Raw genomic sequence first — 57,671 nt, forward strand, 5'->3', positions numbered from 1 at the left:
CGCTTAATTTATTTAAAAATCAGCTAAAAATCTATTTGCACAAAGAGAAGCGAAAGAGGAGTGAATGAGAAGACACAATGCCAATCAGAATACAGTTTCGGTGTTTATTTTCTTCTCTAAAAGCGCAGCGCCTCATACCCTCTTTGTGAATAAATCGCTTAAAAATTTAATGTACAGTTACTTATAGCCCTTTGGATAACGACTTAAAACCTAAGTAAATAATTTTTATGAATTAAAGCGCTTTATGCCATTGACTAGCTTTAGAACATTGAAGTTTATTAGTAAACCAGTACTTATTTCTGAAAGTTTCATATAAGTTATTAATTGTGCAGAGTGAATTGGAAGAAGCTTATCAACCGCCTTTAGTTCAATTATTAATTTATTAGGCAATAAAATATCTAACCGGTAACCTGTATTTATATATTGATCTTTATAATATATCGGTAGCTCAACTTGGTTTTTAGCAGATAAGCCAATTTTACTTAATTCATATATTAAGCAAGCTTCGTAACTTGATTCTAATAAGCCAGGCCCTAAATTCCTGTGTACTTCTATAGCGCAACCTATTACCGTTTTTGTTAATGTATCAGTATCCATAGGTATCCTTTTGCTTAATCTACAAGCATTTAATTAACTAAGAAACAGTTTTAAAATAAGAATTAAGTGTAGTCCAAATAAAATAGCAAAATTGAAGACTTGTAGGCTATATGAAGCAATTTATTAAGTTGTCACTCGTTTGTTGATCTATTTACTAATAAAATCAATCAAAGGTCTATTTGCACAAAGAGGGGGGTAGATGAAAAGGCATAATACCAGCAAAACTGCATTTTGTGTTCATTCCCTTCTCTAAAAGCGCAGCGCCTCATATCCTCTTAGTGAATAAATCACTTATACAGAGTAAAGTTGTTAAGAAAGCAACGCTTAATTTATTTAAAAATCAGCTAAAAATCTATTTGCACAAAGAGAAGCGAAAGAGGAGTAAATGAGAAGACACAATGCCAATCAGAATACAGTTTCGGTGTTTATTTTCTTCTCTAAAAGCGCATCGCCTCATAACCTCTTTGTGAATAAATTACTAATTACGGAGTAAGGTTGTTAAGAAAGCAACGCTTAATTTATTTAAAAACCAGCTAAAAACCTATTTGCACAAAGAGAAGCGAAAGAGGAGTAAATGAGAAGACATAATGCCAATCAGGATATAGTTTCTGTTTTATTTTTTCTCTAAAAGCGCAGCGCCTCATACCCTCTTAGTGAATAAATTACTTATACGGAGTAAGGTTGTTAAGAAAGCAACGCTTAATTTATTTAATCTATTTACCAATAAATCAATTAAAGATCTATTTTCACAAAGAGAAGCAAAAGAGGAGTAAATGAGAAAACATAATGCCAATCAGAATACAGTTTCGGTGTTTATTTTCTTCTCTAAAAGCGCAGCGCCTCTTGTACATAAATTACTTATTACAGGCTTTGCTTGTCACGCCAACAAGTTAACCGTAAATTGAACCTTGGCGGTAGAAGCAGAGCTTGCTCGCGTGAGAAGCGCAGCCTCTAATCACTATATTAGGTAATTACTTAGCTTTGTATTTAACCATGCTCTTTTCGGCTTCGTTTAGACGCGGGTAATTTACTGCTTAATATTGCCAAACATAAAATAGTCATAAACAACATTGAATTTGCTCCAGCTTGCAAAGAGTAATCTACCAATGAATGCAGCAGCATATCTACAATCGCAATAGCGCAGCCAAAGGCAACACCCTGAAACAATGCTGTTTTACGCTTTCTCATAGTCGCAACACATAACCATAAACAGTAGAGTATAAGTGAGCCCAGTGCAGCTGTAGTGGGTATCCCCAGCTCTACTGCAAACTGTACGTAATCGTTATGGGCATTATCGTAGTAACCAGAATAAGGCTCAGACTGATACGCCGGAAACGCAGTATAAAATGTACCACCACCAGAGCCCAATATAGGCTTATCCAAAATAAGCGGTATAGAATCGCGTACAACTTCGTCACGGGTTTCTGATGAAATACTGGTTTCGCTAATACGCTGTTTAACTTTTTCTACATCAAATATAGCGCCAATAATAATTAAATCGATTATAAAAAAACTAACTATAAGTAGTTTAAACGCTTTAGGTTTTTGCCTGTAAATAAAAAACGCGAGTAAGCTAACAACCATTAATGCAATAAAAAATGCCGAGTTACCCATACGGCTACGCGTTAAAATTAACGCAACAATAATAATAATTAACGAAATACGTAAAATTATTTTTGAGCTTAAAAATATTTCAGCCCACGCACGAAGCGTTTGCTTTAATGTTTGTTTGTAATCGCTAGTAGATCGCTTTAATTCGCTAACTAAAACACCAATACCTAGACATAAACATAAAGCTAAAAAGTTAGCCAAAAAGTTAGAGTAAGTAAACGTGCCAATAGCACGGTCGGTATGTTTATAGCCAAATAACGGGCTAATTATATCTGGCGATAAATTTAAATAAGTCGCATATAAAGCCTGAAATACGCCTGCACTTATAATTGCGTATATTAAATTTTTAATACGCTTTTCACTATTGCAATAAATAAGCACAAGCCAACAAAATAAAATCATAAAACTTGTTTTAATAAGCATTTGTTTAGTTTGAAACGGGTCAACACTTACGGTAAATATTTGTACTGCGCATACGCCCGCAACTATACCGAGTACAGCAAATAAGGGCCAAGAATATAAAGGAGGGTATAAAGGGTGCTCGTTATTAATACTGCTGTAAACTAAATGGGTGAAAAAGGTAGCACTAATTAATATCCCCATTGCTAAAATTGCCCAAGGGCGGTAACTACCTAATGGTAAGGGCAGCAAAAATAAAATTGCGCAGAGTAAAAAAAATATAAAACGATTCACAGGATTCTCTAAACTAAGAGCCTAAAAAGAAGGGCTAAAAAAATAAGCCATATAAAGTAAAACGCAGCCAAAAGGCTGCGTTTTTATTATTTTATTAACGGTTAGTTACCGACTTCAGATATACCTTCATCGCCACCTGTGCCGCCGGCACCTTGTGGTACTGGAGTTGTTGGTAAAGTAACAATTACCGGGGCTACAGGAGTTGGAGCGCCACCTGGGCCAGCTGCTGTTGCTTCAGAGGCAACAGTGGCATCAACGCCAGCGGTAATAGCAGCAAGTGTAACGGTATCGCTGTCAACGCCAGCGGCTACAAGTGCAGCTAAAAAATCAGCAATAAGTGGGCTATCAGCACCAATAGCGTCTACAACTACAGTCATCATAGAATCAACTTGGGCAGCAGTACAATTTGTACATACGCCGTTAATAGCCGCTACTAAGTCTGCTTTAAGCTGATCTGGAGCTGTTTCAGCGGTTACGCTATTTAAAACGTTGACTAAATTAGTCATGCCTTCAGTTTGTACGACTGCATCAGTATCCGTTTGTGCATAACTTGGTAAAACTGTAAGTGCAGATGCACCAGCGATTAAGCTGGCCAATATAAATGATTTCATCTCTTGTCCCTTGGTAGAGTATTAATTACAAAATTTTAGCGCATCGGTGCAAAAAGTAAACTCTTTATTTGCGCCATTATCATTAGTTTTTATTATCTTGGTTGGCGGCATTATTAAATTGCCCTGTACGCCATCGCAACCTAAACCTTCAAGTACCTTTAAAGTTTCAGGTTTTTCAATTAAACAAGCTAAAACTTTAATACCAAAGCCATGACAAATATTATTAACTGTTTGAATAAAAAATTGGCTTTGGGTGTTATCTAATAAATCTTGAATATAGCTACCATCTATTTTTATATATTCAATATCTAACCCTTGTAAGTATCTAAACGAGGTTAAACTAGTGCCAAAGTGTTCAACACACACACTTATGCCAATATCTTTTATTGTATCTATATGTAAAGAGGCAACATGTACGTTATAAAGCAAGCTAATTTCATGCAATTCAAAAACCAAGTTTGTTTTAATAATTGGTTTAGTGTGAGCATAAAGAGTAAGCCATTCAATAAAGTCAGTTGAATACAACGAAGCTTTACTAATATTTAACGCAAATGTATCGTCTGGGTGTTGCTCTTTAACGTTTACAAAGTTACGAATTATTTTTTTGTCTAACTCTTCGGTTAAGTTAAGCTTTTCGGCCATAGCAAATAAATGGCCATTATTAACCTTTTCGCCTTCATGCGTAAAATGAGCAAACACCTCAAAGTAGCACTGCTTGTTTTCTGATTTAGTGCGCTTGACTGGCTGCACCGAAAAGCTAACTTCACCAGTAGCAATAATTGACTGAATAAGCGAACGCCACTCTTTAACACTAAACAAAGTATCTTTATCTACTTTATTTACAGCCGAATCGCCAATAGTACAGCCAGTATCAAGCGCCGAAAGCACACTCCCAATAGATGAGCCTTTATCAACACTTACTAACGCTAAGTTAGCAAAACCATTTACGTGTAAGCTGTTTTTCTTTTTACTAAAAGCATCATTTATATCGAGGCGTGTTCTACTTAAAAATTGCATATCGAATGGGACTAAAGCAATAAAAGTACTACCGTTAAGTCTAAATATTTTAGAGTTGGTTAAAGCACCAAACACATTTTGCAAAGTAACGCTTACATCATGTACGTGCTCGTCACCATCTTGGTAACTTACAGTTTGGTTAATATTAGCAAGTGAGGGGAGAGTAATCATCATTGCAGTGATTGGAGTGTCGCTAGTAATGGTGTCAACCAATGAGTTAAAGTGGTTCTCAAACGAACGGCGGTTACCCAGCCCAGTGAGTGAGTCTACATATACTTCATCGGTAAGTGCTTGTGTTTGCTTTGTTAAGGAGTCGAAGGTGCTTTGTAGGTTCATTACCATATTATTAATGGCTTTAGTTACAGTACGTAACTCGCGTGCAACTGGTATTTCGTCGTTTAATGTAAAGCGTTTACGCGTAACCAAATGTGCTTGGTTTTCTACTGCTTTTAAAGGTTTAAATACAGCACGTAATATTAAATATGCTACAGCAAGCGACGCTACTAATAAAAATAAAGAGCCATAAAAGCTGCGTTTAGTATGTTCCCATAGCGTTAAATACGATTGCCCAACATGGCTTGTTACTTCAAGCACTCCAGCCATAATCCAGCCATTGTTTAATTCTGATTGCATAGTAGGGGCTTTGAGCTTTACTGCTGTAATAAACCAATTAGGTACAGACTCAACGCGTTTTGGGCTTGTTAGGTTAAATACCACGTTACTATTGGCGTTAGTAAATTTTATTTGTTTGTAATAACCCGAGTCAAATATAGCGGTTGCCATGGTTTGGGCAATCATTAAGCTATCTTCTTCAAGGTAGGGGGATATAGAAAGCCCTAAGCTTGTTGCAGTATCTTGCGCATGGCTACCCATTTGCGTTTGTAAGTATTGGCGAGTGGTATCAACGTCAGTAATTATGCGTACAAAAAACGAAAGTACCGAAATCAATATAATAAGGCCATATACTTGGGTTTTTAAACTCAATCCATTTTTAAAAAGTCGAGACATAACTCGGTGTTCCTTTATAACTTTTGGCGGGCGCAAGCTCACCTTGTTCAATTCGCTCTAGCATGGTATTCCAGGCAGAAACACCACGGCTATTTTTTACTTTATTGCCTAACCCTTTTGATTTGGCTAACCATAAACCTTGGCCATTAAAACTATATATAGGTGTTAAATCAGGGCGTTTATTAGCGGGCAGTAGTTTAGTATTAAAGTTACCTAAAACAAAGGGGATTTGATTAGGAGTTTCAATATATATAAGCACCATATGAGGTTGATTAACTGTTTTTTGACGTACATACATTAAACGTACTTTATCTTCGGGTACGCCAAGTGCTATTAATGTAAAGTATTTGGCAATTACGTAATCTTCACAATCGCCCATACCCACGCCTAAGCTTTCAAGCGGGGTGGCCCAATAATCTTTTTGGTGCCAAAGCTCATCATCGGTTTTGTATTTAATGTGCTTATTAAAAAAGTCATTCACCAAATGGATTTTTTGCCATTCACTTTTGTCAGCCGATTCATCTATAAAACTGAGCCAGTTTTTAATGCGTTTATGCCCTTCATTACCATATTGTTTTTGAGCGCGCGCAATTATATCGCTATTGCGTAAATACAAAAGCATATCTTGTGCGCATACAAAAAAAGACACTAATAATAAAATGTAAAACCCTAAACGCACAAATGTTCCTTCAAGTCTGTGTTCCATAATAACCAAACAAGCCTAGTATAGTATTGGTAGCTTTGGAAAGGTAGATCACTAAAAAGTATGAGAGCACTAAAATAGTGCGATGCAACCCAGTATGGTGCAACATAGTATTAACAAAAAAACAATCAAAAAGTACTCTTTAATTATTGAGTGCATTATTGTGTTGTGTATAATAGCAATCTCACACGGCATGTGAAGCGCTTGAAAAGGGATTTTAGCTTAGCAGTTCCTTTTTTTGTGGTTTAACAAAAATAATGAAAGGAATTAAAGTGAAAGTTTTAAAAGCAGTATTGCCTGTAGCTGGCCTTGGTACGCGTATGTTACCAGCCACTAAAGCCATCCCTAAAGAAATGCTCCCTCTGGTAGATAAACCTTTAATTCAATACGTAGTTAACGAAGCTGTAGCAGCAGGCATTAAAGAAATTGTGCTTGTTACACACGCTTCAAAAAACTCAATAGAAAATCACTTTGATACTAGCTTTGAGCTAGAAGCCACACTAGAGGCGCGCGTAAAGCGTAGCCTGCTAGAAGAGGTTCGCTCAATAGTACCAAAAGATGTAACGGTAATTTCTGTTCGCCAATCAGCACCACTTGGTTTAGGCCATGCTGTTTTAGCAGCGCGCCCAATTGTCGGTAATAACCCATTTGCAGTAATGCTACCCGACGTAATTATTGATAAATATAAATCAAATTCAAAAACTGACAATTTAAGCCAAATGATCGACCGATTCGACAAAACGGGCTACAACCAAGTAATGGTAGAGCCCGTACCTCAAGAGCAAGTACATCAGTATGGTGTAGTTGATATCGCCGGTAAAAAAATAAATGCCGGAGAAAATGCTGCAATTAAAAACATGGTCGAAAAACCAAATAACGATGAAGCACCGAGTAACTTAGCTATTACAGGGCGTTATGTTGTATCTACAGCAATTTGGGATTTACTTGAATACACCCCACCTGGGGCAGGCGGTGAAATACAACTCACAGATGCTTTATTACAATTGCGTCATCTTGAAACGCTAGAAGCGTATCACCTAAAAGGTAAATCTCATGATTGTGGTTCTAAATTAGGTTACATGTTGGCCAATGTAGAATATGCAATGCAATCAAGCCATATGGGTGAAGAGTTTACTAATAAAATAAAAGAGCTCTTTTAAGAACACCTTCACTTATATGTAACTAAGCAGGCTATTTATTTTAAGTTTTTATGTTAATTAAAAAAGATCACTTATACGCTTCAGTTTGGGCATTTTTAGCCGTAGGCGCATTGTTATTTAATTCAATGTTTGGCGGGGTAGCTGCTTTAATATTTTTAATTGCAGGCTGTATATATGCAGCTTCTGGGATCACTTTTACTTTAAAAGCTTGTAGACAAAACTGGGAACTTTTTTTAATACCAGCGCTATGTTTAGTCTCAGTAGTTTGGTCTGATATACCAACATTTTCTTTACGGGCCAACATACAGTTTTTACTAACTACTGTGTTTGCTGTTGTTATTGCGAGACGGCTTACGTTAAATTTGTTTTTAAGGTCTTCAGCTGTCGTAATGTTAATCGCAATGCTGATAAGTTTGTTTTCATCAAGGACTGCATTAAATGGGATGACTGGTGAAATAAGTTTAATTGGTATATTCAACAGCAAGAACAATTTAGCAACAAATACAGCTATGTGCATAGCTTTAGCAATTACATTATCGATGAATAAAAAAATTGACTTTACGAGTAGAATGTTAGGCTTATTACTTTTGTTAATTTCGACTTTAGTTTTAGTTAAAGCAAAGTCATTAGGGGCGATTGTCTTTGTAATTTGCAGTATTTTAATAAGTTTTATTATTGTTTATTACCAAAATTTACTACTAGATAGCTTTACAAGAAGTAAATTGAACTGGCTTATGGTTCTTACTTTTTTGTTTGTAATATGCTTTATAGTTTTTTCATTGATAAATGGAAGCTTTAATGAGTTTATGTACAATATTGGTAAAGACCCAACTCTAACTGGTAGAACACTTTTATGGGAAAGAGGTGGCCATTTAATAGCAGAAAGGCCTTTGTTAGGCGTAGGATTTCAGAGCTTGTTTTATATTGGTAACAACGTAGCTGAAGATATATGGGCTATTCATCATGTGCCTTCGGGGGCAGGGTTTAATTTTCACAATATGTATGTAGATATAAGTGTAGAGCTAGGGTTACTTGGACTTTTTTTATATTTAATCTTTATAACTATGATAATAAGAAAAATTTTTAATTTTAAGCATATTACTGTAGGTAGCTCACACTTTTTTGCTGTAACAATTATGAGTTACCTGTTTTTACAAACATTTTTAGAAGCTGCTTGGTTTGAGCAATTTACAATTATCTACTTTTTTATGTGTATATCTTGTGTGTATTTAAAGGAAGAAGAACGTTATGAATAATGAAGCATTAAAAGGTGCAATTATATTTGGTGGCTCAGGTTTTATAGGCTCTCACCTAATAGATAATTTGTTAGCTAAAGGCTATAAAATAATTACTTCTGTGGATATTAAAAAGCCGAGAGTAAAAAGAGAGGGTGTAAACTATATTTTAGCTGATGTAAGGGATTTAAGCACACTATCACTAAACAATAAAAATATAAGCACTATCTATAATTTTGCAGCTATACATACAACCCCTGGCCATGAACATCATGAATATTATGAAACTAACATTTTGGGTGCGAATGAGGTTACTAAGTTTGCTGAAAATAATGGCATAAATGAAATTATTTTTACCAGCTCTATATCAGTATATGGAGCAGGCGAGAGCAGAAAAACTGAGGCATCAACACCAACACCCGTTTCATCTTATGGTTTCTCTAAAATGATGGCAGAGCAAATTCATAAAGCATGGCATGAGCGTAATAATAGTTCAAAATTGATCATTGTTAGACCCGCGGTTGTTTTTGGGCCGGGTGAAGGTGGCAACTTTACCCGTCTTGCTAGCTTGCTAGATAAAGGTTTTTTTATATACCCTGGCAGAAAAGATACTATAAAATCATGTATTTATGTTGATGATTTACTTCATGCAATAGAGCATGCCAGAAATAAAGACACTAACTTTATTTTATTTAATGGTGCGTATACCACTCGTTATACATTAGAGAACATTGTAAATGCTTTTCAAGAACAGCACTTTCCGAATGTAAACACTATGTTATTTCCTAAAAGTGTGATGTTGGTGGGTGCTTCATTATTAAAAGCAGTGAATTTTCTAGATATAGGTATTCACCCTGAGCGAATTTTAAAGCTAATAAACTCGACTGATGTATACCCACAGTGGCTCGAAGATGAAGGCTTGATATTTGATAATGGTCTTAAAAATGCTCTCGCTAAATGGGATCAAAATACTAATGGGAGTTTTAAGTGAGTGAATTAGATGTATTAGTGATAATACCTTGCTTAAACGAAGAAGCGCATATAGAAAAATTGCTACTGCAGCTTACTAGTGAATCGCCAAAGCTTATAGTTGTTGCTGATGGTGGAAGCAGTGATAAAACAGTAGATATTGTTAATCAGTACAGCAAAAACTATCCAAATATAAAATTAATCAATAACAATAAAAAAATTCAAAGTGCAGGCATTAACCTAGCTGTAAAAGAATATGGCTACGGATTTAAATATTTTATTAGAGTAGATTCCCATGGTGAATACCCAACTGACTTTTTAAAAACACTTTGTGAAGATGCTTTAACCACTAAGGCATCTTCAATCGTAATAAGTATGGATACATTTGGAGAAAATGGATTTCAAAAAGCAGCTGCTTGTGCACAAAATTCTAAGTTAGGCAACGGTGGATCTGCTCATCGTAACGATAGTAATGAGGGTAAGTGGGTTATTCACGGACATCATGCGCTAATGAACATCGAAGCATTTCAAAAAGTAGGTGGCTATGATGAGGCATTTATTGCAAACGAAGACGCAGAGCTTGATTTTAGGTTAACTTCTAGTGGGTATAGAATTTGGTTAACTGCGAAAACAAAGATGAAATATTTCCCACGTGATTCTTTTTATCGCCTATTTGTTCAATATTATCGTTATGGTGTTGGGCGTGCGAGTAACGCTTTAAAGCACAAACAAATTCCTAAAATACGGCAGTTGATACCATTATCAGTATTTCCATGCTTGTTAATTTGTTTATTTGCTCCAATTAGTTGGATATTTACTATTCCTTTTATTGGCTGGCTAAGCGTGTGCTTAGGCTATGGAGCCTTGCTCGCTTTGAGGAGTCGTTCATTAACTAATATTCTATCAGGATTTATTGCAGCTACCATGCATTTTGGTTGGTCAATTGGGTTTTGCAACAAGTTGATCACCAAATCAGTTTCTTTCGTTACGGGTAAACTATAATGGCTGAAATTACCATTGCTATATGTACATATAAGCGAGCTGAAATACAGCAAACGTTAGCTTCAGTAGCAAACCAGGTGTTACCTGAGGATGTGTATATTAGAGTGATTGTTGCTGATAACGATGTTGAGCCAACAATGCAACAACTAATAGAAGAAACAGCTAAAAGTTTAGGTATTAAGCTTACATACATTCACGCACCATCTCGAAATATATCCATTGCGAGAAATGCGTGTTTGATCAACTGTGAAACTCAGTGGCTAGTTTTTATTGATGATGATGAAACAGCCTCAAATACGTGGCTATCTGAATTATATAAAACTGCATTAAATGAAAATGCCGATGTTGTTTTAGGCCCAGTAATATCTGTTTACCCAAATGATGCGCCAAATTGGATAGTTAAATGTGATTTTCATTCAACTCAACCTGTATTTGTTAATGGCGTAATTGAAACGGGGTACACAGGAAACACCTTGCTGAAATTAAGCTCTCAATATTTTGAAAACGAAATGTTTAATTTGTCGCTTGGTAAAAGTGGTGGCGAAGATACAGATTATCTATCAAGAGCTTTCAAAAAAGGGGCTAAATTACATTTTGCTGAGAACGCCATAGTTCATGAGCCTGTCCCAAGTGAGCGAGCGACTTTGAACTGGTTGATAAAACGTAAGTTTAGGGTAGGTCAAACTTATGCACTTACTCTATTTAAAGCGACTAGTAGTAAGTTTTTTATTACTCAACTTATGTTTAAAGCATTCTCAAAGTTTACATTCTGCTTAATCATGATGGTGCTATTTTGCTTACACCCTGTTAAACGATACAACTGGTTGCTCAGAGGGTGTTTACATTTTGGGGTGGTAACTAAACTGTTTGGTGTGAAAAATATTGAGTTGTATTAATCTATGTTTATAAATTTCCGTTTTTTTAACTCTCTATTTTTATGTCTTTTTTTTTCACAGAGCGTGTTTGCAAGTGTTGGAAGCTTAATTTGGAATGATGAATTTAATGCTGATGGGCTACCTGACAGTAGTAAATGGCATTACGAAAAGGGTTATGTACGAAATGGTGAAGCACAGCGCTATCAAGAAGGAAATAGCGAAAATAGCCGCGTAAAAAATGGCTATTTAATAATTGAATCGCACTATCAACCTTCTAAAAAGCCACAAAGTGTTTGGCAATACTTATTTGATGAACAACCGAAAGATAGTTACACATCAGCAAGTCTAACCACAGAGCATATACCAGGATTTGGAAATGGCCGTATTGACGTCAGGGCAAAACTGCCACAGGGGCGAGGAGTATGGCCTGCTGTTTGGCTGTTAGGCAGTAACATTCAAGAAGTAGGCTGGCCTATGTCAGGTGAAATTGACATTGTGGAGTATGTAGGTTTTGACTCAAATAAAGTCCATTCAGCTATACATACCGATGCTCGTAATCACAAAAAAGGCAATGCATTAAATGCTTCTTTAATAGTTGATAAACTCTCAGATGAGTTTCATATATATAGTGTCGAACGGACGTCTGAACGTGTCGATTTTTACGTTGATAATATACTGCACTTTAGTTATCACAAAGAAGACAATTCAGTTTCATCTTGGCCATTTGACGAACCAATGTACCTGATTATTAATTTAGCTATAGGTGGAGGCTGGGGTGGAAAAAAAGGGATTGATAACACAATTTTTCCGCAACAGTTTTTGATTGATTACGTTAGAGTTTATAAATAAAAATTACTGAAAGCATATTCCAAGGATAAAGATGTCGAATAATCAAAGTATTGCTGTAATTACTTCATCATACAACCCAGCAAAGTCTGTGGCTAAAGCAATTGAATCAGTTGTAGATGATGAATATGTTACTTCGGCTATTGTGGTTGATGACTGCTCAAATGATGAAATACAATTATTTAAGTTACATGCATTTTGCATTAATGCCAAAAACCAATGGGTGAAGTTTTACACGTCAGTAAAAAAACTAGAATTAACTTCAAGCTTAAAAGCCTTATTTAACTCACTTACCGCCTTAACTTATATTTTATGTCAGTTAAAAAGTGAATTTATTAAGCGTCTTTTAATAAGAGTGATTTAATTAATGGAGGCTTCATCTAAAGGGATTTTTTGGTTGTTTTTAAGCAAATTTTTCCCCCCTATTATAAACTTCACTGTTTTTGCCTATACAGCGCGCATACTTGCACCTGAAGACTTTGGTTTAGTGGCGTTGGCTCTAGCGATTATATTTTTAATAAGCAGCTTTATGCCCTCTGGTTGGCGAGACGCTATAATCAAGTACCAAATATCCGATAAGCTAACAATAAGTAGCATTTTTTGGTTTAACCTTGCTGTGTCATTATTTTTATCTGTAATTGTTATCGTTTTTTCTTTATTTTCATTGTTTGAGTTTCAAACTCATGCGTTCAACTTGGCTATTACGATATTTTGTTTGAAATTAATTTTTGACGGACTTTTCTATACATTAAATACTGTTTTATTGAAGCAAGAGCAGTATTTTTTAATAGCTCTACGCACGATTATTTCAGCGGTTATATCTGCGATTATTATTATCGCACTGCTATTATTAGATTTTGGCGTTTGGGCATTAATTTGGGCACAATCTATTTTGTCTATTACTAACTTTTTTGCAGTGTATTGGCCAACTAAAAAGTTTATTGGAATTCAATTTTCAATGGCGAGCATAACAAGGCTTAATAGCTTTGCTATGTATTCAACATTAACTAACGGGGTAACCTCGATTTTAGATCATTATGAATCAGTAATAATAGGCTCCGTGTTAGGAAAGAGAGAACTCGGCTTTTATAATATAGCCAAACGCCTTTCAGCTATTATTAGTGATATTTTTATTGCTACGGTAAACGAAGTGAGTTTTCCATTATTAGCAAAAAAGCAAGAAAAAATAACAGAATTACGCAAAGCCTTTATTGACTGTGTATATTTTTCGGTACTATGTTTATTCCCACTGTTTACGTTTTGTTTTATAAATAGTAAACAAATATTTTTATTATTATTTACTGAGAAGTGGTTGAGCGCTGCGGTGATATTTCAAGCTTTTTGCATTATTTTTACTTTTATAATTTTAGGCATCCCCCAAAAAAATATTATTATATTAAGAAACCATGCTAAATGGTGGTTTCAACTACAGGTAAAAATATCGTTGGTTATAGTTCCTCTTACAACACTTAGTGCCTTTTGGGGATTAAACACCTTACTACTATCGCTTATATTCGGGAAGTGTTTGTATTGCTCGTTCTCTATGTGGAAGTCATGTCAATTATTATCTCTTAGTATAAAAAGATATCTAGTCAGCTTTATAGTACCAATAATCTGTTGTGCTACATCAGCAGTTGTGGTGATATCAATTACTCAATTTATTCCGAATTCGCAGTTTATATTGTTAGATATTTTAGCTTCTGCCGCCATCTTTTTTATAACTTATTTAATACAATTGTTTTTATTTGAAAGAAAGAAATTAGTCATTATTGGTTTAACATTACTTCCAAATAATCACTACTTAACAAAGCTTGCAAAAAAGATAAATAACCAGGACCCTTAATAACATGAAACTTACTTTTTACAAAGGCAATATCCCAAACTTCGGTGATGACTTAAATAACATTATGTGGGATGCATTGCTTGCTCCTGGCTTTTTTGACGATAAAGAAGATGAGCTTTTTTTAGGTATTGGATCTATTCTGTGGGACTCTTACCCAAAAAAAACTAACAAAATAGTTATGGGCTCTGGCTTTGGTGGATATACCGATATACCCAATTTACATGGAGGAAACTGGGATGTCGCTTTTGTTCGCGGCCCAAGAACAGCCAAGGCACTAAATTTAGACCCCAAATTAGCGATTACCGATGCTGCTATTTTAACGCGCTTTATGAACCTGCCAGTTCAAGCTAAAAAATATAAAGTCAGCTTTATGCCCCATTGGCAGAGTATTTCGCGAGGTAACTGGCAAAGTGTGTGTGAACAAGCAGGTATCAATTATATAGACCCAACAGATCCAAATGTGATGCATTCATTACAATCTATTCAACAAACTGAATTGCTTATAACAGAAGCAATGCACGGGGCTATTTTAGCTGATACGTTGCGAGTTCCGTGGCTTGCATTGGAGCCTATTTTTCCATTGCATAGAAATAAATGGTTTGACTGGTCAGAGTCAATGTCAATTAACCTTAAATTTAATGATATGCCAAGTTCTTCTATTAAAGACTTTTGGTCACTTAAAACAGGTAACCAAGGTATGGGGAAACGAAGTGTTCAACTAGGGAAGTTATTAAGCTTTACTGATCCATATTTTATCGACAGAGCGGCTGAAAAGCTAATTATGCTTGCTAAAAATCATGGGCAAATGAGTAAAGAAAATATTTTTATTGATAAATCTGACATGGCTTTAGAAAAGTTAGGGGAATACTGTAAACTCCAAATATCTTGATTAAAGCTTTTTAAAGTTTCGGTATCAAACTACACCGTTTGATTTAATTTTCTAGTACATTCTCTTTTTATAGATGAACTTATTTGCATAAAATTTATGAAGAAAATAATTGTAGCAACCCTAACCACAGGGACAAGAAATAAAACGTTCAATGAGTGCCTTATAAGCTTACAAGCATTAACAAATATCGGTGGTTATAGGATAGATATTTTAGTTGTTGAGAATAATAGTCAGCCTGATGAACATGTAAAAAAAATTATTAGTCATTATGATAACAATGAAAAATGTGTGAAACATTTACTTGAGCCTCTGTCGGGGATCCCTTATGCAAGAAACGCAGCTCTAAATTTCGCAAAAGCACAGGGGTACACATATTTAGCATTCATTGATGATGATGCTTTTGCATCAAAAACTTGGATTGAAAATTTAGTTAAAGCCATTGGAAGTAACAACGTTGCATCTGGGCCTCAATTGGCGATATTTCCTGAGTCGACGGGCTCATTCTATCGAAATGCAGCTGTATATCATGAACGTGCAATAGTAAATGGTTCAGCAATAAAATGGGCTGCTACTAACAATATTTTAATTGATATAAGTTTTATGGAAGCAAAAGGTTTGAGTTTTAACCCAAAACTTATTAATGGCGGAGAGGATAAAGAACTATTTTTAAGGGTTAATAAATCAAGAGGGAAGCTTATATGGAGCGATACGGCTTTTGTTAGTGAATATATAGCCCAGAGTCGTTTATCAATTAAGTGGGCTACGCGCAGAACATTTAGAATTGGTGCCACAGGTTTTATGATTGAATCATCAGTAAAAACGCCTTTTAAGACTTATTTATCTTGTATTTTTAAAGGGGCAATGTATTTAGCTAAAGGTGTTTTGTTTTTTCCATACCATGCGATTTCACCTAAAAGTTCAGCACTAAATTCTTTATGTGATTTGTCGCATGGAATTGGTTTTTTTTACGGCCTATTCAGCAAAGGTCGAGTTAGTAAATATACATAATCTATTTAGGATTTATAATGTCAAACGCTATTGATATTTCAGTTGTAATTGCAGCGTGGAATGCAGAGGATTTTATATTAACCGCTATTAACTCCGCTTTGTCGCAAGAAGGGCTTTCTGTAGAAGTTATAGTGGTTGATGACGCATCAACTGATAATACATGTAATGTGGTTGAATCAATAATTGATTCACGTGTTAAGTTATTGCGCTCAGAGGCAAATGGCGGGCCGGGGGCAGCACGAAATATTGGCTTTGATGCTGCGAAAGGCACATGGATTGCTGTGTTGGATTCTGATGATTATATGTCTCAAAATAGACTGAAAAACATGCTGGGCGCCGCTCCAGCTAAAGCTGATGTGTTAATCGATAATTTTTGTGAGTTAAGTAGCAATGGTATTTTATCTAAGCCTTTCTATTCGCATACTGAATTACCGCTAGGTAGATTAAATTTATCGTTTCTTATAGAAACTAATTTAGTATTTACTGGTGTAAAATCGACAGGTTATGTTAAGCCGCTGTTTAAAAATGAGTTTGTGAAAGATAACAATATTAAATACTGGCCAGAAGTAAGGATTGGCGAAGATTATTACTTTTTGGCGAGTTGTTTAGCTTGTGGAGCTATTGTAGAAGTACTTGAACAGACTGGTTACATTTACACTATTCGCGATGGTTCTATTTCAAGTGAGTTGGAAATATCGCACGTTGAAAAACTGCTAAGATTTGATGAAAAATTCATGCACAAATATAGTTTAAGTAAATCAGAGTTGAGCGCCCAGCAAAAACGCTTGAAAAACTTAAATTGTGCATACCACTACTTAGTATTGGTGGGGGAAATTAAAAAATTACAGATCTTTTCTGCCTTATTAAAAATGTTTGAAAATCCCTCAAGTGCTCGGTTGCTTAGCTTACCGATTAAAAAAAGGTTACTTTTTTGGAAATAAATTATAATTTGGTTAAATAACAATTAATTGTATTGGTGGAGTTACTATTATTTAGTCTTTATTTTGTATTTAGAATATAAATAAGGTTTAGGTTTGTCGAAATTAAAAGTAGATCCAGCTATCCGTAGTTTACTAAATCGTATGCCTAGTGAAGTGCAAGAGAGCTTTACTGAAGATCAGCTAGCTCATTTAAAAGTAGCTATAGGTGCAAGGCAATGGGGTAGGCATGCTGTAGATTGCAGAGGTGTAATTAAATTTTTTAAATACAGGTATTACTTTGTTTTACTGGCTGGTCGTAACAGACGAGAACTTAGTAAAAAAGAGCAAAAAATAGCAGCTATATCGCAGGTAATCACTATATCTATGTTTAGTTTTTTTGTTATTACAATTTTGCTGCTTATTATTTATTTAGTTAAGTCGGCTTTAGGTATTGATATATTTAGTAATTACTCTTTTGGGGTATGGGCTTGGTTTAAGGAGTTGTTTAAATAAAAATAAGATGCTTCTGTTTGGAGGGGTTTATAAATGTTTATGTAAGTTTATATTTGTTTTGTTTTGTGTAAGTTCCTCGCTACTTAAGGACATTTTACATAATATTACTATATATAAAGCCATCCTTAATGTTGAATACTTTAGTATGATACTGTAACATTTGCCGCACAGTTTTGTGGAGCTTATTTCACTTTTAAGATATCTATAGGGATACATAGTATGACATCTTCAAGGACGTTTAAGCCTAATGGCTCGTCTGATGCAAATTTTTATCGATTATTTGATATTTTTGCATTGTTTTTAGCCTTTCAGTGCTCAGCTTTGTTCTATAGTTTTGAGCTCTCTCCTATTTATATGGTTTCGGTTTTAACCGTTGCTTTAAGCTTTTTATATTGTGCTGAAATATTTTCCGCTTATCGCTCTTGGCGCGCTGGCAAATTTAGAACCATGGTACTTTGTGCATGGGGCTCCTTATTTGCTGCATTCTCTGTTTTATTAGTTATATCGTTTGCATTTAAGTTTACTGAGTCGCTTTCGCGTATTGGTCTGGGTTTATGGTTTTTATTAAGTATTACTTTTTTATATACTTGGCGCCTTGCTGCCTATTTATTTAAAAGAAGTAGACGTAAACTAGGGCTAAACTTGCGTAATGTTGCTATTGTGGGGGCTACCGAATCAGCGGTACATTTATATAACGAAATTACTAAAAATGACGAGCTTGGCTTTAAATTTTTAGGTTTTTATGACGACAGGCAACCAGAGCGCCTTTTTGAAAACTCAACAAAACACGATGTTGCAGGACGTATTCAAGATGCGATTAATGCAGCCCGCAATGGTGAAGTAGGTGTGTTGTATATTGCATTGCCAATGAAGGCTGATAAACGCATTGCCGATATTTTATTGCAATTAGGCGATACAACGGTTGATGTGCATATAATACCTGACTTTTTAATATCTAACTTAATACACGCACGTATTGAACATGTTGGTGATGTTGACACACTAAGTGTGTTTGAATCACCGTTTATAGGTGCTCGTGAGTTTATAAAACGTACTGAAGATATAGTTGTTGCCTCTATTATTTTAATGCTGATTTCTCCAATACTTATTGCGATTGCGTTTGCTGTTAAATTTACTTCAAAAGGCCCTGTAATTTTTAAGCAAGACAGGTATGGCCTTGATGGGCGTAAAATTAAGGTATGGAAATTTCGCTCAATGAGTGTTACCGAAAACAGCGCAGTGGTAACACAAGCCAAAAAAAATGATGCGCGCATTACACCTTTAGGTGGTTTTTTACGCCGCACAAGCCTTGATGAGTTACCGCAATTTATAAATGTTTTAAAAGGTGATATGTCTATTGTCGGTCCACGCCCGCACGCTGTAGCCCATAATGAGGAGTACCGTAAAAAGGTAGAGTTTTACATGTTACGCCATAAAGCTAAGCCAGGAATTACAGGTTGGGCGCAAATTAATGGCTGGCGCGGCGAAACCGACACTCTTGATAAAATGGAAAAACGTGTAGAATTTGATTTACATTATATTAAACACTGGTCGTTATGGTTTGATATAAAAATTATTTTTATGACAATTTTTAAAGGATTTAAGAATGCGAATGCATACTAAAACACTTGCACCTATATTTGCTTTGTTAAGTGTAGGGGTTACAGCTCCTGCAGCTGCTAATTTAAAACCAGGTAGTTTTATAACTAAAGATGGCGCCGAAATTACGCCAACGTTACAAACGGGTATAAGCAGTAATAATAACTTTTTTAGTACGCCTGATAATAAGGAGTCGCGTACAATTTGGACTATTACCCCTAATGTTAAAGTGGTTATTGATGATGGCCCCGATAGCTATAACCTTGATTTAGGTACGAGTAGTTCGTTACATAATAAAGATTCTGACGATAATTTTACTCAAGTAAATATAGGTGCTGGTGTACATAAAGAATTTACCAGCCAGCATCGTTTAGATGTTAATGGTAAAGCCGACTGGCTTTACGAGCCGCGTGGTAGTGGTTTAACTGAAGGCTTAGGTGACGCAGTAAACGAGCTTGTAAAATATCAGCAACAAAATGTTTTAGTGCGCTACGAATACGGTGCACAAAGCTCAAAAGCGCAAGTTGCTATAAATGCAGGTTTTTATAGTAAAAAATATCAAAACTTTAGAGCCGTGTCGCAGTTTCGTGATTACGATAAATCGTTAATTGGTATTACCGGTTATTACAATACTCAAGCTGCTACACGTACATTTTTAGAAGTTAAGCAAGAAAACTACCGTTACGATTTTTTACAAGCTAATGGTATTTCACGTGATAGTGATGACCTAAAAATACTACTTGGTATGGAGTGGGAAGCAACAGCACTTACTTCAGGCTCATTTAAGCTAGGTTACCAAAATAAAGATTTTGACTCGAGTGAACGCGAAAACTTTAGCGGTTTAAGTTGGGAAGCTGGGGTTAACTGGCAGCCACTTAGTTATTCTACAGTGCAATTAACAACAAGTCGCTCAGCTAAAGATCCGCTAGTACAAGGCGATTATATTAAAGAAAGTTTTTACGGTATTAATTGGACTCACAACTGGAGTGACTATTTAAGCTCACTTGCTGGTATTAATTACACTAACGAACAATACACTGGAGATGTAGGTCGTAAAGATAAATCTAAAAGTGCTCGTTTAGGTTTAAACTATGTTGCTAGTAATTTTGGTATGGTATCTACTTACGTCGATTTTATTGATAAAGATTCTACACAGACCGCTATTGAGTTTGACCGTGTAATTGTAGGTGTTAATTTTACATTTGCTTTAAAGGCTAATTAATGAAGTTTATTTTTAGTTTAACGCTGCTAATTTTAAGCAGCGTTTGTTTTGCTCAAACTGCGCAGAGTTACGTAATCGGTGCTGGTGATAAGGTTGAAATAAAAGTATTTGGCCAACCTGATTTAGAGGTTACTGCACTCTTAGGTAATAGTGGTGAGGTTAATTACCCTTTTTTAGGTAAAGTAAAATTAGCAGGGCTTAACACTTCAGAGGTTGAGCAAGTTATAACCCAAGGCTTAAAGCCTGAGTATTTAATAAACCCCAATGTATATGTGCAGGTAATTGAATATCGTCCTTTTTATATTCATGGTGAAGTAAAAGACCCCGGTGCTTACCCTTACCAACCCGCAATGACAGTTAATCAAGCGATTGCGCTTGCCGGTGGTTTAACTGAGCGTGCCTCGATTGATAAAATATACATATTTAAAGAGCAAACTAAACAGCAGCAACAAAAAGGTAATTTAAATAGCCAAATTGCAGCGGGCGATACCATAAAAATAGAACAACGCTTGTTTTAAGCAGTTAACAAGGCAGTAATTAATGAACCAAACAAATGAAAACCTGAGCAATAATGAAGAAATTATTGATTTAGGATCATACCTTAATGTAATTAAACGCGCCAAATGGCGTATTTTGGGTTTTGCGACTGTAGTTACCTTACTAACTATTATGGTAGCTCTAACGTTAATACCTAAATATGTAGCGACGGCTACTTTACTTATTGAAGCTAAGCAAACTAAGGCCGTAAGTTTTCAAGAAATATATGGCCTAGACTCGACTCAAAAAGAATATTACCTTACCCAATTTGAGGTAATTAAGTCTGACAGTATTGCCCGTGAGGTAATTACCAAACTTAATTTAAAAGCACATCCAGACTTCATTGGGAAACCATCTGTTTTAGGTGAGCTGAAAACGGGGATAAAAGAGCAACTCCCTTTCTTAAATAAAAAAGAAAAAACTGTATATTCACCTGAAGATCAAGCTGATCGTGAAATGCTTGGCTTGTTAGGCGCTTTTAAATCTCGTCTATCAGTCTCGCCTATTCGTAATACACAGTTAGTTATGGTTAGTTTTGAATCAAGCGATCCTAAGTTAGCTGCACTTGTAGCTAACACAGTTGGTGAGGTTTATATTAGTAGCCAAATGCGCGCAAAAATGGGTATTACTCAACAAGCGTCTAGTTGGCTAAATACGCGCTTATCGCAATTACGAATCCAGCTAGATGAGTCAGAAGTTCGCTTGCAAACTTACCGAGAGGAGCAAAAGCTAGTTGATATTGAAGGTATAGCAGGGCTAGCCACGCAAGAGCTTGAGCAAATATCACAACAGTTAATTGTTGCCCGTAATGAAAAAAACAATCTTGAAAGTATTAATCGAGTTATTAGTGAGTACGGTAACAATAATATAGAACTTTTAGGGAGTATGCCGGAAATTACTTCGCATAAAGTAATACAGGATGTTAAGCGTGAGGTGATACTAGTTGAGCGTAAATTAAGTGACTTAGGTGAGGTTTATGGCCCTAAACACCCTCGTATGATCTCTGCTCAAGCTGAGCTTACAACGGTAAAAAATAATTTAAATAAGCAAATTAAGGGTCTTATTACTGGCATTGAAAAAGAGCTAAACCGTATAACACGCACAGTGAGTGCGCTTGAGCGTGACTTAGTTAAAATTCGTGCTGAATACCAAGACATTACCCGAAAAGAAACACAATATAATCAATTAAAGCGTGAAGTAGAAACTAATCGAAATATTTTTAATACGTTTTTATCTCGCTCAAAAGAAACCGAAGTAACAAGTGATTTTAGCTCTGCTGCTGCACGTTTTACCGACCGTGCCTATGCTCCAAACAAACCAGCAAAACCAAATAAAAAATTAATTGTTATTTTAGCTTTTGTGGCAAGTTTTGGTTTTGCAGTAGTCATGAGCTTTATATTTGACGCGCTTAACGATACCGTTAAAACTAAAAGTGATGTTGAAAGTAAGTTAGCACAGCGTATGCTTGGGCTTTTACCGCATGTACAAACACCAAAAAATAGTGTGTTTCCGATACATGCTTATCTGGATGATAATTACAGACGTTTTGCCGAATCGGTACGAACGTTCAGAACTAGCTTGTTATTAACTCAGTTAGAGCGCGATCATAAAGTAATAGCCGTAACATCAAGTGCTCCGGGTGAGGGTAAAACTACAACCTCAGCTAATTTAGCTATGTCGCTTGCTCAAATGGGTAAAGTATTGCTAATTGACGCCGATTTGCGCAAACCAAGTATAGCTAAGCGCTTCGATATACCGGTATTTCATCCGGGGTTAAGTAATTTAATCGTAGGTACTGAGCAGTTAAGTGAGTGTGTTCATGTAGATGGGCAGTCGGGTGTTGCTATTATGCCAAGCGGGCAGATCCCAGGTAATCCATTAGAGCTTTTATCTAACACGCGCTTTAGTGAAGTACTCGATATATTAAAAACTAAGTACGATCATATAATTATAGATACACCACCTACACAAGCTGTGAGTGACGCTTTAGTTATTGCACAAAGTGCAGACTCGGTAATTTATGTTGTTAAGTCGGATATTACGCGAATTAAACCGATTAAAGCGGGTATTGAACGCCTGTTTGAATCTAAAGCTCATGTTGCAGGTATTGTGCTTAACGAAGTAGATATGAGTAAAAGTAAAGACGAGCATAGCCATGGTTATTACGACTATTATGATTACTCGCAAAAACCTGAACAACCTAATGTATAGTTAAATGCAAATCTATGATTGATATTCATTCCCATATTTTGCCAGGAATAGATGATGGCGCTAAAGATTTAAATGAATCTTTAGCGTTATTAACGATTGCAAAAAATGATGGAATAACCCATATGGTTGCCACGCCACATATACATATTGGGCGATTTAATAATTCGGCCTCGCAATTGTATAGCGAGCTTGCTAATTTAAAAGCACAGGCATTAGTAAATAATATTGGTATTAAACTAGCTGTGGCTGCTGAAGTTAGGCTTGATGTAGAGCTAATGAGTTTAGTGCTTAGTAATAAACTCCCGTTTATTGGTACGCTTAATTCAGTAAATTATTTATTATTAGAACTCCCGCATTCGCATGTCCCCCAAGGCTACGATAAGTTTATAAATTGGCTAGCTAAACAAAATATAAAAGTAATTATTCCTCACCCTGAGCGTAATCGCGATATTCAAGCTAATCCTTTTTATATTGAGCGTTTAAAACAATTAGGATGTGAGTTTCAATTAACGGCTTCAAGCATTGAAGGTGCATGGGGCGAAACTGCAAAAAATATTAGTATAGATATGCTAGAAAAGGGTTTAGTAACTTATGTTGCATCTGATGCTCATTCAGTTAAGCGTAGGCCTCCTATTTTGAGTAAAGCTAAGCAAATAGTGAGCGAGTTAATTGGTCAAAATTATGCACATGATTTATTTTTTACTAATCCTAAACGTTTAACAGAGTCGTTGTTTAATGAGTAATTTAAATACAAACCGACTCACACAAATTGCTATACTTGCAGTTATTACATTAGCAATAGGTTATCAAAGCTTACAAAGTATGCGTGCAAATACATGGTATTTTAATGCACTCAATATTTTAAAGCAGCCTGAAAGCACAATTACTCCTGAAGAACTAGAGCTTGCAGATAGGGCAATTACATTTGCAACAAGTCAAGACCCTTCACAGCCACATTACTGGCAGTTAAGTGCTTATATAAAAATGCTCAATTTAGCTGTAACTAGCGAGCAAAATAAGAATAAGCTTTTGGTTTACCAACAAGCAGAAAAAGAGCTGTTAAAATCATTAGAGTTAAGGCAAACATGGTCAGAAACGTGGATTGCACTAGCGCAAGTAGTTAGTTATCAAGAAGGTCCGACAGAGCACGTATACGAGTATATTCAGCAGGCCAAAAAATTCGGGCCGTACAAGTTTGATGTGCAGCTTGGTATTATTCAAATAGCTCTAATGAACTGGCAGCAACTCCCTCCAAAGTATAAAGCATTGTATGTTGCTGAGCTTAACTCTGCAGTTAAGTATGGTAATGAATTTTATGAGATTTTTAGGTTGGCAAAAAAAATTAATCGTCTACCTACAGTGTGTTTATCGCTGCAATTCGGTTCTCATTTTAAAGCAATTAGAAGTAGTTATATTTTTAAAGATTACTGCGGGTAAAATAACTAATTGGTTATAGGTAGATAATATTGAATTCGAATTTCCAGCAAGCTGGGTTTTTATTTTTTTAAATCAAAATTATAGAGTCATAAAAGGAGTTTTGAGTATGAGGTTTATTGGATTGGATGGTTTGAGAGGGTTAATGTGTCTTTGGGTAGTTATTGGACATTCTATAACGATGGCTGGCCTCGAATTAGATAAAGACTCTTTCTTTGGTAAGGTACTTGGTAAAGGTTTAGCCGTAGATGTTTTCTTTATAATAAGTGGATTTGTAATTACTTTATTACTATTAAGTAAGGATGTGCCTTTTAGTAAATATATTAAGCAAAGAGTACTGAGAATTTTTCCTGCGTATTTATTATTTTTGTTTTTATCAGCTTTGATAATTAATGAAACTGTGTTTGTACTCCAAAACTTTCCTGAGGACATAGAGAAAACTGCGGATAGGCTAAAATATGCAACAGCCTCATTAAAAGACTTTAAATTGCACTTTTTTACTCATTTATTCATGCTTCATGGGATCACTCCATCGTTCATTCTTAGTAATCCCACATACACCATAATGGGCCAAGCTTGGAGCTTAACACTTCAATTTCAATTTTTTATTCTTGCACCACTTTTTATATTTATTTTGCGTAAACATGTTTGTTTTCTTGTCTTATTTGTTATGTTGATTTTGGCTTCAAGTCAATTCTTTTTTGGTGTGATGGGGCATAGATCGTTCTTTTTAGTTAATTCCAATATGTTTTTTGTGGGTATGTTTAGTGCAATTCTATTAAATTTTAATAAAATGAATAAGCTAACAAATACAAACTTTTATTCTGCTTTAATTATTTTCTTACTTTCTATATCAATTTACCAATGGGTTAATGATCGATTCTTCGGGATCATACCTATCATAATTTGGTCAATTTGTTTTTTTATAGAGGTTTCTGCGACAACCTCTCCGCTACAATCTTTTTACAGAGTTATTTTAACTAATCGTATTTCAATATTTTTAGGCAATATATCTTATTCAATGTATTGCAGTCATATGTTTTTTCTTTACGCTGTTTCATATGTTTTAATTAAAAGTAATACTGATTTGGCGTTTTACACTCCTATTATGCTCATAGCCCCTTTTTTATTTACTGTTGTTGCATCGTATTTTTCGTATGAATATATAGAAAAATACTTCATTACATTTGGTAAAAATACGAAAAAAAATAATGTTCAACAGCGCGCTATTTGATCTATTGTTATTAGTAAACGGATATGTAAAAAGAGAGTGTATGTGGAGGTAAAAACAATACCTTAAATTACTTTAGTCTTTGTTAAAAAGCTCTAAAGTAAATCGTTTTAAGGTTTGTTAAACGTATTAAAAATGCCCAGAGCTTTTGCTGCTCTGGGCCATAAAGTGACTCTAAATTGAGTCTAGCGTTAACTAAAAACTTTCTGGTTCATTAGGGAGAAGAAGAAAGTATTTAAAAGTGTAGTAAAACCACCTAAAAAAGCATAACTAATTTTGCCACTTAGTTGCATTTGGCAATAAAGGATTAGATTAATTATGCTTATTCTATACTTTAGTTTAACCCCAGCTTATTAACTGCGTATTTTGCACTAGATCGCGTGGTAGTGAATTTTTAATCTTATTTTTTTGCCATTTCCCCAGCCCAATAGGGCAACCACACAGCGTTAATACTACTTCACCTATTGTTTGAGTTGCCTCAGCTAAGCGTATATCTTTACCTTGAAAATAATCATTTGCTTGCTCGTTATTTAACGCGTAAATATTCGTTTTGCACTCGTTGCCAAGCACAGTAGCAAATTCGTGCGTTAGTCTTACGCCATTTTTATGAATAATGCCAATTTGAATACCTAAACGTGCGTACTTAATTTTATTTTGTATGGCTTCAAACCCCTCAGGAAATAACCACAGCTCTTTATCGCGCTGCATTAAGTTGCCTGGCAGGGTGGTTATCCCAAAGTGTTTTTTAAGCGATTGCATAAACGCGGCACTTTGCTTTTTATCAAACTCGTTAAACGGGAATGCGCCTTTTTTAACAGTTTGATTTGGGTTATCGCAACTTGCGTGCTTTTTAAATTTAGCAATAAAAAAGCCTTCGCTATCGAATGTTTGCGGCCATACATGCAAATAGCCTTCACTTGTGGTGGCTTTGCTTGCACCTTCAAATAAGTCGCTTAGGGATTGCGGTGCTATGTAGTCGCCAAATTCACTGAGTAAATAATCGCATACTTGTTGGTTTTCGAGCGGGGTAAGTGTGCAGGTTGAATACACTAACGTGCCACCTGGCTTTAATGCGTAAAATGCGCTTTTAATTAAATCTTTTTGCACCTGGGCTATTTGTATGTTTGATTCTATTGACCAGTTTTTTAGTGCGTCGGCGTCTTTACGTACTGTGCCTTCGCCAGAGCATGGCGCGTCTAATAATATACTATCAAAGCATTCGAACATGTAGTTGCCAAATATAACGCCATCAAAGTGCGAGAGTGCACAGTTACCTACTCCCATACGTTTTAATGTAGCGCTGAGTACCTTTAAACGAGATGACGATAGCTCATTTGCAACAAGTACGCCTTGGTTATTCATAAGCGCAGCTAGTTGTGAGGTTTTAGAACCCGGTGCTGATGCCATATCAAGCACGAAATTATTTTGAGAGTCAGCGAGTTTAATGCTTTGCTTTAAGGCAATAGGCGGCAGCATTGAGCTTGCTTCTTGTACGTACATAGCCCCGCTTAGATGTAGGTCGGTATTACCAAGGGCTAGGTTTTGCTCTTCATCGTTTGGGCGCTCTAGCCAAAAGCCTTCACTGCACCATGGGATAGGGGTTAGCAGCCAGTTTTTTTCAGCTGCACGTTTTACAAATTCTTCAATGCTAATTTTTAATGTATTAACGCGGATAGATTTTCTGAGGGGCCTACGACATGCATTTAAAAAATCATCTAAATTTAGATGCGCTGGTAAATAGGTTTTTACGTCGTCAATAAAGTGCTCAGGAATAAAAGTGTTGGCGTTCACGCGTTAGCTCATACTATAAAAATAAAGCGCGATAATAGCATTTATATAATGCATTTTCAGCGCTTAAAGACGTAACATCTGATTTATCACCCTGTCGACACTTCACTGTTTTAGTCCATTTTAAAACCATTTTTATGCGACTTTAGGTTAATAGTGTCGACAATAAGTGTTTTTTTAGCCATTTTGATAGGTTTAAGGGTTGACATGATTTTTTAATAAGCCCATAGTAACTACATCAATTGTCGACAATCTAAAAAATAACTTATGACACACACATTTTTAAACGAAGCGCCTATAACTACCGCATCAGATCAAGTATTTGTAGATATGCGCCGTGAGATTGTTGAAGGCAGCATAGTTCAAGGCAGTAAAATATCAGAGCCTGAGCTTGCCAAACGTTATGGTGTAAGCCGTGCAACGCTTAGAGAGGCGTTAAATCGCCTAGAAAGTTGCTACCTTGTTGAGCGTAAAGCTAACGTAGGTTGCCGAGTAGTTGCCCTTACTGCTGAGCGCTTGATTGAAGTTTACCAAGTTCGCAGCTCACTTGAAGGCTTGGCATGTAGGCTTGCTGCCGACAATATGGAACCCGAAGAAGTAAGAGGCTTAAAGCAATTACTTAATCAGCACCTACAAACACAACGTGTTAAAGAGGGCGAATCTTATTATCAAGAAGCCGGCGATTTAGATTTTCATTACCGTATTATTCAAGGCAGTAAAAACGCGCATTTAATTCATTTACTGTGTAATGAGCTCTATCAACTAATACGCATGTACCGTGTACAAATGGGCATGGTGGGGCCGCGTGTATCAAAAGCGTTTGATGAGCATTTAGCTATTATTAACGCCATTGAAAACCACGACGGCGAACTGGCTGAAATGCTTATGAAGCGCCATATAAGTGCATCGCAAGCAAATATCCAAACCAAATTCGACTTATTAGCTAAGCAAAAAGCATAAGCTGTTAAAAGCTAAAAGCTAGCAAAAGCAGTTAAACAGTCACAATTACAGATTAAAACTATAAGTTACTCCACGTAGCAACCGTTCAAAGTGAGGAGAAAGTAATGTCAGCAGGATTAAAATTTAAACACGCTATTGCCAATAACCGCCCGTTACAAGTTGTAGGTACTATTAACGCCTACACAGCGATGATGGCTGAAAAAATGGGTCACCAAGCTATTTACCTCTCAGGTGCCGGTGTTGCAAACGCCTCGTTTGGTATGCCTGATTTAGGTATGACAAGCCTTGATAACGTGCTTGAAGATATTCGCCGTATTACAGGTGCTAGCGATTTACCACTACTTGTGGATGCCGATACCGGTTGGGGTGGGGCGTTTAACATTGCACGCACAGTAAAAGAAATGACTAAGGCCGGTGCGGCGGGTTTTCATATAGAAGACCAAGTAGCGCAAAAGCGCTGTGGTCATCGCCCTAATAAAGAAATTGTAAGCCAAGGTGAAATGGTTGACCGCATTAAAGCGGCAGTTGATGCAAAAACCGATAGCGATTTTTATATTATGGCGCGTACCGATGCATTTCAAAAAGAAGGTTTAAACGCCGCGATAGACCGTGCAGCTGCCTGTGTTGAAGCCGGTGCTGACGCTATTTTTGCAGAAGCCGTACACGACCTTGCTGATTACCAAGCATTTGCAAAAGCGATTAACGTTCCAATTTTGGCAAACATTACTGAGTTTGGCCAAACACCTATTTACACTAAAGAGCAGTTAAGCGATGTAGGCGTTGAAATGGTGCTTTACCCACTAAGTGCATTTAGAGCCATGAACAAAGCAGCATTAAACGTGTATTCAGCAATTTTAAATGAAGGCTCGCAACAAAGCCAAATAGAAAATATGCAAACGCGTTCTGAGCTTTACGACTTTTTAGATTACCACACGTACGAGAACACACTCGATACTCTTTTTTCATCAAAATCTGACAAATAAAAACTATTAAAATAAATCACACACAAATTTAAGATAGGAGAAGATCATGGTAGATAAAGCATTAAGCGGCGCAGGTTTACGCGGACAAGTGGCTGGTCAAACAGCATTGTGTACTGTAGGACAAAGTGGTTCTGGTTTAACGTACTGTGGTTACGATATTAGCGAACTGGCCGAAAAAGCGCAGTTTGAAGAAGTGTCTTTTTTACTTTCACGCGGTGAGTTACCTACAACAAGCGAATTGGCTGAGTATAAAGCTAAACTTAAAAGCTTACGCGGCTTACCGGATGCGCTTAAAACCGTGCTTGAAAATATTCCTAAAGATGCGCATCCAATGGATGTAATGCGCACAGGTTGCTCAATGTTGGGTAACCTTGAAATGGAGCTTGATTTTAACCAAGCCAACGACGCAATCGACCGTATGATTGCTGTGTTCCCAAGTATTATTTGTTACTGGTACCGCTTTACACACGATGGCGTACGCATTGAAACACAAACAGATGACGACTCTGTTGGCGCACATTTTTTAACGCTGTTACACGACAAAGCACCTAGCGAGTTATTTGCACAAGTGATGAACGTATCACTAATTTTATACGCAGAGCACGAGTTTAATGCTTCTACATTTGCGGGTCGTGTGTGTGCATCAACGCTTTCTGATATTCATTCTTGTGTAACAGGTGCGATTGGCACGCTGCGTGGTCCATTACATGGTGGTGCTAACGAAGCGGCAATGGATATGATTCAAGGTTTTACAAGTGCTGAGCATGCTGAGCAAGAAGTAATGGGCATGCTTGAACGTAAAGACAAAATTATGGGCTTTGGTCACGCGATTTATCGCGAATCGGATCCACGTAATGTAATTATTAAAAAGTGGTCTGAAAAGCTAGCTGATGAAGTAGGCGATACTGTGCTTTATCCTGTGTCTGTTCGTTGTGAAGAGATTATGTGGCGCGAGAAAAAACTGTTTTGTAACGCCGATTTTTTCCATGCATCTGCTTATCACTTTATGGATATTCCGACTAAATTATTTACGCCAATATTTGTAATGAGCCGCGTTACTGGTTGGACTGCGCATGTAAAAGAGCAACGCGCTAACAACCGTATTATTCGCCCAAGTGCCGATTACACAGGCCCTGATGCACGTAGTTACACACCAATCGAATCAAGAAGTTAATTATTTTTAACTAAGGTGAGCCAATGGCTCACCTTTTACGGCTTTAATGCTTTATATAATAAAAACAACTACAAACCTAAAGCCTTTCTTGAAAAATACCAATTGCACTCTCCATAAAATTGGTACTACATCCGTCACCAAATTAGCGAACCCTTACCATGACCATAATTAATAATACCCAATACCGTAAACCTCTACCGGGCTCAAATGTCGACTACTACGATACGCAAGAAGCCGTAGATGCAATTAAGCCAGGTGCATACGCAACGCTACCTTATTCATCACGTGTCTTTGCCGAAAACCTAGTACGCCGATGCGATCCTGCCATGTTAACTGATGCACTTAATCAGCTGATTGAGCGCAAACAAGATTTAGATTTTCCGTGGTATCCGGCGCGTGTGGTGTGCCACGATATTTTAGGGCAAACAGCACTTGTTGATTTAGCCGGTTTGCGTGATGCAATTGCAGCCAAAGGCGGCGATCCGGCAAAAGTGAATCCGGTAGTACCCACGCAGTTAATAGTGGATCATTCACTAGCGGTAGAGCATGCTGGTTTTGATCCTGATGCATTTGAAAAAAACCGCGCCATTGAAGACAGACGAAATGACGACCGTTTTCACTTTATAAACTGGACTAAAACTGCCTTTAAAAATATTGATGTTATTCCACCGGGTAACGGCATTATGCATCAAATTAATCTTGAAAAAATGTCGCCGGTTATTCAAAATCGAGATGGCATTGCATTCCCAGATACACTAGTTGGCACCGATAGCCACACACCACATGTTGATGCACTGGGCGTTATTGCCGTGGGCGTAGGTGGGCTTGAAGCTGAAAGTGTAATGCTTGGCCGTGCTTCTTATATTCGCTTACCCGATATTGTCGGTGTTGAGCTAACAGGTAAGCGCCAACCCGGTATTACCGCTACCGATATTGTGTTGGCCATTACTGAATTTTTACGTGAGCAACGTGTTGTTTCTACTTATTTAGAGTTTTACGGTGAAGGTGCCGACGCGCTTACACTTGGCGACAGAGCAACCATTTCAAACATGACACCTGAATTTGGCGCAACTGCCGCCATGTTTTATATCGACGATAAAACAATAGATTATTTGCGTTTAACAGGTCGTGAAGAAGAACAAATTGCCCTTGTAGAAAACTACGCAAAAACAGCAGGCCTTTGGAGCGATAGCTTAAAAACAGCTAAATACGACCGTGTGCTTACGTTTGATTTATCAAGCGTGGGACGCAATATTGCGGGTCCGTCTAATCCGCACCGCCGTGTATCAACAAGCGATTTAGCTAAAGAAGGGATTTCGGGCGTTGTAGAAAACGAAGAAGGCTTAATGCCCGATGGCGCGTGTATTATTGCTGCTATTACTAGCTGTACTAATACGAGTAATCCGCGCAATGTAATTGCTGCAGCACTCCTTGCCCGTAACGCAAATGCCAAGGGGTTAATGCGCAAACCTTGGGTTAAAACCTCATTAGCACCGGGTTCAAAAGCGGTGCAATCATACCTTGAAGATGCAAATCTACTAACAGAGCTTGAGCAACTGGGCTTTGGTATTGTGGGTTTTGCGTGTACAACTTGTAACGGTATGAGCGGGGCGCTTGACCCTGTTATTCAAAAAGAAGTAATCGATCGCGATTTATACACTACAGCGGTGCTTTCGGGCAATCGTAACTTTGATGGACGCATTCATCCTTATGCTAAGCAAGCATTTTTAGCGTCACCTCCTTTAGTTGTTGCGTACGCCATTGCAGGTACTATTCGCTTTGATATTGAAAAAGGGATACTAGGGCAAGATCAACAAGGCAACGATATTACGCTTAAAGATTTATGGCCGTCTGACGAAGAGATTGATGCAGTTATTAAGCAAAGCGTTAAGCCAGAGCAGTTTAGAAAAGTGTACGAGCCGATGTTTAATTTAACCGTAGATTACGGTGAAGATAACGACCCGCTTTACGACTGGCGCCCAGAAAGTACGTATATTCGTCGCCCTCCTTATTGGGAAGGTGCACTTGCGGGTGAGCGCACAATGACCGGTATGCGTGCGCTTGCAGTACTTGGCGATAACATTACAACGGATCATTTATCGCCATCAAACGCAATTATGGCAAGCAGTGCCGCTGGCGAATACCTAACCAAAATGAACGTCCCAGAGGAAGATTACAACTCGTACGCAACGCACCGGGGCGATCATTTAACAGCGCAGCGCGCAACATTTGCAAACCCAAAACTACTAAACGAAATGGTACTGGACGAAAACGGCGAAGTTAAGCAAGGTTCTTACGCACGCTTAGAACCACAAGGTACTAATACCCGTATGTGGGAAGCAATCGAAGCCTACATGGAGCGTAAGCAACCGCTTATTATTGTAGCCGGTGCCGATTACGGGCAAGGTTCGTCGCGCGATTGGGCTGCAAAAGGCGTAAGGCTTGCAGGCGTTGAAGTAATAGCAGCAGAGGGCTTTGAGCGTATTCACCGTACTAACTTAATTGGTATGGGGGTTTTACCGCTTGAGTTTAAAGCAGGCACAACGCGTAAAACTCTAAAGCTGGATGGCAGTGAAACGTACGATGTAGCAGGCGATTTAAAACCAGGTGCCACCGTTAATTTAAGTATTACCCGTAAAGACGGTGAAGTACTCACTGTGCCTATGAAGTGCCGAATAGATACCCAAGAAGAGCTCTCTATTTACGCGGCTGGTGGTGTGTTACAGCGCTTTGCACAAGACTTTTTAGAAGCAACGCAATCTGCATAAGGGCAAGCATTATGTTTATACCGCAAATTAAAGTGCCTGCAACCTATATGCGTGGCGGCACCAGTAAAGGTGTGTTTTTTAATTTAACTGATTTGCCAAAGCCTGCTCAAGTAGCAGGCGAGGCGCGGGATAATTTATTACTGCGTGTTATTGGCAGCCCCGATCCGTATGCTAAGCAAACGGATGGCATGGGCGGCGCTACATCAAGTACCAGTAAAACCGTAATCTTAAGTAAAAGTGAGCAAGCCGATCACGATGTTGATTACTTATTTGGTCAAGTGGCGATAGATAGGCCCTTTGTGGATTGGAGCGGTAACTGCGGAAATTTAACGTCAGCAGTGGGTGCTTTTGCAATTAGTAATGGTTTGGTCGATAAAAACCGAGTGCCCGATAACGGTGTTGCTATTGTGCGCGTGTGGCAGGTTAATATTAAAAAAAGCATATTAGTACATGTTCCTATGACAAATGGCGAAGTGCAAGAAACTGGCGACTTTGAACTCGATGGCGTTACCTTTCCAGCAGCTGAAGTAAAACTTGAATTTATTGACCCAGCCGATGGCGATGGCGCGTTATTTCCAACAGGTAACGTAGTTGATGACTTAGAAGTACCCGGTGTTGGTACTTTAAAAGCAACAATGATAAATGCAGGTATTCCTACCATATTTATTAACGCCACTGATATTGGTTATACCGGCACAGAGCTGCAAGACGATATAAATAACGATGTTGCAGCGCTTAAAAAGCTTGAAACCATTCGTGCTTATGGCGCTGTTAAAATGGGCTTAATCACTAACATTAGTGAAGCGCAAGCTCGCCAACATACGCCTAAAGTTGCGTTTGTTGCATCGCCTTTAGATTACAAAGCGTCTAGCGGAAAGCTTATTGAAGCTGCAAATATTAACTTACTCGTACGCGCTATGTCGATGGGTAAACTGCACCATGCCATGATGGGGACAGCTGCTGTTGCTATTGGCACTGCTGCCGCGATTGAAGGCACACTTGTAAATATAGCCGCTGGTGGTGGTGCATTAAGTGAAGTTAACTTTGGTCATCCGTCGGGCACGTTAAAAGTAGGTGCTGAAGCTAAAAATACTGCAGGTAATTGGCAAGTTACTAAAGCAAGTATGAGCCGAAGTGCACGTGTACTAATGGAAGGGGTTGTAAGAGTTCCTCAGCAATAACTGACTAAATCACACCAAACTAAACATTTACTTTAGTTGAGTAAACAATTTATCTAAACGTTTGCTTAGCTAAAGTAGAATTAGTTAATCCTCGATATAAACAGTTCTTTTTCATTAATTCATCTAATTTCCCTCTTATTTAGCTTTCATCCATCGCATTTACTTGAAGTATATAATTAACAAACTAGATTATATGTAATATTCATTTAATAAAGTGAATATATTGTATCAATACGTGATGGTTCTTTATGAGTGTCTACAGGTTATTGAATAATTTAGATGCTGATAAAGAAGTAGCCCGTGAAATAAGATAAATACTTCTATAAAATGTATAAATATGTAGCATAACTATATAGCTTAATGGTATTTTTAATGTTCTGGTAACAAAGGTTATGATTGTGTTCCTGTTTTACGTTTTTAAACATAAAAGATTTACATAAACTACTATCTACTAAACTAATTTCAGATACCCATTCCAGGCTCTCAAGGAGAAATAAATGGTAAAGCGTACGATCAAATTTACACCTATTGCAGCTTCAGTTGCACTAACACTAGGCTTAACAGCATGTGGTTCGGACAATGACAGAAACATTCCTGTTACACCGGTAGAATCTTTTACTGCAGCAGGTGATGCACAGTTCAACATTGAAGTAACTGGTAAAGCAGTTAAAGGTTCAATGAAAAATGCAGTAGTAACTGTAATGACTTTAGATGCATCTGGTCAAAGCGTTCCTGTTGCGTTTCGCTCAGCTGCTTCAGCAGAAGCAGAGTCTTTTTCTGAAGAAGCACTATCACAAAGTGCTGCTGATGCTGCAGTAGAAGCAAGTAAAATTGCTGCTAACCCTGAAGTATTAACTGATGAAAGCGGCCGTTACAGCATCTACTTAGATGATGACTTTACTGGACCAGTTTACATTACTGTTAAAACGTCTGCAGAAGGTGATGATAGCTTTTTACGTTGTGATGCTTACGTAGGTTGTGGCGATTACGATGTAGCGCCAGAAGAAGATGACGTAAATGATGGCGATACTGCGATTGAGTTTGGCGAATGGTACAAAACTGACCTAGAGCTTTCAGTTGTTAAATTTGTTCCAGCTGTTGAAGCAGATACATCTGGAGTAAGTGGTTCTGCAGGCGATGCTAATGTAGAAGCTTCTTATAAAGCTAATGTTACTTTCTTAACATCGTTAGTGGCGGCTCTTCTTCTTGACTCAGGTTCAAGTGTAGATGAAGACGCAATTGCTAAAGCAAGCTTAGATACTGTTGTACAAGTAATGGGTCAAGACGCTGCACTTTTACTTTCAGCTATTATCGGCGATTTATCTAACGGCGGTGCTGTAGATTTAAGTGATGTTGATGGCGAAGAAGAGCTTTCTGACGGTATTTTAGCAATTGCACAGCTTTCATCTTCAATTCAAGGTTTACCTTCAATTGGTGATGTAATGAGCAGCATTAAAGCTGGTATTAAATCAGGCCAGTTTAAAGGTAATACTGATGCAGGTATTGCTGCAATAGCTACAATGTTACAAACAGCTATTACAAACACTGCAAACATTTTTGTTGCTATAGCAACGGGCGATGAAACTGCGATTGAAGACGCTTTAAAAGCTGCATTCACTGCTAACAACCCTAGCGCAACACAGGCACAAATTGATGCGTTTGCCGCTAATTCAGTAGGTATTGCCAAAAAAGCAAAAGCTGCTAAAGATAAAGCTGTTAAAAATGGTGCAGCAACTGATGCTGGTCTTGCAGCCGCTGCAGTGAAAATTAAAAAAGCACTAGAAGTAATTGGTTGTACTGGCGCAGAATGTACAGTTGGAGATGACTTTTATACAGCTCTAGCAGCTGCTTTAACAGTAGAAGTTACTGCTTCTCAAACTGCACTTACTGCATTAGAAATGAGTATTGAAACAGCTCAAAGCTCACTTGCAGATGTTCAAGCAATGGGTGGCGATGCTCTTACAGCTGATAACGCAGCTGCATTTGTAAGCGCTGTTACATTACTGAAAAATGAAGCTGCTACAGCTGGTTTAACAGCTAAAGCGGGTTCTATTTTTGTTAAATCACAAGGCTATGTAACTGCAGCAAAAGCGTTAGTTACTCAAAGCTCTGATTACCAACAAGTTCTTGATTCTGCAACGTCGTTGCAAACAGACGCATCTGTTGCTGTAACTGACACAGTTGCATACGACATTGCATTAGCTGCACTAGTAGCAGAAGCAGAAACTGCGATTGAAACGTTTGATATTGCTCTTGCTGCAGCAAAACTAGTTGCTGAAGACACTGCAGACGTTGCTGATGAGAAAAAATCAGTAGCAGACACAGCTGAAGCGGCTTCTACTAGCGCACTTGCTAACGCAGAAAATGCAATGGTAGATACAGCTGCAAACGCAACAGAAGCTCTTGAGCTTGCAATGACTGCCGTTACTGCTGCGTCTGATTTTGCTGCTGCTGTTGATGCACTTGAAATTGCTATTGAGCAAGCACTTGTTGCTGCTAATGCCTACCTAGAACTTGAAGGCGAAGGCGCACAAGCAATGATTGATGCGCTTACAGCTATGCAAACAGCTGCTGTAGCTCAAGGTGAACTAGCTAGCGAGCAATTTGTAACAGCTTATAATCTACAGCTTGCTGCTGAGACTGCAGTTGCAAAACTTGAAGTACTAACTTCTGTTAAAGCTACATCAGAGTCATTATCGACTATGACTGTGCTTACAGGCACTGGTGCTGATGCAGTTGCTGATGCAGCAGACATTCTTGCAGACGTAATTGATGAATTAGCTGAAATGGGTAATAACTCAGGTACAGGCACATCAACTCGCAATGCTGATTGGGACTATGCTTACAGCTTAGATGATCTTACGCTAATGCTTAGCAATGCTACTACAGGTGAGATGATTAATGCAGCGGCTTCTTATGAAGGCGACAAGCTTGTTGTTGCTTGGGGCGCTACATTAAAAGGTGAGAATGACGTATCTGTTGAGCTTGTTACTGCTGCTACACAAACACAAGCACTTACAGATTGTGTTGATTTTGCAGCCGGTACAATTGATGCTACTCAAATCGATTCATGTTTAGTATTTACTTTTGATGGCGCAGTAACTGCTGATAATGTAGATGATGCAGAAATCATAATGACTGAAACGGCTAACCATGTTGAAATCATGGATGGTGATTCTGGCTTCACTGGTATGTTAAGTATTACAGCTGATGATGCAACAGATTCAGGCTCTATTACATTAGAGGGTGTTTCTGGTGATGTAGACTTTAAAGTAATGACTACATACCTTGACAGCGACATGGAAGAAGCAAGTGCTTTAGATATTACAGTAAATAATGCAATGGGTTACACGTTGTCTATTACTGGTAATGAAAGTGCAGGTTACACTGGTGACGTTATGGCTATGTACAATGAGATGATGATGTCTTTTGGTACTGCAGCTAAAACAACAAACGGTCTTTCAATTACTTACATTGATGGTGACGTAGTTGATTACACTGATGTTGATTTAATTGATTCATCTAAGTAATATTTAAACTATAAAAGGGGAAAGCAGCGCTTTTCCCTTTTTTTATAGAAAGCGATTAAATTATGAAAAAAAAAATTCTCTTGTTAGGATTTTCAACAGCTTTTATTTCTCCTCTTGCTTCCGCAGATAACCAATTTCAAATTTTTACCCACTTTGACGCAGAAATTTATACAGAAGCACAACCAGTACAAGCCTTTGTAGATGATTTTGATGCTCCATTAAAATCGGGTGACAGTGCATTCACCTATAATATATTTGAAGTAGGTGTTGGCTACGGTAATTTTAAGGTAGGTTTACAAAGTCGTTACGACTATGTTCTTAACTTTGATCCTGATACAGCCAAATATACTCATACCGAAAAAAATGATCTAGAGTTTGAAGATAGATTTTATACATATTACCTTGATGCTAAACAAGCAACGTCTAACGGTGTATTTGTATCTTATGATTTTAAATTTTTAGATAAAAATGCATTAACAATAACACCTAAACTTTCTGTTTTTGCCAGCTCGCACTATCAAGATGCCACTGTAAATGGTGAAATTTATAGTGATGAAGTTGAAGGCGCTGTAACTGTCGATTACAACTTTTCAAAAGACATATTATTTAAAAAGTTTTCACCTTCACAAAAACCTGAAGGGCTTGGCTATAGCCTAGATATTTTTGCTGATTGGCAAGTAAATGATGAGCTTCAAGTTGGTTTTAGCGTAAAAGATTTGCTCTATAAAACAGAGTACGAAGACAGCGGCTCTGTAAAGGGTCAAACTACTGAGATCCCATTTAGCGAAGATGACAACGGCGATATTATTACTCAGCCAACAGTTTCATTAAAAACATCTGCATTTGGAAATACGGTATCTCATGATTTAGAAATGGAAATGCGACTACAAGCATTTGCCGATTACAGAATAAACGACCGATTTTCGACTCAGTTAACTTTAAAACGTTACGACAAAGACACGTTCAGCCAATTAAAAGGCCGTATACACTTTTGGGATCATTGGAAAGTACAGGCAGGCTATGAGACAAAAAGTGAAGCATTTTTAGTTGGTATAGAAAACGAGTATTTTGGTCTTAATTTACAAACTGATAGCCTAGATTTAGATAAAGCCTATTATGCTAATGTGAATTGGTACGTGAACATTAAGTTTTAAGGAATGAAGATGTTAAAACAAATTATACCCTTAGGGGTAGCTATTGCATTGGTAGGTTGTGGTTCTTCATCAGACAGTGACAGTTCAGAATCTGTTGCAGTGAGTGAGATTGCTACATCTTCTTCTGTGAGTTTTTATGTATCTAATTGGCAATCACCACAGGGCACGCTTAATGTTTTAGATAGCGACGGGGTGGTGCAAGAATCAATTGAAGTCGAAAACATCAATACTGCGAGTGTAAGTGTAACTCCACTTACTTTTAATAGTTTTGAGTTTATACCGAGTGATACTGCTCTACCTTGTCCTCGCTTTACAGGTTGTGGCAGAACAGTTCGTGGTGATGTAAATGACTTAAACGCAAACCGTTTAATAGACTACCAAGAATTGACAGCCGTTACTCTTAATTACAAAGCAGATGCATTTAGTGCACCAGGTGTAAATACGGTTTATTTATCGCCATTGAGTAAAGCAATTACAGATGAAGGCTTTAGTGCTACGCAAGCTAGTTTATCAGCCACGCCTTTTTATCATTTAACGCACAGCAATTTAAATGCAAGTGTTGAAGCAGAAATGGTTACTAATGCATTTACTTACGCGGCAATTTTAGCTGGTGTTGCTGATAGTTCGTTTAGTGTTGAAAGTGCTTTTAATACATTTACTAACTCAGAAACTGACCAGCAAGCATGGCAAGATTATAGCGATTTGACAGCGCAGTATGTTACAGATAACTTATTTAGCGACCAAGGTAATGCTTTACTGCAAAATGTAGCTGGTCAAGTTAAGCAAACGATTGCAAGTGTAACTACATTTACAAATTGGCAGGCTCGCTCAACAGAAGTTCAAAGCTTAGATTCAAGAGAGTTACTTGTTGATACACGAAATATTATAGGTGCAGCAAGACTTCAAGAAAAAAGCTATTCAGATGAATTAGACGTAAAATTTTCTGAGCTTGAAAGTGCGTTTGATGAAGACACACAAAGAACACTTGATGCACTTACTAATGCTTTAAACGAAGTTATTACAAATTATTCACCACTAGCTGATGGCTCTACACCATCAGGACAATATAAACTTCGTGACTTAGATATTGATTACAGCCAATCACCTTATACTTGGGCTATAACTGGCACATATGATGATTTACCTATAACAATTGATTTATCAATTCCAACATTTAGAGTAAGTGGTGTATTAGGTAATAAAATTGAAGGTGTAATGAGCGCAACGATTACAAATGGTGCTACGGTATTAAGTGTAGATGTAAGTGAGTTGCTAATTCAGTTTGATGGTATAGATGCTCAAAGTGAATTAAATCCAGAAGCCGACACAGGTATTACACAGGTAACTACCAATGTAATTATCAATAAAGCCGCTGGTAAACTTGAAGGTGACTTATCACTAAACTTAAATCGCTTTGTTAATTCATTAGGTGAAGAGTCTACGACGTTATCTACTTTTGATTTTAATGGTGATTACGTAAGTGACATTCAAGACACTGCATTTCATATTACTGCAGTAGAGGCTTCGCCTTTTATTGGTGAAGATAATGACGATTTAGCATTTACTTTTGAATTAGATTTTCCGTTGAGTGGTGCAAGCGATTTTAAGTTTGCTTACGTGGGCGATGTTGAAAACTTATCAGAACTTACCTCTACAGATATATTTGTTAGCATAAAAAACCGTGCGTTAGATTTACGTATTCGTGATGTTAGTGGCAACATTAATCTAATAGCGAAAGGCGAAAATGGACGTTGGTTAGATGTAAAGCAAAAGGGCCGTAATTACAGTGGCGGTTTATATTTTGGTGATACTAAACTAGCTGATGTTACTGCAGTACGTGGTATTCCTGGTGTTTTATTTCCAAATGGTGAGTTTGAATCGTTATTTTAACCATTAGTTAAGTGGTTTTAGAAATATTCAAAATCCGATATTAGTTTTCTAGTATCGGATTTTTTAATGCTTGTTATATTAGTTAAATGCGCCTGAATCAAGGTAGCTGCCGATCCCGAGTGTAAACATCCATATCCCCCATAAACTATGCTCAATAACACACACGACGGTTGAGCGGCTTTGTGCATAGGTATAAGCAAACAGTAAGCCACCTAAAAAGGCTAAGGCTACTGCAATCCAATTTGCATACACAATATGCGCCAACGCAAATACACTCGCACTAACTACAATACGCACTGCTTTTTTGGGCATGATGCGTTTATAACGATGAAAAAAATACGTTCTGAATATTAACTCTTGAGGAATAACCGACAGTATTGGGTAGAGTAGCAACAGTAAAAGCCAATCATTAAACGAGTTGCGGGGAAGGGTAAACCAGTTGCCCTGATGAATAATCCCGTAAAACATACCTGAGAACAGTGCACCTAAAAAAAAGAAGCTAAACACACGTTTTTTAACAGCAGAAAATTGCCCAAGGCTTGTAAGCCTAAAACGTTTAAAGTGGGGATCGCCCAGTAGCAACATACAACACACGCTCATTAAAATAATAAGCGCAGGAATAAGCCAGTTAGCTAAATACTCGCGTAATACAAAACCCAATAAGGGTAGTAACACAAAAATGAGGGTAAATTCAAACCAGCGATATTGATTGGCGTTCAAGGTCGTCTCAACTTGTTTTTTTAATAAGCTATCAAGCTAAGACGACATTTTTATGACGAGATTAGTAATCTACAAAGTGATCTATAAAATTATTTTGCAGGTTCTTCTTCACTAGGGAGGTATTTGTACAAGGCAATAATAGTGGCAAAAATACTCACAAAGGTAATACCCATTAAACCAAACACTTTAAAATTAACCCAAAAGTCGAGCGAGAAATTATATGCAATATAAATGTTTAGTGCTGCGATGCCAGCAGTTATAGCAACCCACATTAGGTTAAGCTTATCCCATAATGGTTCTGGGACTACAATGGCTTGTTTTGTATCATTAGCATTTTCGAGGATTGAGCTAAGCGCTTTTTTAACGAGATTTTTCTTAAGTACATAACGGCTAACAAGTAACGTTAAGCTTAAACCTGCGTATATGAGTGTTGCTTTCCATTTTATGTATTGCTCATCATGAAGTACCAGCGTTAACGTACCAAACACGGCAGCAATGCCAAAAAATATCCACTGACGAGTTGGCACAGAGCCATGTTTAAAGTAGCTATAAGCAACTTGAATGAGCGTAGTTGCCATTAATAAACCGGTAGCCCAATAAATATCGACGAGTTTAAACACTGCAAAAAACAGTATGAGTGGGATGTATTCAATTAATGCGTGCATAGCTTACCTAAATTATACAAAAAAGAGTCAAAGGCTTTTTACCACATAAAGCTTAGCAACTACAAGGTTGACTTGTTGCCCTGTAACCCTTAGCCTGCGTGGCTTTATTGCCAATTTGGTTTGGTATTTTTTATATCATCATATTCCCACGCTTAACCAACACTGATTTGGCGTGTATTTAGGAGCCTAAAATGAATAAAGCAGAACTCGTTGCTGCCATTGCACACAAAAGTGAATTAACAAAAAAAGATGCTCAAGCGGCACTTTCAAGCTTGCAAAAAGTGATTACTAAATCGCTTTCTGAGGGCGATCAAGTTCAAATTAATGGCTTTGGTACGTTTGCACTAAGTTACTATCCAGCGCGTACTGGGCGTAACCCGCAAACAGGGGCTGCAATTGAAATAGAAGGCGCAAACAAAGCGGTTTTTAAACCGGCTAAAGCGTTAAAAGATCTTCTTTAAATTTATTTAAGGTTTTATACCCCGTATTGATAGATAAGTTACATGAGCGCGAAGTAAATTCGCACCTACAGCTATATGTTGTAGGTGAGGTTTTATTCCTCGCTTTTAGTGGCGTTAAATTACATGAGTTGGAAATAGATTCGCACTTATGTACATTATTCATAATCTCTAAATAATTTACATAGCACCACAAACTCTACTCCAATTTATTCTTTAATTTTCAATAGCTTGATTTCGGCATGCATTATGCTGTTTAACTGTGTGTTTCGAACATATTTTTAAACAATACCAGTCTGCTGATATATGGGGTCTATTGAACGTTAAGAAAATTACGCTAGAACTAGGCAAAAATTTTTCGTATTTAGTTGTTCTAAATGAAAGGTTTTTAACGACGTTATAGTGCGATTTAATTCGTTAAATTGCTCAAAGATTTATGCATATTGGTATAATATAAGGAGATCTCAATGAGTACATTACAAACAAGCACACGTTTACAGGGCAAAAAAATTGCAATTTTAGCCACTGATGGATTTGAGCAAAGTGAGCTTTTATCTCCACGCAGCGCATTACTTGATGCCGGTGCAAACATCGAAATAGTATCAATTAAAGAAGGCCAAATTACGGGCTGGGATGAAGACAAGTGGGGCGATAAAGTAACAGTAGATAAACTAGTTACAAACGCAGACCCTGCTGATTACGACGCGCTTATGCTTCCTGGTGGTTTATTTAACCCAGACAGTTTACGCCAAGATAAAGATGCTAAAGCTTTTATTGATGGCTTTTTTGGGGCAGAAAAAAATAAACCCGTTGCTGCAATTTGCCATGCTCCGTGGTTACTAGCTGAAATTAATAAATTGCGCGACCGTACCATTACCTCTTTTCCAAGTATTAAAAGCGATTTAATTAATGCAGGCGCTAATTGGGTTGACCAAGAAGTATGTGTAGATAAAGGCTTAGTAACGAGCCGTAGCCCAGCCGATTTAGACGCATTTAATGCTAAATTTATTGAAGAGATTTTAGAGGGTAAACACCAAGCTCACTAAGCTGCTTTTAAAAACGTTTGGATATTGATACAGCGTTTGATTTTTAAAAAACAAAAAGGGCATTTTAAATGCCCTTTTTTAATGCGTATAAAACACGCGCTAGTTAACTTATAGCGATGTAGCTGCTTTCATATCAGCTACAAATGCTTTTAGTTGCGCGGTCATTGTTGGTAAATCATTAAGGTTAGCTTCAATAATTTTAACCACTGCAGAGCCTGAAATAGCACCGGCTGCTCCAGCATTAAGAGCCGCTTTTACATCATCTGGCGTTGAAATACCAAACCCTAAAAGAGCAGGGGCTGCATGGTATTCTTTTAATTTAGTAACAATATTACCCGCTGGCATTTGTGCTTTAGTATCGGTACCGGTAACACCTGCGCGCGATAGTAAATACGTGTAACCACGACCGTAAGAGGCGCACTGGCGAAGTGTGTCGTCATCTGCATTTGGTGTTGCAATAAAAATTGGGTCTACACCGTTATCCATTGCTGACTTTCTAAACATTTTAGATTCATGCAGAGGCACATCAGCCACTAAAATTGAGTCTACGCCTACTGCTTTTGCATCTTTATAAAATGCTTCAATACCACGTTTAAACACAAGGTTTGAATACAATAATAAGCCAATTGGAATATCAGCGTTATACTCACGTATTTCTTTAATAATATCAAAGCAATCTTGTGTGTTAATGTGCACATCGAGGGCGCGAATATTAGCTTTTTGAATTACTGGACCATCTGCAATTGGGTCAGAAAACGGAATACCAAGTTCAAGCGCATCTGCTCCGCCGTCAATTAGACTTTTAATAATCGCAATACTTTGCTCTTTACCTGGGTCGCCAATCGTTACAAATGGTACAAACGCACCTTGTTTTTGCTCGTTAAGCGCTGCAAACATTTTGCCGTAGCGATCCGTTTTTACTTGGCTCATAGCTGACCTCTTTCAGTTAGTACATTGTGAACGTGTGCTAAATCTTTATCGCCACGACCACTTAAATTAATCACTATAACACTTTCCTCGGTTAGCTCCTCTGCGTACTTAAGCGCATAAGCTAGCGCATGGCTTGATTCAAGCGCCGGAATAATCCCTTCATTTTTAGCAAGCGATTGAAACGCATCAAGCGCTTCTGTATCGGTAATACCCACGTATTGAGCGCGACCAGTTTCGTGTAAAAATGCATGTTGAGGACCAACAGCTGGGTAATCAAGACCCGCTGATACAGAGTAAGACTCTTCAATTTGGCCATCATCATTTTGCATAATGTACGTATAAGTACCGTGCAATATGCCTTTTGTGCCTTTACAAATTGTTGCACCGTGCTCATTTGTATCAAGCCCTTTACCAGCAGGCTCAACACCAATTAATTTAACGCCTGGCTCGTCAATAAAGTCAGTAAACATACCAATTGCGTTTGAACCACCACCAACACAGGCAATAACAGCGTCAGGTAAACGACCTTCTGCTTTAAGTACTTGTTGCTTAGCTTCTTCACCAATAATTTTTTGATACTCGCGTACAATTGTTGGGAATGGGTGAGGACCCGCAGCTGTACCTAGTAGGTAATGTGCGTCTTGGTAGTTTGCTGACCAGTCACGCAGCGCTTCATTTACTGCATCTTTTAATGTGCCAGAACCCGCTGTTACCGGAATAACCTCTGCACCCATTAACTTCATTCTAAATACGTTAGGTTGCTGACGTTCAACGTCTTTTGCGCCCATATAAATACGACATTTTAAACCCAGTAAGGCACACGCTAGCGCTGTTGCAACGCCGTGTTGACCAGCACCGGTTTCAGCAATGACTTGTTTTTTACCCATACGCTTAGTAAGTAACGCCTGACCAAGTACTTGGTTCGTTTTATGTGCGCCGCCGTGTAGTAAGTCTTCACGCTTTAGGTACAGTTTTACTTTTGGATTTTTAACTAAATTGCGCGTTAAAGTAAGTGGGGTAGGACGACCCGCATACTCGTTTAATAATTTACTTAGCTCTGCCTGAAACTCAGGATCTTTTTGTGCTTTGTTAAATTCATTTTCTAACTGCTTAAGCGCAGGGACAAGTAACTCGGGTACAAACATACCGCCAAACTCGCCAAAATAAGCTGGATTTTGCATTTTAACCTCAATAATTTCTGATGCTTGTGAAAGCATTATGTAATTTGTTAGGGCACTTTTTACCCGCAGATTCTTCAACGCCTGAGTTTAAATCAAGGCCTAAGGCACCTTTAAAAAGCGCATCTTTAATATTGTCTGGATTTAAGCCTCCAGCGAGCATAAACGGTGTAGTTGCGCCGCTAAGCACCGACCAATCAAATGCTTTACCTGTACCGCCAGCTTGTGTATCGCTGTGTGTATCGTAAAGGTGTCGATCAACCCCATTTACAGGCGTTGGCAATGCATCTTTTATTGCTTGGGCTTTCCAAATTTCGCAATTAGTTGGTAACTGTGTACGCAAGTCAGCAATGTAATCGTCACTTTCTTGGCCATGTAATTGAACTGCCGCTAATTTTAGCACACTTGCGTATTGAGCAACTTGCTCAATGGGGGCATCTACAAATACACCTACAAAATTAAGCGGAGCACTTTGGCTAAGCTCTCTTGCGCAATCTAAATCAACATAACGCGGCGATTTAGGGTGAAAAATTAAACCACCGTAAACAGCACCGTTTTGATATGCCGCTTGTGCATCTTGGCTACGTGTTAAACCACATACTTTATTGTCGCCTAAAATAACACGGCGACATGCTTGCTCTAAATCACGCTCGCTCATAAGTGAGCTGCCAATTAAAAAGCCATCACATAATGGAGCTAAACGTTTTACGTCTTGATGGGTGTAAATACCCGATTCCGAAATAACCACTTTATCTGCTGGGATAAGTTTGCGTAGCTTTTCGGTAGTGGCTAAATCGGTGCTTAAATCGCGTAAATCGCGGTTATTAATACCAATAATTTGTGCATCAAGCGCAAGTGCGCGGTGTACTTCTTCTTCATTACTTACTTCGGTTAACACCGACATATTAAGTGAATCGGCAACAGCATGCAGTGCTTTATAGCTTTCGTCATCGAGTACCGAAAGCATCAGTAATATAGCGTCACCACCATAAATACGTGCCATATACACTTGGTACTCGTCTATAAAAAAGTCTTTACAGATAAGCGGTTGTTCTACTTGGCTGCGAACAAATTCAAGATAGTCAAAGCTGCCTTGAAAATATTTAGCATCAGTTAACACACTCATGCAGGTAGCATATTTTTTATAAACTGAAGTAATTTCAGTTAAATCAAATGGGTTTCTAATTAACCCTTTTGAAGGCGATGCTTTTTTACACTCTAAAATAAACTGAGTGCCAGGTGCTGCAAGTGCTTTATAAAAGCTACGACTTGTAGGCACTGCAAGATGCTTAAAGCTTTCAAGCGGACGTGCAGCTTTTCTCTCAATTAGTTCTAATTTTTTATCAGCAACAATTTTGTCTAATACATTAGCCATTACTTACCTCAATAATTGCACTTAGTGTGTTCATGGCTTGCCCTGAACTTAATAATGTTTGTACTTGTTTTGCTCCTTCTTTTAACGTTTCTGCTTTACCTGTTAGGTATAAAAGGGCAGCTACGTTAACCACAATAGCAGCATTATGTGCATCTGTGCCTTTGCCTTGCAAGATGGCGAGGCTAGCATTTGCGTTGTATTGTGGGCCTTCACCAGCGAGTTGTTCAAGTGAATAGTTTGCAAGGTCGAAGTCGCTTGGGTTTAGTATGTACTGCGTAATCTCGCCATTATTTAGCTCAACTACCGTTGTTGGGCCGTGTAGGGCTATTTCGTCAGTGCCCGAGCCGTGAACAATCATAGCGCGCTTTGTGCCAAGGGTTTTAAGTGTTTGTGCCATTGGCATACACAACGCTTCGTTATAGACGCCGAGTAATTGCACTTCAGGTGCAGCAGGGTTAGCAAGCGGACCTAAAATATTGAAAATAGTGCGTGTTTTAAGCGATGTTCGTACGCCCATCGCATGGCGTACGCCACTGTGATAGTGCGGTGCAAACAAAAAGGTAAAATTGGTTTGCTCAAGACATTTTGCTGCTTGCTCTGGGCTCATATCTATATTAATGCCCAGGGCTTTGAGTAAATCGGCTGAGCCTGAATTACTCGATACACTGCGATTACCATGTTTTACCATGTTAATACCGGCAGCAGCGGCAACAATTGCAGCCGTTGTACTTATATTAATTGTGTTTGAGCCATCGCCACCAGTACCACAGCTATCGGCAAGTTGCGTACTGCTGGTAGTAAAAGCAACGGCGTTTTCGCGCATTGAGGCTGCAGCGCCTGCAATCTCGTCGCTTACTTCGCCTTTAATTTTAAGGCTTATAAGTAGGGCGGTTAGCTCAATTTCACTCATATTACCTTGCATTATTTCATCAAAAAGCGCTTTGGCGTCTGCGTAGCTTAATGATTGCCCCGTAATTAGTTGCTCAATCGCGTGTTGAACATTTATGGGTTGTTCTGGTTGTGTACTCATAATGTCCTCTTTTATTTAGTGCGTGTTAAGTAAGCTACACTTTGCTGGAGTAGCATTGCGCCGTTTGGCGTTAGTATTGATTCTGGATGAAACTGGTAGCCCAATGCATTGTCACTATGATGATAAATAGCCATAGGGATATCTTCGTACTGGGCAATAACCTCAATATTATCAGGTACTTTTGTTGCCATTAATGAATGGTAACGTGCCACAGGTATTGTATTGCCCATACCATCAAATACAGGGTGCTCGCCTAAATTAATAATTGAAGACTTACCATGTACGGTTTCACCCGCGTGACCGATTACTCCGCCGTAGCTTTGTGTTAACGCTTGTTGACCCAAACAAATGCCTAGCATTGGGAAGTGGCCTTTAGAGAGCTCAATAAGCTCCATTAAACAGCCTGCATCGCTTGGTGTTCCAGGACCCGGCGAAAGTACTAATAGTACTTGGCCTTGCTCTTGGCGCATTTTGTTAAAAATAACCTCAGCGCTAATGTTGTTTCTGTAAACAACGAGTTCGCAGCCAAGCATCGTTAGCTCATCAACTAAGTTATATGTGAATGAGTCAAAGTTATCTAAAAAATAGATTTTAATAGGATTCGCTTTACTCATTTTATACCGCCTTATACGTAGATTTTATGGCGGTGATAACCGCTTGTGCTTTAGCGCGAGTTTCGTTTGCTTCTGAAATAGGATCTGAGTCAAACACCACACCGGCACCTGCTTGCACATACGCTTTGTTATTTTTAACAAAAGCTGAGCGAATAACAATACAGCTATCCATTGCGCCATCACCGGTTAAGTAACCTACTGCGCCGCCATAGCTGCCACGGCGCTTGCCTTCTGTTTGACGAACTAGCTCAGCAGCACGCACTTTTGGTGCACCAACAAGCGTGCCCATGTTCATACACGCTTGGTAAGCATGCAGTGCGTCAAGCTCTGGTTTTAAAGTACCTACAACGCGTGACACTAAATGCATTACTTGTGAATAGCGGTCTACTTTTAATAGCTCTTTGGCAAAACGAGTACCTGCAACACTAATGCGGGCTACGTCGTTACGGGCTAAATCGACAAGCATTAAATGCTCGGCGCGCTCTTTTTGATCGTTTCTAAGTTCAAGCTCAATGCGGCTGTCTAGGTCTGGATTTATTTGCCCATTAGCAAATTTGCCACGTGGGCGGGTGCCAGCAATCGGGTATACTTCAACTTGCTGAGATTGCACTGTGTATTTAAGTGCTGATTCAGGCGATGCGCCAAATAAAGCAAAGTCTTCATCGCGCATATAAAACATATACGGGCTTGGGTTTTGCTTTTTAAGCTGGCTATAAGCGTGCAGAGGATCAGGACAAGGTAGTGAAAATGTACGCGACGGCACTACCTGAAAAATATCACCGTCTACAATATTCTTTTTAAGCTTAACCACTTGCTCGCAGTAAGTGTCATCGTCAATATCAACGCTTACCTCACATTCGCCACTTTGCATATCCGCACTAAATTCTGAAGCGTTATCGCACAGTGTATTTAATCGCTCTAGCTCTTTGCCTACTTCAAAGCAATTTGCATGTACGTCTGGACCGTTAAATACATTACCAATGAGTTCGGTTGTTTGTTTTTGATGATCAATAACAACTAAGGTTTCGGCTAAATAAAATACGTAATCTGGGCAGGTATTTTCGCCATCTGGTACATCACTTAACTGCTCAAAGTTTGCTACCATATCGTAGGCAAATACACCGCCTAAAAACAACGAAAATGGATTGTTAGTTGTGCTTTTAATACTGTTAATACAAGTACGAAGGGCGCTAAATGCATTATCTGCAACTAGTTTACTTGCTTCGTCAGTATCGCCGCTTGTGTCTAAATAACACAGGGTAAGCGTTGCGCCGTCTAAAGTGGCATCACAGCTTTTAACATTTGCCTGCAAGTAGCTAAGTAGTTGTTGCCCATTATTAGATTGAGCAGTAATAGTAACTGTTTTACCTTGGCATACGATGCGTAGGGCACAGTCGACTAAAATTAAACTTTTTACACTGTCTTTAGAATCAATCTCAGCCGATTCAAGCAGTAGTGAGTTAGGCTTATCAAGTGCCGCGTATAATGCAAGTGGACTACTAATATAGTCGCGTACTTGCGTAATGCTTGTTACTTCGCCTGGTGTGGTAGTTATATGACTAAAAATCAAACCTCATTCCCTCAAAAAATTAAACCCCGCAATGCTTTAGCAATGCGGGGTTTGAATAACGATATCTAAATTACAAACAGATCATTACCGTCCCGCTATATCAGGCGCCACCACCAACGATGTGTAAGAGTAAGACCGTTATTCATGTTTTTCTGCCTCAAAATTTATTAAATATTTTTAACGTATACGTTTCGTAAAATTTAGTTATAAAAAAACCCGCATAGTTGCGGGTTTTGAATTTTTGTTAGACACGACAATTCATCACCCGATAATTACGAGTGCCACCACCAAATAGTGTTTAAGTTTGAATTGATCATTATTGTTAATTCTTAATGTGTCTGAAAGTGGCTACAGTAAAACGTATCTTATGCTTTTGTGTCAAGTGTTTATTTAAAACAATTTAGTCAAAAAAGTTGTTATACTTACATAAACACTAGTAACCCTTAATTTTAAGCAGTTTTCTTTTGATAAAATATGATTTACATAGCCATACCACACATTCAGACGGGCGTTTAACGGTTGAAGAATTATTGCATCGCGCTGTTGATAAAAATATTGATGTGTTTGCTATTACCGATCATGACACTGTGGCGGCTATTAAGCCTGCGCAGCAATTTATTAAAACCGAAAACTTACCGCTTTCATTAATAACGGGTACCGAAGTGTCTACTAAATGGGAAAGCTTCGAAATTCATATTGTAGGTTTAAATATTGATATTAATAATATTGACCTTACCTCTTTATTATCAGCTCAGCAGCAAAAGCGAGAAGAGCGTGCACTAGAGATTGGTGTTCGCCTTGCAAAAAATGGCTTTGATGGCATTTACGAGCAAGCTAAAGAGCTGGCAAAAGACGCACAAATAACGCGTGCACATTTTGCACGCGCCCTTATTGAGCGCGGTGTTGCTAAAAATTTCCCGGGTGTTTTTAAAAAGTACTTAGGGCGTGGCAAAACAGGCTACGTACCAAGTTGCTGGTGCACCATGCAAACCGCTATTGAGGCCATACATGCCGCTGGTGGTGTTGCTGTACTTGCGCATCCAAGTAGTTATCAAATGTCAAACAAGTGGCTACGCAAATTATTAGTAGAATTTAAAAGTGTAGGAGGGGACGCAATGGAAGTTGCACAACCTCAACAGGCGCCAAGCGAACGTCAATTTTTAGGTGAACTCAGCCGTGAGTACGAACTACTTTGCTCGCAAGGGTCTGATTTTCATTTTCCGACAAGCTATTTAGAGCTTGGCAAAAATTTATACCTACCAAAAGACTGCCAAGGTGTTTGGCAAGCTTGGGAAGGAGAAGGGGCATTAACATGAGTCAATTATTTCATATTCATCCTGATAACCCGCAACCGAGACTAATTAGTCAAGCCGTTGATATTATTAAACAAGGCGGCGTTGTTGTTTACCCAACAGATTCGGGCTACGCCATCGGTTGTAACATTGGTAATAAGCAAGCCAAAGAGCGCATAGAGCGTATTCGTGGTATTGAAAAAAACGATAATTTTACGCTAGTTTGCCGTGATTTATCGGAGTTATCTACTTATGCACGCGTAGATAACCAGCTATTTAGACTCATTAAAAATAATACGCCAGGGCCTTATACCTTTATTTTTAAAGGCACAAAAGAAGTCCCTAAACGTTTATTAAACGACAAGAAAAAAACCATTGGCATGCGTGTAATTGAACACCCAATAGCCTGTGCGTTACTTGCCGAACTTGGTGAGCCGTTAATGTCGTGTTCTTTAATTTTACCAGGTGAGCAGTTTACAGAATCAGATCCTGATGAAATATTGGATCGATTAGATAAACACGTTGATTTAATTATTCACGGTGGCCACTTAGCCGAGCAAGCAACCACGGTAATCGATTTGTCGGAAGATGAAGTCAAGATTTTGCGTGTTGGCTGTGGTGATACAAGCCCGTTTGAGTAATAGCGAGTGAGCGAAAGCAATGCGAATACAAAAAATAGTGAAAAGCCAGTGCAGCAAAAGCTGCCACTGGCTTTTTTGCATGGTAAAGCGGTTGTAGACAAACCAGAAGATTTATACATTCCACCTGACGCGCTCGAAATAATATTAGAAACCTTTGAAGGCCCGCTCGATTTACTGCTCTATTTAATTAAAAAGCATAAGCTTGATGTACTCGAACTTTCTATTTTTAGTATTACAGAGCAGTACGTAAGTTATGTAGAAATGATGACAGAATTTCAACTCGAACTTGCTGGCGAATATTTAGTAATGGCTGCGTTACTTGCGCAAATTAAGTCGCGCTTATTATTACCTGTACACGAAGAGCTTGAAGAGGAAGAAGATCCTCGCGCTGAGCTTATTAAACGCCTGCAAGAGTATGAGCTGTTTAAACAAGCCGCCGAAAACCTCGACGATATCCCTCGTGTTGGTCGTGATATTTTTATAGCGCATGCCGCTATGCCAATAAGTGAAGATACAAGTCAAAACCTCCCCGAACTTGAACTTAAAGACTTAATGCTGGCGCTGAGTGATGTAATGGCGCGTGCAAAAACCTTTGAGCATCATCAAATTACTGCTGAAGTACTCTCAACCCGAGAGAGAATGAGTCAAATATTACAGCAATTATCGCAAGCAAAGGCAGCGGTTGTATTTAATGCACTTTTTACCCCAGATGAAGGGCGAAGTGGTGTAGTAGTTAGTTTTATTGCCATGCTTGAGCTTATTAAAGAAGGGCTTGTTACCTGTTTGCAAGTAAACCCTGAAAGCTTAATTTATGTCAGCTTAAGCGAACAATCCACCCTATAAAACTATCTGTTTAATCCTCCATTTTTGCACAACTGACTTTAAATAATCTGAACTCTGGTTAAGAGACTTTCTACGTATTGAATCATGGTGATATTTAAGTTTATTTTCAGCGCAGTTAGCGCTGAAAATAGCTGCTCAAGATAGATTTATTATTCAAATTTCAGGCTAAATAACAAAGTTCTGTGCGTATACGCACGTAAAGTGTTTGTAAATGTTATTTTCATTTACGGCTGTGCACTATATTGTAACGTCATAGCATTATAGGACGTTACATATGTTTAAAAATACACCTTCATCTTACGGACTTGTCGCCATTATTTTACATTGGCTCATGGCGCTGACTATTTTTGGCCTGTTTGGTTTAGGTTTATATATGGTTGAGCTTACTTATTACGATAGCTGGTATAAAGGTTCACTCGATTTACATAAGAGTATTGGTATTACGCTTGTGGCCGTATTTTTATTTAGAATTTTATGGCGTGCTTTATCTACACAACCTAAACCATTAGGTGAGAGTATAGGCATGAACCAATTAGCGCATACGGCGCATATTGCTATGTATATTATTTTGGCTGTTATTGTTGTTGCAGGGTATTTAATATCAACCGCAGACGGGCGTCCAATAGAAGTATTTACTTTATTTAACGTATCAGCGCTTGATTTTGCCTTTGATGACCAAGCCGATATTGCAGGAAAAGTACATTATTACGGCGCGTGCACATTAATCGGGTTTGCAGTATTGCATGCACTAGGGGCGTTAAAACATCACTTTATCGATAAAGATAAAACCTTAATTAGAATGATCAAACCATTAAAGGATGATTAAAATGAAAAAATTATTAGTAAGCACAGCCGTTTCGGCTGCAATGATGTTATCGGCAACAGCCGCCAATGCAGCTGATTATGTAATTGATACAAAAGGCGGGCACGCATCTGTTAACTTTAAAATTAAACACTTAGGTTACAGCTGGTTATATGGTCGTTTTAATACTTTTGACGGCACATTTAGTTACGATGCTAAAAACCCTGATGCGTCAAAAATTATGGTAAACATTGATACCACAAGTCTTGACTCTAACCATGCAGAGCGCGATAAGCATTTACATGGTAAAGATTTTTTAAATGTAGATAAATACCCAAAAGCGACATTTAAAAGCACGAGTATTAAATTTGATGAAGACGGCGAAGAGGCTGATGTAACCGGTGAGTTTACGCTGCACGGCGTAACTAACACTATTACCTTTGAAATAGATAAAGTGGGCGAAGGTAAAGATCCGTGGGGCGGCTACCGCGTAGGTTTTGAGGGCGAAACCAGCCTTAAACTTACCGATTACGGTATTGATTATAACTTAGGACCTGCATCTACTCATGTTGATATTATTTTATCAATAGAAGGCGTTCGTCAGTAATACCATTATTAAATATAAAAACGCCACTTACTGTGGCGTTTTTTTTGCTTAACAGAAACTCAAATTAAGCGACTTCGAATTTGCTTATTTTGCGCTATTAATACGTGACTGTAATAGCGGCCTTAAATGCTCGGGCAACCAGCGCATGAGTAAATCATTATAAGCCTGCGTTTTTTTAATAACTTTAAGCTGCTTATTAAGAGTAGCAATGTTTTCTGCGCCTTGCTCGTTTTTAGTACAGCCAATAAAACCATAACTTAACGCAGGTGATTCGGTTAATGGATGCTGCGTTAAGTTCTCTTCAAAGTGCATTGATTTAGCTAAATAGTAATGCTCGCTTGGGTAACCCAGCAAAATATCAATTCGTTTTAGGTTAAGCATATATGTGAGGCTCGCTAGGCTATCGCGAGTGGGTCTAATTACTAAATCTATATTAGGCGTACTGTTTATCAATGTATCTATCTCTTGGCCATAAGAGCGGCTCATAGAGATCCCAAGAGTTAGTTTTTTATCTTGTATTAAATCTAATAGTGATACTTCTTTTGATTCCGCTATATTTAGCGCTTTGGCGAGCCTTTTGTGCATTGCTATTGAAGGCGAGAGGCCCGTTGTTGAGCTTTCGTCTGTAAAATAAATATGCTCTTTTCTGTAATCATTTTTATAAAGCGATAACGCACAAACATTATTTGAAGTATTAGACAGCTCTTGGATTACCTTACCTGAGGGGATAAGCATGCGGTTAAAGGTAATATTAGGAAGTTGTTTTTCAAGTAAATAAATTATGCTTTCGTCACGGCCTTGGTGTTGATATTGACCATTTAAAATATAATAGGGTGCAAAGTCGTGCGCTAGCCAGTTTATGGTTCTAGCATTGCCTATTGAGGTCAGACAGAAAAAAAGTAAGAAAGTTAAAAATATACGGAGCATTACAACAGCTGCCAGTAATTATTATTGTAAAACTATTGTAACCAATAAAGAGCTAAAAAGTAAAATGCCAGCAACGAGGCTGGCATAATATCTTATCAATAATTGCAATAATAAAAGGGCAATTAAAGTTATGTGTTGCTTAGTTAGCTTTTAGCCACTTAACAAACTGGCGTGCATCACTCGCTTTTTGAAACAATGCATTTTTTAAACCTTGTGTATCACTAAAGATTACACGATGTTTGTTTACTGAAATTGATTGCACTGGATGTGCGATTTGGATCATAGACCCATTATATTTATAAGACATAATAAAACTCACTTTATTCTTGTTATTTATTCTGCGCTATATTTTTATAGCAAATTGCAGTTAATAAATTAACGATGTTGTGTTTAGCTTCATTACAGTGTTGACGATCTTTATGACACTTTTGCGATGATAGTAAAAAATCATCTCGGTATTATTCAAGGGGTTCTCGCCGTACAATAACTTAGCTTTCAAATATACGTTTTGCGGGGCTTACTGGATCAGGGTAAATGGTTAACCGCGGCGGTTTCTTTAAACCAGAGAGGGAAGGTAACTTATATATAAATTGTGTGCAAGCTATTTTTGTAAAAATATTTATAATAAATCTTATCAACTGCTTACAAAGCCCGTTTTTAGTTACCAAAGGATAAGTATGAATTACCTAATAGTGAGTGATATTTATGGTTTAACCCCTGCTTTAAGGAGGTTATCACAGGCAATTAGTTCAAATTTAGTTATTGTTGACCCTTACAATAACAAGTATCAAGCCATTGAAAGTGAACAAGATAGTTACAACAATTTTATACAGCAGTGTGGCCATGATAAATACACCGACAAACTTCAAAAATGCTTTGAGAGTTTAAAATTGCCAACGACGTGTATTGCTTTTAGTGCAGGGGCAAGTGCAGCATGGCGGGCACAGTTATTAACAGGCAATACACACCTTAAAAAGTTAATTGGCTTTTATCCGTCGCAAATTAGACATAACTTAAATTTAAGTGCAAAAGTACCCTGTGAGTTCATATTTCCAGCAAGTGAGAGTCACTTTAATGTTGATGAAGTTATTAAAGCTTTAAGCACCAAAGCGGATGTTAAGTGCTATAAAACCAATTTTTTGCATGGTTTTATGAACGAGTACTCAACCAATTTTAATGCGCAAGGGCTTGTTGAATATAGTAACTATATAAAACTGAGCAGCCGTTAAAGCGTGTTTAGCTGCTCTTTACTAATATCAGGAAAATCGGTGCGGGTATTATATTTTGCATACAGCGTTATAAAAACGCTACTACCGGATAGCTTATCTAACTCTTTTATAAAGGTTTTCGCACTAGATCGAGCGGGTCTACAGCATACTTGATACTGTTTTATTATACCCGCGACAGATAAACCTTGTTTTTGTAGCTCCAAATCGGCCTGTGCAAAAAAAGCCGCACCCGTCCAATAAACACGTTGCTGGGCTTGTTGTTTCCACATATCAGCAGAGAGCTTATTAAGTGGCTGTGTTTTAGTTTTAGTTTGCAGGCGGGCACGATCAAATCCTGCATTTAAACGTTGTACAAATTGCGGCTGGGTAATTATACCGCTGTCACGCATTATTACGTTTTGCATGTAACTAGCAAAACCCTCGCTTAGCCAAAAACCGGAGTAGGGAAGTAGCGGCAAATATAAATGCGAAAGTTCATGGTATAGCGTCCAATCTTTAGTGAATGCATTTAAACTGGCATAGCGATCTATATGTAGTTCAAGCCCATCGGGGTTATTGCGCTTAACTGTAGCCCAAGGTACA

At 37.9% G+C, this 57,671-nt stretch carries 52 protein-coding genes (1 of these 52 only partly in view); 35 read left to right on the forward strand and 17 right to left on the reverse strand.

What is annotated here, in order from left to right; translation table 11 throughout:
• Positions 1-225: 225 nt before the first annotated feature.
• The 5 genes from GQR52_RS02540 to GQR52_RS02560 all read right to left on the reverse strand — a co-directional run bounded on the left by GQR52_RS02540 (position 226) and on the right by GQR52_RS02560 (position 6,216).
• Complete coding sequence (locus tag GQR52_RS02540) at positions 226-597, reverse strand: GxxExxY protein (RefSeq protein ID WP_024593340.1); 372 nt, start codon at positions 595-597, stop codon at positions 226-228.
• Positions 598-1,584: 987 nt separating this feature from the next.
• Complete coding sequence (locus GQR52_RS02545; RefSeq protein ID WP_165727332.1) at positions 1,585-2,901, reverse strand: O-antigen ligase family protein; 1,317 nt, start codon at positions 2,899-2,901, stop codon at positions 1,585-1,587.
• A gap of 101 nt (positions 2,902-3,002) precedes the next feature.
• Positions 3,003-3,512: a hypothetical protein gene (locus GQR52_RS02550; protein ID WP_165727333.1), complete on the reverse strand. Its 510-nt coding sequence runs from the start codon at positions 3,510-3,512 to the stop codon at positions 3,003-3,005.
• Positions 3,513-3,533: 21 nt separating this feature from the next.
• Positions 3,534-5,537, reverse strand: coding sequence for an EAL domain-containing protein (locus GQR52_RS02555; RefSeq protein WP_165727334.1), 2,004 nt, complete (start codon positions 5,535-5,537; stop codon positions 3,534-3,536).
• Positions 5,521-6,216, reverse strand: a complete 696-nt coding sequence (locus GQR52_RS02560) for a transglutaminase-like cysteine peptidase (protein WP_165727524.1) — start codon at positions 6,214-6,216, stop codon at positions 5,521-5,523. Before GQR52_RS02560 ends, GQR52_RS02555 begins: the two co-directional genes overlap by 17 nt.
• A gap of 296 nt (positions 6,217-6,512) precedes the next feature.
• Here GQR52_RS02560 and galU point away from each other — a divergent pair, with 296 nt between their 5' ends.
• The 19 genes from galU (at position 6,513) to GQR52_RS02655 (ending at position 25,737) form a co-directional block, all read left to right on the forward strand.
• Positions 6,513-7,400, forward strand: coding sequence for a UTP--glucose-1-phosphate uridylyltransferase GalU (gene galU / locus GQR52_RS02565; RefSeq protein ID WP_165727335.1), 888 nt, complete (start codon positions 6,513-6,515; stop codon positions 7,398-7,400).
• 50 nt (positions 7,401-7,450) lie between these two features.
• Positions 7,451-8,656 (forward strand): O-antigen ligase family protein, encoded by a 1,206-nt coding sequence (locus GQR52_RS02570; RefSeq protein ID WP_165727336.1) that lies wholly within the window; start codon positions 7,451-7,453, stop codon positions 8,654-8,656.
• The gene (locus GQR52_RS02575) at positions 8,649-9,626 is read left to right on the forward strand and encodes an NAD(P)-dependent oxidoreductase (RefSeq protein WP_165727337.1); all 978 of its coding nucleotides are present in this window, start codon (positions 8,649-8,651) and stop codon (positions 9,624-9,626) included. Before GQR52_RS02570 ends, GQR52_RS02575 begins: the two co-directional genes overlap by 8 nt.
• A complete protein-coding gene (locus tag GQR52_RS02580; protein ID WP_165727338.1) occupies positions 9,623-10,606 on the forward strand; it encodes a glycosyltransferase family 2 protein in 984 nt (327 codons plus the stop codon). The genes GQR52_RS02575 and GQR52_RS02580 overlap by 4 nt, the downstream gene beginning before the upstream one ends.
• The gene (locus GQR52_RS02585) at positions 10,606-11,502 is read left to right on the forward strand and encodes a glycosyltransferase (protein ID WP_165727339.1); all 897 of its coding nucleotides are present in this window, start codon (positions 10,606-10,608) and stop codon (positions 11,500-11,502) included. The genes GQR52_RS02580 and GQR52_RS02585 overlap by 1 nt, the downstream gene beginning before the upstream one ends.
• Positions 11,503-11,565: 63 nt before the next feature.
• Positions 11,566-12,330, forward strand: coding sequence for a glycoside hydrolase family 16 protein (locus GQR52_RS02590; protein ID WP_165727340.1), 765 nt, complete (start codon positions 11,566-11,568; stop codon positions 12,328-12,330).
• Positions 12,331-12,361: 31 nt separating this feature from the next.
• The gene (locus tag GQR52_RS02595) at positions 12,362-12,691 is read left to right on the forward strand and encodes a glycosyltransferase (protein ID WP_165727341.1); all 330 of its coding nucleotides are present in this window, start codon (positions 12,362-12,364) and stop codon (positions 12,689-12,691) included.
• Positions 12,692-12,694: 3 nt separating this feature from the next.
• A complete protein-coding gene (locus tag GQR52_RS02600) occupies positions 12,695-14,170 on the forward strand; it encodes an oligosaccharide flippase family protein (protein ID WP_165727342.1) in 1,476 nt (491 codons plus the stop codon).
• Between the two features lie 4 nt (positions 14,171-14,174).
• Complete coding sequence (locus GQR52_RS02605) at positions 14,175-15,059, forward strand: polysaccharide pyruvyl transferase family protein (RefSeq protein ID WP_165727343.1); 885 nt, start codon at positions 14,175-14,177, stop codon at positions 15,057-15,059.
• Between the two features lie 96 nt (positions 15,060-15,155).
• On the forward strand, positions 15,156-16,067 hold the full coding sequence (locus GQR52_RS02610; RefSeq protein WP_165727344.1) for a glycosyltransferase family A protein: 912 nt from the start codon (positions 15,156-15,158) through the stop codon (positions 16,065-16,067).
• A 17-nt stretch (positions 16,068-16,084) separates the two neighbouring features.
• The gene (locus tag GQR52_RS02615) at positions 16,085-17,008 is read left to right on the forward strand and encodes a glycosyltransferase family 2 protein (protein ID WP_165727345.1); all 924 of its coding nucleotides are present in this window, start codon (positions 16,085-16,087) and stop codon (positions 17,006-17,008) included.
• A 93-nt stretch (positions 17,009-17,101) separates the two neighbouring features.
• Positions 17,102-17,500, forward strand: a complete 399-nt coding sequence (locus tag GQR52_RS02620; protein ID WP_165727346.1) for a 3-phosphoshikimate 1-carboxyvinyltransferase — start codon at positions 17,102-17,104, stop codon at positions 17,498-17,500.
• A gap of 219 nt (positions 17,501-17,719) precedes the next feature.
• Positions 17,720-19,123: an undecaprenyl-phosphate glucose phosphotransferase gene (locus tag GQR52_RS02625; RefSeq protein WP_165727347.1), complete on the forward strand. Its 1,404-nt coding sequence runs from the start codon at positions 17,720-17,722 to the stop codon at positions 19,121-19,123.
• Positions 19,107-20,321 carry an outer membrane beta-barrel protein gene (locus tag GQR52_RS02630; protein ID WP_165727348.1) on the forward strand — a complete coding sequence of 405 codons (1,215 nt, stop codon included), beginning with the start codon at positions 19,107-19,109 and terminating at the stop codon, positions 20,319-20,321. The genes GQR52_RS02625 and GQR52_RS02630 overlap by 17 nt, the downstream gene beginning before the upstream one ends.
• Positions 20,321-20,839, forward strand: a complete 519-nt coding sequence (locus tag GQR52_RS02635; protein ID WP_165727349.1) for a polysaccharide biosynthesis/export family protein — start codon at positions 20,321-20,323, stop codon at positions 20,837-20,839. Before GQR52_RS02630 ends, GQR52_RS02635 begins: the two co-directional genes overlap by 1 nt.
• 22 nt (positions 20,840-20,861) lie before the next feature.
• On the forward strand, positions 20,862-23,069 hold the full coding sequence (locus GQR52_RS02640) for a polysaccharide biosynthesis tyrosine autokinase (RefSeq protein ID WP_165727350.1): 2,208 nt from the start codon (positions 20,862-20,864) through the stop codon (positions 23,067-23,069).
• A gap of 14 nt (positions 23,070-23,083) precedes the next feature.
• Positions 23,084-23,812 (forward strand): CpsB/CapC family capsule biosynthesis tyrosine phosphatase, encoded by a 729-nt coding sequence (locus tag GQR52_RS02645; RefSeq protein WP_165727351.1) that lies wholly within the window; start codon positions 23,084-23,086, stop codon positions 23,810-23,812.
• On the forward strand, positions 23,805-24,506 hold the full coding sequence (locus GQR52_RS02650; RefSeq protein WP_165727352.1) for a VpsP family polysaccharide biosynthesis protein: 702 nt from the start codon (positions 23,805-23,807) through the stop codon (positions 24,504-24,506). Before GQR52_RS02645 ends, GQR52_RS02650 begins: the two co-directional genes overlap by 8 nt.
• A 106-nt stretch (positions 24,507-24,612) precedes the next feature.
• Positions 24,613-25,737 (forward strand): acyltransferase, encoded by a 1,125-nt coding sequence (locus tag GQR52_RS02655; protein WP_165727353.1) that lies wholly within the window; start codon positions 24,613-24,615, stop codon positions 25,735-25,737.
• A 336-nt stretch (positions 25,738-26,073) separates the two neighbouring features.
• Here GQR52_RS02655 and rsmF read toward each other — a convergent pair whose 3' ends face one another.
• Complete coding sequence (gene rsmF, locus GQR52_RS02660) at positions 26,074-27,525, reverse strand: 16S rRNA (cytosine(1407)-C(5))-methyltransferase RsmF (protein WP_165727354.1); 1,452 nt, start codon at positions 27,523-27,525, stop codon at positions 26,074-26,076.
• Between the two features lie 264 nt (positions 27,526-27,789).
• Here rsmF and GQR52_RS02665 point away from each other — a divergent pair, with 264 nt between their 5' ends.
• The 8 genes from GQR52_RS02665 (at position 27,790) to GQR52_RS02700 (ending at position 41,162) form a co-directional block, all read left to right on the forward strand.
• Positions 27,790-28,482: a GntR family transcriptional regulator gene (locus GQR52_RS02665; protein WP_165727355.1), complete on the forward strand. Its 693-nt coding sequence runs from the start codon at positions 27,790-27,792 to the stop codon at positions 28,480-28,482.
• Positions 28,483-28,586: 104 nt separating this feature from the next.
• Positions 28,587-29,465: a methylisocitrate lyase gene (gene prpB, locus GQR52_RS02670; RefSeq protein WP_002962361.1), complete on the forward strand. Its 879-nt coding sequence runs from the start codon at positions 28,587-28,589 to the stop codon at positions 29,463-29,465.
• Between the two features lie 46 nt (positions 29,466-29,511).
• Positions 29,512-30,639, forward strand: coding sequence for a 2-methylcitrate synthase (gene prpC, locus GQR52_RS02675; protein WP_165727356.1), 1,128 nt, complete (start codon positions 29,512-29,514; stop codon positions 30,637-30,639).
• 158 nt (positions 30,640-30,797) lie between these two features.
• On the forward strand, positions 30,798-33,407 hold the full coding sequence (gene acnD / locus GQR52_RS02680; protein WP_165727357.1) for a Fe/S-dependent 2-methylisocitrate dehydratase AcnD: 2,610 nt from the start codon (positions 30,798-30,800) through the stop codon (positions 33,405-33,407).
• 11 nt (positions 33,408-33,418) lie between these two features.
• Positions 33,419-34,588, forward strand: a complete 1,170-nt coding sequence (prpF, locus tag GQR52_RS02685) for a 2-methylaconitate cis-trans isomerase PrpF (protein ID WP_165727358.1) — start codon at positions 33,419-33,421, stop codon at positions 34,586-34,588.
• A gap of 497 nt (positions 34,589-35,085) precedes the next feature.
• Entirely contained in the window at positions 35,086-38,118 is a 3,033-nt protein-coding gene (locus GQR52_RS02690) for a hypothetical protein (RefSeq protein WP_165727359.1), read from the forward strand.
• Between the two features lie 62 nt (positions 38,119-38,180).
• Positions 38,181-39,272: a hypothetical protein gene (locus GQR52_RS02695; RefSeq protein ID WP_024607186.1), complete on the forward strand. Its 1,092-nt coding sequence runs from the start codon at positions 38,181-38,183 to the stop codon at positions 39,270-39,272.
• Between the two features lie 9 nt (positions 39,273-39,281).
• Complete coding sequence (locus GQR52_RS02700; RefSeq protein WP_165727360.1) at positions 39,282-41,162, forward strand: hypothetical protein; 1,881 nt, start codon at positions 39,282-39,284, stop codon at positions 41,160-41,162.
• A 78-nt stretch (positions 41,163-41,240) separates the two neighbouring features.
• Here the strand turns inward: GQR52_RS02700 and GQR52_RS02705 are convergent, their stop codons facing one another.
• Positions 41,241-41,882, reverse strand: a complete 642-nt coding sequence (locus GQR52_RS02705) for a CPBP family intramembrane glutamic endopeptidase (RefSeq protein WP_165727361.1) — start codon at positions 41,880-41,882, stop codon at positions 41,241-41,243.
• A gap of 89 nt (positions 41,883-41,971) precedes the next feature.
• Positions 41,972-42,547, reverse strand: coding sequence for an inner membrane-spanning protein YciB (locus GQR52_RS02710; protein WP_165726114.1), 576 nt, complete (start codon positions 42,545-42,547; stop codon positions 41,972-41,974).
• A 191-nt stretch (positions 42,548-42,738) separates the two neighbouring features.
• Between GQR52_RS02710 and GQR52_RS02715 the strand changes: the two genes are divergently transcribed.
• Positions 42,739-43,008 (forward strand): HU family DNA-binding protein, encoded by a 270-nt coding sequence (locus tag GQR52_RS02715; protein ID WP_077538106.1) that lies wholly within the window; start codon positions 42,739-42,741, stop codon positions 43,006-43,008.
• Positions 43,009-43,472: 464 nt separating this feature from the next.
• A complete protein-coding gene (locus GQR52_RS02720) occupies positions 43,473-44,051 on the forward strand; it encodes a type 1 glutamine amidotransferase domain-containing protein (RefSeq protein WP_165727362.1) in 579 nt (192 codons plus the stop codon).
• Between the two features lie 108 nt (positions 44,052-44,159).
• Here GQR52_RS02720 and trpA read toward each other — a convergent pair whose 3' ends face one another.
• Genes trpA through GQR52_RS02750 form a run of 6 tightly spaced genes read right to left on the reverse strand, consistent with a single transcriptional unit; the run spans position 44,160 to position 50,748 of the window.
• Entirely contained in the window at positions 44,160-44,981 is an 822-nt protein-coding gene (trpA, locus tag GQR52_RS02725; protein WP_024590411.1) for a tryptophan synthase subunit alpha, read from the reverse strand.
• On the reverse strand, positions 44,978-46,162 hold the full coding sequence (trpB, locus tag GQR52_RS02730; protein WP_010554212.1) for a tryptophan synthase subunit beta: 1,185 nt from the start codon (positions 46,160-46,162) through the stop codon (positions 44,978-44,980). Before trpB ends, trpA begins: the two co-directional genes overlap by 4 nt.
• A gap of 7 nt (positions 46,163-46,169) precedes the next feature.
• Positions 46,170-47,534, reverse strand: coding sequence for a bifunctional indole-3-glycerol-phosphate synthase TrpC/phosphoribosylanthranilate isomerase TrpF (trpCF, locus tag GQR52_RS02735; RefSeq protein WP_165727363.1), 1,365 nt, complete (start codon positions 47,532-47,534; stop codon positions 46,170-46,172).
• Positions 47,527-48,564 (reverse strand): anthranilate phosphoribosyltransferase, encoded by a 1,038-nt coding sequence (gene trpD / locus GQR52_RS02740; RefSeq protein WP_165727364.1) that lies wholly within the window; start codon positions 48,562-48,564, stop codon positions 47,527-47,529. Before trpD ends, trpCF begins: the two co-directional genes overlap by 8 nt.
• Positions 48,565-48,575: 11 nt before the next feature.
• Positions 48,576-49,178 carry an aminodeoxychorismate/anthranilate synthase component II gene (locus tag GQR52_RS02745; RefSeq protein WP_165727365.1) on the reverse strand — a complete coding sequence of 201 codons (603 nt, stop codon included), beginning with the start codon at positions 49,176-49,178 and terminating at the stop codon, positions 48,576-48,578.
• Between the two features lies 1 nt (position 49,179).
• Positions 49,180-50,748, reverse strand: coding sequence for an anthranilate synthase component 1 (locus tag GQR52_RS02750; RefSeq protein WP_165727366.1), 1,569 nt, complete (start codon positions 50,746-50,748; stop codon positions 49,180-49,182).
• Positions 50,749-51,212: 464 nt separating this feature from the next.
• Between GQR52_RS02750 and GQR52_RS02755 the strand changes: the two genes are divergently transcribed.
• The 5 genes from GQR52_RS02755 (at position 51,213) to GQR52_RS02775 (ending at position 54,933) form a co-directional block, all read left to right on the forward strand.
• On the forward strand, positions 51,213-52,064 hold the full coding sequence (locus GQR52_RS02755; RefSeq protein WP_165727367.1) for a PHP domain-containing protein: 852 nt from the start codon (positions 51,213-51,215) through the stop codon (positions 52,062-52,064).
• Positions 52,061-52,681, forward strand: a complete 621-nt coding sequence (locus GQR52_RS02760; RefSeq protein WP_165727368.1) for an L-threonylcarbamoyladenylate synthase — start codon at positions 52,061-52,063, stop codon at positions 52,679-52,681. Before GQR52_RS02755 ends, GQR52_RS02760 begins: the two co-directional genes overlap by 4 nt.
• A gap of 6 nt (positions 52,682-52,687) precedes the next feature.
• Positions 52,688-53,524, forward strand: a complete 837-nt coding sequence (locus GQR52_RS02765; protein ID WP_165727369.1) for a ScpA family protein — start codon at positions 52,688-52,690, stop codon at positions 53,522-53,524.
• 274 nt (positions 53,525-53,798) lie between these two features.
• On the forward strand, positions 53,799-54,350 hold the full coding sequence (locus GQR52_RS02770) for a cytochrome b (protein WP_165727370.1): 552 nt from the start codon (positions 53,799-53,801) through the stop codon (positions 54,348-54,350).
• Position 54,351: 1 nt separating this feature from the next.
• Positions 54,352-54,933, forward strand: a complete 582-nt coding sequence (locus tag GQR52_RS02775) for a YceI family protein (protein ID WP_007582505.1) — start codon at positions 54,352-54,354, stop codon at positions 54,931-54,933.
• 84 nt (positions 54,934-55,017) lie between these two features.
• Here GQR52_RS02775 and GQR52_RS02780 read toward each other — a convergent pair whose 3' ends face one another.
• Positions 55,018-55,860, reverse strand: a complete 843-nt coding sequence (locus tag GQR52_RS02780) for a transporter substrate-binding domain-containing protein (protein WP_165727371.1) — start codon at positions 55,858-55,860, stop codon at positions 55,018-55,020.
• A 139-nt stretch (positions 55,861-55,999) separates the two neighbouring features.
• Positions 56,000-56,167, reverse strand: a complete 168-nt coding sequence (locus GQR52_RS02785) for a hypothetical protein (protein WP_002961566.1) — start codon at positions 56,165-56,167, stop codon at positions 56,000-56,002.
• A 370-nt stretch (positions 56,168-56,537) separates the two neighbouring features.
• On the opposite strand from GQR52_RS02785, the gene GQR52_RS02790 reads away from it, so the two are divergent.
• On the forward strand, positions 56,538-57,089 hold the full coding sequence (locus GQR52_RS02790; RefSeq protein ID WP_165727372.1) for a hypothetical protein: 552 nt from the start codon (positions 56,538-56,540) through the stop codon (positions 57,087-57,089).
• Here GQR52_RS02790 and GQR52_RS02795 read toward each other — a convergent pair.
• On the reverse strand, positions 57,086-57,671 hold the 3' portion of the coding sequence (locus GQR52_RS02795; protein ID WP_165727373.1) for a hypothetical protein. Its footprint extends 218 nt past the window's final position; the window shows 586 of its 804 coding nt (coding positions 219-804); the start codon falls outside the window, past its right edge; its stop codon occupies positions 57,086-57,088. The genes GQR52_RS02790 and GQR52_RS02795 overlap by 4 nt on opposite strands.

This window comes from Pseudoalteromonas sp. 31A1 (assembly GCF_011378815.1).
GTDB classification, from domain to species: domain Bacteria; phylum Pseudomonadota; class Gammaproteobacteria; order Enterobacterales; family Alteromonadaceae; genus Pseudoalteromonas; species Pseudoalteromonas arctica.

What these genes read in the sequence shown, in the direction of transcription:
- trpA (WP_024590411.1), bottom strand. Translation starts at nt 44,981, where the DNA reads ATGAGCCAAGTAAAAACGGATCGCTACGGCAAAATGTTTGCAGCGCTT.
- GQR52_RS02785 (WP_002961566.1), bottom strand. Translation starts at nt 56,167, where the DNA reads ATGTCTTATAAATATAATGGGTCTATGATCCAAATCGCACATCCAGTG.
- acnD (WP_165727357.1), top strand. Translation starts at nt 30,798, where the DNA reads ATGACCATAATTAATAATACCCAATACCGTAAACCTCTACCGGGCTCA.
- GQR52_RS02655 (WP_165727353.1), top strand. Translation starts at nt 24,613, where the DNA reads ATGAGGTTTATTGGATTGGATGGTTTGAGAGGGTTAATGTGTCTTTGG.
- GQR52_RS02640 (WP_165727350.1), top strand. Translation starts at nt 20,862, where the DNA reads ATGAACCAAACAAATGAAAACCTGAGCAATAATGAAGAAATTATTGAT.
- GQR52_RS02615 (WP_165727345.1), top strand. Translation starts at nt 16,085, where the DNA reads ATGTCAAACGCTATTGATATTTCAGTTGTAATTGCAGCGTGGAATGCA.
- GQR52_RS02635 (WP_165727349.1), top strand. Translation starts at nt 20,321, where the DNA reads ATGAAGTTTATTTTTAGTTTAACGCTGCTAATTTTAAGCAGCGTTTGT.
- GQR52_RS02550 (WP_165727333.1), bottom strand. Translation starts at nt 3,512, where the DNA reads ATGAAATCATTTATATTGGCCAGCTTAATCGCTGGTGCATCTGCACTT.
- GQR52_RS02630 (WP_165727348.1), top strand. Translation starts at nt 19,107, where the DNA reads ATGCGAATGCATACTAAAACACTTGCACCTATATTTGCTTTGTTAAGT.
- GQR52_RS02595 (WP_165727341.1), top strand. Translation starts at nt 12,362, where the DNA reads ATGTCGAATAATCAAAGTATTGCTGTAATTACTTCATCATACAACCCA.
- prpC (WP_165727356.1), top strand. Translation starts at nt 29,512, where the DNA reads ATGGTAGATAAAGCATTAAGCGGCGCAGGTTTACGCGGACAAGTGGCT.
- trpB (WP_010554212.1), bottom strand. Translation starts at nt 46,162, where the DNA reads ATGCAAAATCCAGCTTATTTTGGCGAGTTTGGCGGTATGTTTGTACCC.
- GQR52_RS02605 (WP_165727343.1), top strand. Translation starts at nt 14,175, where the DNA reads ATGAAACTTACTTTTTACAAAGGCAATATCCCAAACTTCGGTGATGAC.
- GQR52_RS02695 (WP_024607186.1), top strand. Translation starts at nt 38,181, where the DNA reads ATGAAAAAAAAAATTCTCTTGTTAGGATTTTCAACAGCTTTTATTTCT.
- GQR52_RS02775 (WP_007582505.1), top strand. Translation starts at nt 54,352, where the DNA reads ATGAAAAAATTATTAGTAAGCACAGCCGTTTCGGCTGCAATGATGTTA.
- GQR52_RS02760 (WP_165727368.1), top strand. Translation starts at nt 52,061, where the DNA reads ATGAGTCAATTATTTCATATTCATCCTGATAACCCGCAACCGAGACTA.
- GQR52_RS02720 (WP_165727362.1), top strand. Translation starts at nt 43,473, where the DNA reads ATGAGTACATTACAAACAAGCACACGTTTACAGGGCAAAAAAATTGCA.
- GQR52_RS02770 (WP_165727370.1), top strand. Translation starts at nt 53,799, where the DNA reads ATGTTTAAAAATACACCTTCATCTTACGGACTTGTCGCCATTATTTTA.
- GQR52_RS02745 (WP_165727365.1), bottom strand. Translation starts at nt 49,178, where the DNA reads ATGAGTAAAGCGAATCCTATTAAAATCTATTTTTTAGATAACTTTGAC.
- GQR52_RS02555 (WP_165727334.1), bottom strand. Translation starts at nt 5,537, where the DNA reads ATGTCTCGACTTTTTAAAAATGGATTGAGTTTAAAAACCCAAGTATAT.
- GQR52_RS02540 (WP_024593340.1), bottom strand. Translation starts at nt 597, where the DNA reads ATGGATACTGATACATTAACAAAAACGGTAATAGGTTGCGCTATAGAA.
- GQR52_RS02600 (WP_165727342.1), top strand. Translation starts at nt 12,695, where the DNA reads ATGGAGGCTTCATCTAAAGGGATTTTTTGGTTGTTTTTAAGCAAATTT.
- GQR52_RS02715 (WP_077538106.1), top strand. Translation starts at nt 42,739, where the DNA reads ATGAATAAAGCAGAACTCGTTGCTGCCATTGCACACAAAAGTGAATTA.
- GQR52_RS02625 (WP_165727347.1), top strand. Translation starts at nt 17,720, where the DNA reads ATGACATCTTCAAGGACGTTTAAGCCTAATGGCTCGTCTGATGCAAAT.
- GQR52_RS02570 (WP_165727336.1), top strand. Translation starts at nt 7,451, where the DNA reads ATGTTAATTAAAAAAGATCACTTATACGCTTCAGTTTGGGCATTTTTA.
- GQR52_RS02790 (WP_165727372.1), top strand. Translation starts at nt 56,538, where the DNA reads ATGAATTACCTAATAGTGAGTGATATTTATGGTTTAACCCCTGCTTTA.
- prpF (WP_165727358.1), top strand. Translation starts at nt 33,419, where the DNA reads ATGTTTATACCGCAAATTAAAGTGCCTGCAACCTATATGCGTGGCGGC.
- GQR52_RS02645 (WP_165727351.1), top strand. Translation starts at nt 23,084, where the DNA reads ATGATTGATATTCATTCCCATATTTTGCCAGGAATAGATGATGGCGCT.
- GQR52_RS02575 (WP_165727337.1), top strand. Translation starts at nt 8,649, where the DNA reads ATGAATAATGAAGCATTAAAAGGTGCAATTATATTTGGTGGCTCAGGT.
- GQR52_RS02780 (WP_165727371.1), bottom strand. Translation starts at nt 55,860, where the DNA reads ATGCTCCGTATATTTTTAACTTTCTTACTTTTTTTCTGTCTGACCTCA.
- GQR52_RS02650 (WP_165727352.1), top strand. Translation starts at nt 23,805, where the DNA reads ATGAGTAATTTAAATACAAACCGACTCACACAAATTGCTATACTTGCA.
- GQR52_RS02710 (WP_165726114.1), bottom strand. Translation starts at nt 42,547, where the DNA reads ATGCACGCATTAATTGAATACATCCCACTCATACTGTTTTTTGCAGTG.
- GQR52_RS02585 (WP_165727339.1), top strand. Translation starts at nt 10,606, where the DNA reads ATGGCTGAAATTACCATTGCTATATGTACATATAAGCGAGCTGAAATA.
- prpB (WP_002962361.1), top strand. Translation starts at nt 28,587, where the DNA reads ATGTCAGCAGGATTAAAATTTAAACACGCTATTGCCAATAACCGCCCG.
- GQR52_RS02700 (WP_165727360.1), top strand. Translation starts at nt 39,282, where the DNA reads ATGTTAAAACAAATTATACCCTTAGGGGTAGCTATTGCATTGGTAGGT.
- GQR52_RS02690 (WP_165727359.1), top strand. Translation starts at nt 35,086, where the DNA reads ATGGTAAAGCGTACGATCAAATTTACACCTATTGCAGCTTCAGTTGCA.
- GQR52_RS02665 (WP_165727355.1), top strand. Translation starts at nt 27,790, where the DNA reads ATGACACACACATTTTTAAACGAAGCGCCTATAACTACCGCATCAGAT.
- trpCF (WP_165727363.1), bottom strand. Translation starts at nt 47,534, where the DNA reads ATGGCTAATGTATTAGACAAAATTGTTGCTGATAAAAAATTAGAACTA.
- GQR52_RS02610 (WP_165727344.1), top strand. Translation starts at nt 15,156, where the DNA reads ATGAAGAAAATAATTGTAGCAACCCTAACCACAGGGACAAGAAATAAA.
- trpD (WP_165727364.1), bottom strand. Translation starts at nt 48,564, where the DNA reads ATGAGTACACAACCAGAACAACCCATAAATGTTCAACACGCGATTGAG.